The sequence below is a fragment of the Solimonas marina genome, assembly GCF_012241385.1.
Taxonomy (GTDB): Bacteria; Pseudomonadota; Gammaproteobacteria; order Nevskiales; family Nevskiaceae; genus Solimonas; species Solimonas marina.
Genome location: NZ_JAAVXB010000018.1, coordinates 1 through 57,671, shown reverse-complemented (window position 1 = coordinate 57,671; position 57,671 = coordinate 1). Strand labels below are relative to the sequence as shown.

46 protein-coding genes, 2 tRNA genes and 1 pseudogene (1 of these 49 running past the window's edge) are annotated in these 57,671 nt (G+C 65.6%); 20 read left to right on the top strand and 29 right to left on the bottom strand.

Features of this window, described 5'->3' with window-relative positions; all coding sequences use genetic code 11:
* The 6 genes and pseudogenes from G7Y82_RS20470 to G7Y82_RS21625 form a co-directional block, all read right to left on the bottom strand.
* Positions 1-2,322 carry the 5' portion of a DUF4118 domain-containing protein gene (locus G7Y82_RS20470; protein WP_168149998.1) on the bottom strand. Its footprint begins 390 nt before the window's first position, so 2,322 of the gene's 2,712 nt are visible here — the first part of the coding sequence; its start codon is at positions 2,320-2,322; its stop codon lies beyond the left edge, outside the window.
* Between the two features lie 95 nt (positions 2,323-2,417).
* A complete protein-coding gene (kdpC, locus tag G7Y82_RS20465; protein WP_168149997.1) occupies positions 2,418-2,984 on the bottom strand; it encodes a potassium-transporting ATPase subunit KdpC in 567 nt (188 codons plus the stop codon).
* 14 nt (positions 2,985-2,998) lie between these two features.
* Positions 2,999-5,044 carry a potassium-transporting ATPase subunit KdpB gene (gene kdpB, locus G7Y82_RS20460; protein WP_168149996.1) on the bottom strand — a complete coding sequence of 682 codons (2,046 nt, stop codon included), beginning with the start codon at positions 5,042-5,044 and terminating at the stop codon, positions 2,999-3,001.
* A 23-nt stretch (positions 5,045-5,067) separates the two neighbouring features.
* On the bottom strand, positions 5,068-6,777 hold the full coding sequence (kdpA, locus tag G7Y82_RS20455; RefSeq protein ID WP_168149995.1) for a potassium-transporting ATPase subunit KdpA: 1,710 nt from the start codon (positions 6,775-6,777) through the stop codon (positions 5,068-5,070).
* A gap of 21 nt (positions 6,778-6,798) precedes the next feature.
* Positions 6,799-6,918: a K(+)-transporting ATPase subunit F gene (locus tag G7Y82_RS22000; RefSeq protein WP_366515706.1), complete on the bottom strand. Its 120-nt coding sequence runs from the start codon at positions 6,916-6,918 to the stop codon at positions 6,799-6,801.
* Between the two features lie 269 nt (positions 6,919-7,187).
* Positions 7,188-7,491: pseudogene (locus G7Y82_RS21625) on the bottom strand (IS3 family transposase); the annotation flags it as partial.
* Positions 7,492-7,847: 356 nt separating this feature from the next.
* On the opposite strand from G7Y82_RS21625, the gene G7Y82_RS20445 reads away from it, so the two are divergent.
* Positions 7,848-8,150, top strand: a complete 303-nt coding sequence (locus G7Y82_RS20445; RefSeq protein ID WP_168149994.1) for a hypothetical protein — start codon at positions 7,848-7,850, stop codon at positions 8,148-8,150.
* 78 nt (positions 8,151-8,228) lie between these two features.
* Positions 8,229-8,495, top strand: a complete 267-nt coding sequence (locus tag G7Y82_RS20440) for a hypothetical protein (RefSeq protein WP_168149993.1) — start codon at positions 8,229-8,231, stop codon at positions 8,493-8,495.
* Between the two features lie 20 nt (positions 8,496-8,515).
* Here the strand turns inward: G7Y82_RS20440 and G7Y82_RS20435 are convergent, their stop codons facing one another.
* Together G7Y82_RS20435 and G7Y82_RS20430 are read right to left on the bottom strand one after the other, a co-directional pair.
* The gene (locus tag G7Y82_RS20435; protein ID WP_168149992.1) at positions 8,516-9,034 is read right to left on the bottom strand and encodes an SRPBCC family protein; all 519 of its coding nucleotides are present in this window, start codon (positions 9,032-9,034) and stop codon (positions 8,516-8,518) included.
* Positions 9,031-9,456: a CoA-binding protein gene (locus G7Y82_RS20430; RefSeq protein WP_168149991.1), complete on the bottom strand. Its 426-nt coding sequence runs from the start codon at positions 9,454-9,456 to the stop codon at positions 9,031-9,033. The genes G7Y82_RS20435 and G7Y82_RS20430 overlap by 4 nt, the downstream gene beginning before the upstream one ends.
* A gap of 141 nt (positions 9,457-9,597) precedes the next feature.
* On the opposite strand from G7Y82_RS20430, the gene G7Y82_RS20425 reads away from it, so the two are divergent.
* Positions 9,598-9,828: a hypothetical protein gene (locus G7Y82_RS20425; protein ID WP_168149990.1), complete on the top strand. Its 231-nt coding sequence runs from the start codon at positions 9,598-9,600 to the stop codon at positions 9,826-9,828.
* A gap of 9 nt (positions 9,829-9,837) precedes the next feature.
* Here G7Y82_RS20425 and G7Y82_RS20420 read toward each other — a convergent pair whose 3' ends face one another.
* On the bottom strand, positions 9,838-10,203 hold the full coding sequence (locus tag G7Y82_RS20420) for a hypothetical protein (RefSeq protein ID WP_168149989.1): 366 nt from the start codon (positions 10,201-10,203) through the stop codon (positions 9,838-9,840).
* Positions 10,204-10,428: 225 nt separating this feature from the next.
* On the opposite strand from G7Y82_RS20420, the gene G7Y82_RS20415 reads away from it, so the two are divergent.
* Positions 10,429-12,075, top strand: a complete 1,647-nt coding sequence (locus tag G7Y82_RS20415; protein WP_168149988.1) for an isovaleryl-CoA dehydrogenase — start codon at positions 10,429-10,431, stop codon at positions 12,073-12,075.
* Positions 12,076-12,141: 66 nt separating this feature from the next.
* On the opposite strand, the gene G7Y82_RS20410 is transcribed toward G7Y82_RS20415, so the two are convergent.
* The 8 genes from G7Y82_RS20410 to infC form a co-directional block, all read right to left on the bottom strand.
* Positions 12,142-12,218 (bottom strand) — tRNA-Pro (locus tag G7Y82_RS20410).
* Positions 12,219-12,314: 96 nt separating this feature from the next.
* Positions 12,315-12,746, bottom strand: coding sequence for a MerR family transcriptional regulator (locus tag G7Y82_RS20405; protein WP_168149987.1), 432 nt, complete (start codon positions 12,744-12,746; stop codon positions 12,315-12,317).
* On the bottom strand, positions 12,730-13,026 hold the full coding sequence (locus tag G7Y82_RS20400) for an integration host factor subunit alpha (RefSeq protein WP_168149986.1): 297 nt from the start codon (positions 13,024-13,026) through the stop codon (positions 12,730-12,732). Before G7Y82_RS20400 ends, G7Y82_RS20405 begins: the two co-directional genes overlap by 17 nt.
* Before the next feature lie 24 nt (positions 13,027-13,050).
* Positions 13,051-15,420 (bottom strand): phenylalanine--tRNA ligase subunit beta, encoded by a 2,370-nt coding sequence (gene pheT / locus G7Y82_RS20395; RefSeq protein ID WP_168149985.1) that lies wholly within the window; start codon positions 15,418-15,420, stop codon positions 13,051-13,053.
* A 24-nt stretch (positions 15,421-15,444) separates the two neighbouring features.
* On the bottom strand, positions 15,445-16,446 hold the full coding sequence (pheS, locus tag G7Y82_RS20390) for a phenylalanine--tRNA ligase subunit alpha (RefSeq protein ID WP_168149984.1): 1,002 nt from the start codon (positions 16,444-16,446) through the stop codon (positions 15,445-15,447).
* Positions 16,447-16,596: 150 nt separating this feature from the next.
* Entirely contained in the window at positions 16,597-16,962 is a 366-nt protein-coding gene (gene rplT, locus G7Y82_RS20385; RefSeq protein WP_168149983.1) for a 50S ribosomal protein L20, read from the bottom strand.
* Positions 16,963-16,981: 19 nt separating this feature from the next.
* Complete coding sequence (gene rpmI / locus G7Y82_RS20380) at positions 16,982-17,179, bottom strand: 50S ribosomal protein L35 (RefSeq protein ID WP_168149982.1); 198 nt, start codon at positions 17,177-17,179, stop codon at positions 16,982-16,984.
* 174 nt (positions 17,180-17,353) lie between these two features.
* The gene (gene infC / locus G7Y82_RS20375) at positions 17,354-17,872 is read right to left on the bottom strand and encodes a translation initiation factor IF-3 (protein ID WP_366515707.1); all 519 of its coding nucleotides are present in this window, start codon (positions 17,870-17,872) and stop codon (positions 17,354-17,356) included.
* A gap of 227 nt (positions 17,873-18,099) precedes the next feature.
* Here infC and G7Y82_RS20370 point away from each other — a divergent pair, with 227 nt between their 5' ends.
* The 4 genes from G7Y82_RS20370 (at position 18,100) to G7Y82_RS21260 (ending at position 29,055) form a co-directional block, all read left to right on the top strand.
* The gene (locus G7Y82_RS20370; RefSeq protein ID WP_168149980.1) at positions 18,100-19,209 is read left to right on the top strand and encodes a DUF748 domain-containing protein; all 1,110 of its coding nucleotides are present in this window, start codon (positions 18,100-18,102) and stop codon (positions 19,207-19,209) included.
* A 123-nt stretch (positions 19,210-19,332) separates the two neighbouring features.
* A complete protein-coding gene (locus G7Y82_RS20365; protein WP_168149979.1) occupies positions 19,333-24,156 on the top strand; it encodes an NAD-glutamate dehydrogenase in 4,824 nt (1,607 codons plus the stop codon).
* Between the two features lie 159 nt (positions 24,157-24,315).
* A complete protein-coding gene (locus tag G7Y82_RS20360; protein ID WP_168149978.1) occupies positions 24,316-28,392 on the top strand; it encodes a M36 family metallopeptidase in 4,077 nt (1,358 codons plus the stop codon).
* A gap of 51 nt (positions 28,393-28,443) precedes the next feature.
* Positions 28,444-29,055, top strand: a complete 612-nt coding sequence (locus G7Y82_RS21260) for a DUF6438 domain-containing protein (RefSeq protein WP_206370941.1) — start codon at positions 28,444-28,446, stop codon at positions 29,053-29,055.
* 149 nt (positions 29,056-29,204) lie between these two features.
* Here G7Y82_RS21260 and zapE read toward each other — a convergent pair whose 3' ends face one another.
* The 3 genes from zapE to G7Y82_RS20340 are packed head-to-tail and all read right to left on the bottom strand — an operon-like array spanning position 29,205 to position 32,390.
* Positions 29,205-30,290: a cell division protein ZapE gene (zapE, locus tag G7Y82_RS20350; protein WP_168149977.1), complete on the bottom strand. Its 1,086-nt coding sequence runs from the start codon at positions 30,288-30,290 to the stop codon at positions 29,205-29,207.
* Positions 30,290-31,609 (bottom strand): D-arabinono-1,4-lactone oxidase, encoded by a 1,320-nt coding sequence (locus tag G7Y82_RS20345; RefSeq protein WP_168149976.1) that lies wholly within the window; start codon positions 31,607-31,609, stop codon positions 30,290-30,292. Before G7Y82_RS20345 ends, zapE begins: the two co-directional genes overlap by 1 nt.
* Before the next feature lie 40 nt (positions 31,610-31,649).
* The gene (locus tag G7Y82_RS20340) at positions 31,650-32,390 is read right to left on the bottom strand and encodes a lysophospholipid acyltransferase family protein (protein WP_168149975.1); all 741 of its coding nucleotides are present in this window, start codon (positions 32,388-32,390) and stop codon (positions 31,650-31,652) included.
* A 20-nt stretch (positions 32,391-32,410) separates the two neighbouring features.
* Between G7Y82_RS20340 and xerD the strand changes: the two genes are divergently transcribed.
* The 5 genes from xerD (at position 32,411) to G7Y82_RS20315 (ending at position 39,159) form a co-directional block, all read left to right on the top strand.
* The gene (xerD, locus tag G7Y82_RS20335) at positions 32,411-33,346 is read left to right on the top strand and encodes a site-specific tyrosine recombinase XerD (RefSeq protein ID WP_168149974.1); all 936 of its coding nucleotides are present in this window, start codon (positions 32,411-32,413) and stop codon (positions 33,344-33,346) included.
* A 131-nt stretch (positions 33,347-33,477) separates the two neighbouring features.
* A complete protein-coding gene (locus G7Y82_RS20330) occupies positions 33,478-34,251 on the top strand; it encodes a thioredoxin fold domain-containing protein (RefSeq protein ID WP_168149973.1) in 774 nt (257 codons plus the stop codon).
* Between the two features lie 155 nt (positions 34,252-34,406).
* Positions 34,407-37,001: a bifunctional lysylphosphatidylglycerol flippase/synthetase MprF gene (gene mprF / locus G7Y82_RS20325; RefSeq protein ID WP_168149972.1), complete on the top strand. Its 2,595-nt coding sequence runs from the start codon at positions 34,407-34,409 to the stop codon at positions 36,999-37,001.
* Positions 36,998-38,497: a virulence factor family protein gene (locus G7Y82_RS20320; RefSeq protein WP_168149971.1), complete on the top strand. Its 1,500-nt coding sequence runs from the start codon at positions 36,998-37,000 to the stop codon at positions 38,495-38,497. The genes mprF and G7Y82_RS20320 overlap by 4 nt, the downstream gene beginning before the upstream one ends.
* Positions 38,494-39,159: an HAD hydrolase-like protein gene (locus tag G7Y82_RS20315; RefSeq protein ID WP_168149970.1), complete on the top strand. Its 666-nt coding sequence runs from the start codon at positions 38,494-38,496 to the stop codon at positions 39,157-39,159. The genes G7Y82_RS20320 and G7Y82_RS20315 overlap by 4 nt, the downstream gene beginning before the upstream one ends.
* Positions 39,160-39,163: 4 nt before the next feature.
* Here the strand turns inward: G7Y82_RS20315 and G7Y82_RS20310 are convergent, their stop codons facing one another.
* The gene (locus G7Y82_RS20310) at positions 39,164-39,901 is read right to left on the bottom strand and encodes a metallophosphoesterase family protein (protein WP_168149969.1); all 738 of its coding nucleotides are present in this window, start codon (positions 39,899-39,901) and stop codon (positions 39,164-39,166) included.
* A gap of 67 nt (positions 39,902-39,968) precedes the next feature.
* Between G7Y82_RS20310 and G7Y82_RS20305 the strand changes: the two genes are divergently transcribed.
* The 4 genes from G7Y82_RS20305 to G7Y82_RS20290 all read left to right on the top strand — a co-directional run bounded on the left by G7Y82_RS20305 (position 39,969) and on the right by G7Y82_RS20290 (position 44,302).
* Positions 39,969-40,613: a hypothetical protein gene (locus tag G7Y82_RS20305; RefSeq protein ID WP_168149968.1), complete on the top strand. Its 645-nt coding sequence runs from the start codon at positions 39,969-39,971 to the stop codon at positions 40,611-40,613.
* A gap of 125 nt (positions 40,614-40,738) precedes the next feature.
* The gene (locus tag G7Y82_RS20300; RefSeq protein WP_168149967.1) at positions 40,739-42,253 is read left to right on the top strand and encodes a M20/M25/M40 family metallo-hydrolase; all 1,515 of its coding nucleotides are present in this window, start codon (positions 40,739-40,741) and stop codon (positions 42,251-42,253) included.
* Between the two features lie 82 nt (positions 42,254-42,335).
* Positions 42,336-43,349 carry a tRNA pseudouridine(13) synthase TruD gene (gene truD / locus G7Y82_RS20295; RefSeq protein WP_168149966.1) on the top strand — a complete coding sequence of 338 codons (1,014 nt, stop codon included), beginning with the start codon at positions 42,336-42,338 and terminating at the stop codon, positions 43,347-43,349.
* Positions 43,350-43,441: 92 nt separating this feature from the next.
* Positions 43,442-44,302: a serine hydrolase domain-containing protein gene (locus G7Y82_RS20290; protein ID WP_168149965.1), complete on the top strand. Its 861-nt coding sequence runs from the start codon at positions 43,442-43,444 to the stop codon at positions 44,300-44,302.
* Between the two features lie 92 nt (positions 44,303-44,394).
* Here the strand turns inward: G7Y82_RS20290 and G7Y82_RS20285 are convergent, their stop codons facing one another.
* Complete coding sequence (locus G7Y82_RS20285) at positions 44,395-47,523, bottom strand: type I restriction endonuclease subunit R (RefSeq protein WP_168149964.1); 3,129 nt, start codon at positions 47,521-47,523, stop codon at positions 44,395-44,397.
* A 114-nt stretch (positions 47,524-47,637) separates the two neighbouring features.
* On the opposite strand from G7Y82_RS20285, the gene G7Y82_RS20280 reads away from it, so the two are divergent.
* Both G7Y82_RS20280 and G7Y82_RS20275 read left to right on the top strand, forming a co-directional pair.
* Positions 47,638-48,447, top strand: a complete 810-nt coding sequence (locus G7Y82_RS20280) for a DUF433 domain-containing protein (protein ID WP_168149963.1) — start codon at positions 47,638-47,640, stop codon at positions 48,445-48,447.
* 8 nt (positions 48,448-48,455) lie between these two features.
* Positions 48,456-48,887 (top strand): PIN-like domain-containing protein, encoded by a 432-nt coding sequence (locus G7Y82_RS20275; protein ID WP_168149962.1) that lies wholly within the window; start codon positions 48,456-48,458, stop codon positions 48,885-48,887.
* Here the strand turns inward: G7Y82_RS20275 and G7Y82_RS20270 are convergent.
* The 7 genes from G7Y82_RS20270 to G7Y82_RS20240 form a co-directional block, all read right to left on the bottom strand.
* A complete protein-coding gene (locus G7Y82_RS20270) occupies positions 48,880-49,758 on the bottom strand; it encodes a GIY-YIG nuclease family protein (protein WP_168149961.1) in 879 nt (292 codons plus the stop codon). The two genes, G7Y82_RS20275 and G7Y82_RS20270, sit on opposite strands and share 8 nt — an antisense overlap.
* Before the next feature lie 31 nt (positions 49,759-49,789).
* Positions 49,790-50,242 carry a hypothetical protein gene (locus G7Y82_RS20265; protein WP_168149960.1) on the bottom strand — a complete coding sequence of 151 codons (453 nt, stop codon included), beginning with the start codon at positions 50,240-50,242 and terminating at the stop codon, positions 49,790-49,792.
* Complete coding sequence (locus tag G7Y82_RS20260; protein ID WP_436286685.1) at positions 50,239-51,648, bottom strand: restriction endonuclease subunit S; 1,410 nt, start codon at positions 51,646-51,648, stop codon at positions 50,239-50,241. The genes G7Y82_RS20265 and G7Y82_RS20260 overlap by 4 nt, the downstream gene beginning before the upstream one ends.
* A complete protein-coding gene (locus G7Y82_RS20255; protein WP_168149958.1) occupies positions 51,645-52,634 on the bottom strand; it encodes a virulence RhuM family protein/type II toxin-antitoxin system death-on-curing family toxin in 990 nt (329 codons plus the stop codon). Before G7Y82_RS20255 ends, G7Y82_RS20260 begins: the two co-directional genes overlap by 4 nt.
* A 91-nt stretch (positions 52,635-52,725) precedes the next feature.
* On the bottom strand, positions 52,726-54,471 hold the full coding sequence (locus G7Y82_RS20250; protein ID WP_168149957.1) for a type I restriction-modification system subunit M: 1,746 nt from the start codon (positions 54,469-54,471) through the stop codon (positions 52,726-52,728).
* Between the two features lie 702 nt (positions 54,472-55,173).
* A tRNA-Val gene (locus G7Y82_RS20245) sits at positions 55,174-55,302 on the bottom strand.
* Positions 55,264-56,022, bottom strand: coding sequence for a tyrosine-type recombinase/integrase (locus tag G7Y82_RS20240; RefSeq protein ID WP_168149956.1), 759 nt, complete (start codon positions 56,020-56,022; stop codon positions 55,264-55,266). Before G7Y82_RS20240 ends, G7Y82_RS20245 begins: the two co-directional genes overlap by 39 nt.
* 481 nt (positions 56,023-56,503) lie before the next feature.
* On the opposite strand from G7Y82_RS20240, the gene G7Y82_RS20235 reads away from it, so the two are divergent.
* Positions 56,504-57,340: a ParB/RepB/Spo0J family partition protein gene (locus G7Y82_RS20235; RefSeq protein WP_168149955.1), complete on the top strand. Its 837-nt coding sequence runs from the start codon at positions 56,504-56,506 to the stop codon at positions 57,338-57,340.
* The last annotated feature ends 331 nt before the right edge of the window (positions 57,341-57,671 follow it).

Genomic DNA, 57,671 nt, shown 5'->3' with positions numbered 1-57,671 from the left:
CGGCAATTCGATCTCGAGGCGATGCCGCGCCAGCAGCTTGCGGGTCCGGCGCACGGCGCCGTCGACGATGTCGGCGATCTCGCAGCTCTCGCTGCGCACCTGCAGCGCGCCGGCGTCGATACGCGTCATGTCGAGCAGGTTGGCGACGAAGCGGCTCATGCGCTCGGTCTCCTCCTCCGCGGTCGCCAGCAGCTCATCGCGCTGCGCGGCGTCGTAGTGAGGGCCGTAGGCGCGCAGGCTGGTGATGCTGCCGAGGATGCTCGCCAGCGGCGTGCGCAGATCGTGCGAGACCGACGTCAACAGCGCCGCGCGCATTTTCTCGGTTTCGGCCAGCATCTTCGCCTGGTCGACATCCTTGGCCAGGCGGATGCGCTCGGCACCGATCGCGATCAGGTCGGCCAGCGCGTCGAGCAGACGCCGCTGGCCGGCGCTGAGGCGAACCCGTTCCTCGCCGCGCACGCCAATGACGCCGGCCACCGCCGCGTCCGACAGCATCGGCACGAACAGCCAGCGGCTGCCCGGCAACGTGTCGGATCCGCGACCGGCCGGTCGCGCCCGGTCGCGGCACCAGTTCGCCGCCGCCAGATCGGATTCCTCGAGCACCGCGCGTGCCGACGACGCACCGCGCACCCGCAAACCATCCGGGTCGGCGGACAGCACCACAGCGTCGACGTCAAGCATCTGCGCAATGCGTCGCGCGGCGACGCCCATCAGCTCGTCGAGCCGGCGCAGACCGGCAACCTGGCGGCTGAATTGCAGCAGCTCGCCGTTGAGCATCGCCTGGTCGCTGGCCAGCCGCGCCTGATCGCGCGCACGCGCCGACAGGCGGCTGGTCAGCGCCGCCGTCAGCAGGAACGCGAACAAGGCGATGACATTAGCCGGATCGCCGATCGTGAACGTGTACAGCGGCGGCAGGAACAGGAAGTTGTAGAGCGCCGCGCTGACCAGCGCGCAGAGCAGGCCGGGAACCAGGCCGCCGCGCATCGCGGCGACGATCACCGCCGGCAGGAACAGCATCGAGACGTTCGGTGCGCCGAGCCCCCGGTCGATCGCCAGCGCCGGCAATGTGGCGAGCGCGGCGTAGAACACCGCGCGCGCATGATCGGCGCCGGCGCCCCAGCTCCAGTGTGCTTCGATACGTCCGGCGTCGCGCTGCCGGCCAAGCGCCCGCGGCTTATCGACGAGCACCTGGACGATGATGCCGTCGGCGCGCTTGACCAGCTCGTGCACGACCGAGCCGTGCCGCCACTCGAACCAGCGCGAGCGCCGCGATTTTCCAACGATCAGCTGTGTGACGTTATGCTCGCGCGCCAGACGCAGCACTGTGCCGGCGATGTCGATGCCGCCGGGCAGCGTCTGCGTATCGGCGCCGAGCTGTTCGGCCAGTCGCAGCGTCGCATGCGTCTGCACGCGCGATGCCTCGTCGAGCCGCAGGCTGCGTGCGGTCTCCAGGTGCAGCACGGTCCACGGGGCATCGAGACGGTCGGCGACGCGCTTGGCATGACGAACCAGCGCCTCGCCGGCCGGTGATTCGTTGATGCAGACCAGCACTCGCTCGCCGGCCGCCCAGACTTGCTCGACGCCCCGCGCGCGGCGCTGGCGCTGCAGTTGCTCGTCGACACGATCGGCCGTGCGCCGCAGCGCCAGCTCGCGCAGGGCGGTGAGATTGGACGTCGTGAAGTAGTGCTGCAGCGCACGCTCGCCAGCCTCGCCGCGATAGACCTTGCCCTCGCGCAGGCGCTGCATCAGGTCGGCCGGCGTGAGGTCGACCACTTCGACGTCGTGCGCGCGCTCGAGTATCGAGTCGGGTACGGTTTCGCGTACGCGCACGTGGGTGATGCTGGCGACGATGTCGTTGAGGCTTTCGAGATGCTGGACGTTCAGCGTCGAGTAGACGTCGATGCCGGCATCGAGCAGCTCAACGACGTCCTGCCAGCGCTTCGGATGCCGCGACCCCGGTGCATTGGTGTGCGCCAGCTCGTCGACCAGCGCCAGCTGTGGGCGACGCGCGAGCAGACCATCAAGATCCATCTCGTCGAGCGCGCGCCGCTGATAGGCGACGCGGCGGCGCGGCAGCGGCTCGATGCCGTCGAGCAGCGCCTTGGTCTCGACGCGACCGTGCGTCTCGACCAGCGCGGCGACGACATCGACTCCGGTGTCGCGGCGACGGCGGGCGTCCTGCAGCATTTCATAGGTCTTGCCGACGCCCGGCGCGGCGCCGAGAAAGATCTTCAGCTTGCCGCGTCCCTCGCGCTGCGCCTGCTCCAGCAGCGCGTCCGGCGATGGGCGTGCGCGATGTCCGGACGCGGGATCGTCAATCACGCGGGCATTCCGGCAGGTACGGGCGGAGGTTACGTTTTTTCATCCGGCGCGCAGTATCGCGCCGTCGGCGATGGCGGCGAAAGCGGCGATAGCACTCAGCGCGACATCGCATCGAGCGCCAGATTCAGTGCCAGCACGTTGACGTGCGGCTCGCCGAAAAGACCGAGCGCGCGTCCTTCGACATGCGCGGTGACCAGCCGGCGCACACGAGCCTCGTCGAGACCGCGGGCACGGGCGACGCGCGGTACCTGGAATAGCGCGCCGGCCGGCGAAATGTCCGGATCGAGACCGCTGGCCGACGTGGTGACGAGATCGGCCGGCACCGGCTCATCCGGATTCTGCGCCTGCAGTCTGGCCGCATCGGCCGCGATGCGGGCGTGCAGCGCGGCGCTCGATGGCCCGAGGTTCGAGCCGCCCGACGCTGCGGCGTCGTAGCCGTCACGGCCGGCCGCCGACGGCCGGCCGTGGAAGTAGCGATCGGACGCGAAGCGCTGGCCGAGCAGCGCCGAGCCGATCACATGACCGTCGCGCTCGATCAGCGAGCCGTGCGCCTGACGCGGGAACAGCGCCTGACCGAGGCCGGTGACGAGCAGCGGATAGACGGCGCCGGTCAGCAGCGTGAACAGCAGTAGCATCACGAGCGCGGGGCGTAGATGGGTCATTGTCAAAACCTCCTTCAGACCAGGCCGATCGCGCACAGCGCCAGATCGATGAGCTTGATGCCGACGAACGGCGCGACGAGCCCGCCGACGCCGTAGACCGCGAGATTGCGCGCGAGCAGCGTCGCCGCCGGCGCCGGCCGGTATTTCACGCCGCGCAGCGCCAGCGGCACGAGCAGCAGGATGATCAACGCGTTGAAGACCGTCGCCGACAGGATCGCCGACTGCGGCGAGTGCAGATGCATGATGTTGAGCACCGCGAGCGAGGGATAGACCGTGACGAACATCGCCGGCAGGATCGCGAAATACTTGGCGACGTCGTTGGCGACCGAAAACGTCGTCAGTGCGCCGCGCGTAATCAGCAGCTGCTTGCCGATCGCGACGATCTCGATCAGCTTGGTTGGATCGGAATCAAGATCGACCATGTTGCCGGCCTCGCGTGCGGCCTGCGTACCGGTCTGCATCGCTACGCCGACGTCGGCCTGCGCCAGCGCCGGTGCGTCATTGGTGCCGTCGCCGCACATCGCGACCAACTTGCCGTCCGCCTGTTCGGCGCGAATCAACGCCAGTTTGTCCTCGGGGCGGGCCTGCGCAAGGAAGTCGTCGACGCCGGCTTCGGCGGCGATCGCCGCTGCCGTCAGTGGATTGTCGCCGGTGATCATCACCGTGCGAATGCCCATGCGGCGCAGCTCGGCGAAGCGTTCGCGAATCCCGCCCTTGATGACGTCCTTCAGATGCACGACGCCGAGCGCGCGGCCGTCACGGGCGACGACCAGCGGCGTACCGCCGGCTTTGGCCACGCCGTCGGCGCCAGCCACCACCGCCTCCGGCAGCACCCGGCCGTCGGCAAGCGTGCGCAGGTAGTCACGCACCGCGTCGACCGCGCCCTTGCGCAGCTCGTGGCCGTCGATGTCGACGCCGGACATGCGGGTCTGCGCCGAAAACGGCAGAAATCGTGCGCGCAGTGCCGCCACATCGCGCGGGCGCAGCCCATGCCGCGTCTTCGCCAGCACCACGATAGAGCGGCCTTCCGGCGTTTCGTCGGCGAGGCTGGCCAGCTGCGCGGCTTCGGCCAGCTCGCGCTCGTCGACGCCCGGCGCCGGCAGGAACGCGACGGCCTGACGATTGCCGAGCGTGATCGTTCCGGTCTTGTCGAGCAGTAGCGTGTCGACGTCGCCGGCCGCCTCGACGGCGCGGCCGGACGTCGCCAGCACGTTGAAGCGCACGAGACGGTTCATGCCGGCGATGCCGATCGCCGACAACAACGCGCCAATCGTGGTCGGGATCAGCGTCACGAACAGGGCGATCAGTACGATCATCGACACCTTGCCGCCGGCATAGATCGCGAAGCTCGGAATGCTCGCGCAGGCGAGCACGAAGATCAGCGTCATGCCGGCCAGCAATACCGTCAGCGCCATCTCGTTCGGTGTCTTCTGCCGCGCCGCGCCTTCCACGAGCGCGATCATCCGGTCGAGAAAGCCGGCACCGGCCGGCGCCGTGATGCGCACTTTGATCGCATCCGACAGCACGCGCGTGCCGCCAGTCACCGCCGAACGATCGCCGCCGGACTCGCGCACCACCGGCGCCGACTCGCCGGTGATCGCCGACTCGTCGACGGTGGCGACGCCGTCGATCACTTCGCCGTCGCCGGGCACCAACTCGCCGGCCTCGACCTGTACGACGTCGCCGCTGCGCAGCTCGGTCGCCGGCACCCAGGCATAGGCTTCGCCGCCGCTGCGCGCGAGACGCCGCGCGCGGGTCTGCTGTCGCGTGCTACGCAATGCCGCCGCCTGCGCCTTGCCGCGTCCCTCGGCGAGTGCTTCGGCAACGTTGGCAAACAATACGGTGAACCACAGCCAGGCGATGATCTGCGCCGAGAACAGCAGCTGCGCGGTGCCTGACATGACGTCACGCGCGAACAGCGCCGTCGCCGCCGTCGCCACCAGAGCGGTCGCGAAAATCACCGGATTGCGGATCAGCTGACGCGGATCGAGCTTGCGCAGCGCGGCGCTCGCAGTCTCCCTCCACGGGAAATGCGGCTGGGTCGTGGAGGTCGTCTTCATGGCATTCCTGGGTCTGGCTTCGCTCATGGCTGTCCACCTGTCAGCATCGCCGTATGCTCTGCAACTGGACCAAGCACCAGCGACGGCAGGAACGTCAGTCCGCCGAACACCAGCACTACCGCAATCAGGAGCGCGACAAACAGGCCGCCGTCGCTCGGCAGCGTGCCAGCCGAAGGCGGCACCGCTCTCTTCGCGGCCAGTGCGCCGGCGATCGCCAGCATCGGCACGATGATTGCGAAGCGGCCGACCAGCATCGCGATCGCCAGCGTCACGTCGTAGAACGTCGAATCGGCCGACAGTCCGGCGAACGCGCTGCCGTTGTTGCCGGCCGCCGAGCTGTACGCGTAGAGCATTTCGCTGAAGCCGTGCGCGCCGTCGTTGAGGCGTCCGGCGAGGCCGGCCGGCACGACGCAGGCCAGCGCGGTGAATCCGAGGATCATCAGCGGCGCCACCAGCACCGCCAGCATGGCGAGCTTGATCTCGCGCGTCTCGATCTTCTTGCCGAGATATTCGGGCGTGCGGCCGACCATCAGGCCGGCCATGAAGATCGCGATCAGCGCGTACAGCATCATGCCGTAGAAGCCGGCACCGACTCCGCCGACGATGACCTCGCCGAGCATGATGTTGAGCAGCGGCACGGCGCCACCGAGCGCGGTGAAACTGTCATGCATCGCATCGACCGCGCCGCATGAAGCCGCCGTGGTGATCACCGCGTACAGCGACGAGGCGGCAATGCCGAATCGGGTCTCCTTGCCTTCGAGATTGCCGCTCGCCTGCAAGGCGGTGACATGCGTCAGTGCACTCGGTGCCGCGCTCTCCGCCCAGTAGGTGAGGCCGGCGCCGACAACGAACAGCAGCAGCATCGCGCCGAGAATCGCGTGCCCCTGCCGACGATTGCCGACGGCGCGCCCGAAGACGTCGGTCAGCGCCGCACCGATCGCGAAGATCGACAGCATCTGCAGCAGGTTGCTCAGCGCCGACGGGTTTTCGAACGGATGCGCGGAGTTGGCATTGAAGAAGCCGCCGCCATTGGTGCCGAGCATCTTGATCGCTTCCTGCGAAGCGACCGGCCCTTGCGCGATCAGCTGCCGCGCGCCCTCCAGCGTCGTCACTGGTGTGTAGTCCGAGAAGTTCTGCGGCACGCCGAGCGCGATCAGCAGCAGCGCGTAGAGCAGACAGATCGGCAGCAGCACGTAGAGTGTGACGCGTGTCAGGTCGACCCAGAAGTTGCCGACCGTCGTTGTGCCACGGCATGCGAATCCGCGAATCAGCGCGAACGCTAGTGCAATGCCGGTCGCCGCCGACAGGAAGTTCTGCACGGCCAGCCCGCCCATCTGCGCCAGGTCGCTCATCGTCGACTCGCCGCCGTAGGCCTGCCAGTTGGTGTTGGTGACGAAGCTGATCGCCGTGTTGAAGGCCAGCGCCGGGGCCAGATTCGGCAGATGCTGCGGATTCAGCGGCAGCCAGGCCTGCGTGCGCAGGATGCCGTAGAGCAGGACGAACCCGCCGAGATTGAACAGCAGCATCGCGGCGGCATAGGCGGACCAGTGCTGTTGCTCGCGTCCGTCGATGCCGGCAAGCCGCAGCATGCCACGCTCGACCGGCCCGAGCAGCGGCGTCAGCCAGACCCGCTCGCCGACATACAGGCGATGCATGAAACCGCCGAGCGGTCGCACCAGCAGCAACAGCAGCGCCACGTAGACGACGATCTGCAGCCATCCATTGAAGGTCATGTCCGGACTCCTGGCGGCGCCTCAGAAATGCTCGGGGCGGGCGAGCACATAGACGAGATAGGCGAGCAGCACGAGCGCCACGCCGCCGCCGACGAGCAGGTCGAACATGGCGCGTTCACAGCCGGCCGCATATGCGGACATAGGCGCCCATCAGCGCGAAGCCGAGCAGCGCGATACCGAGAAACGTGATGTCGGCCATGTTGCGGCCCCGTCATCGCCGCTGATTGCGGCCGGCGATATTCGAATGCAGCACGCCATAGGAATTCGAGACGGGAGCCGGCGGCGATTCATATAAATCGCATATAAATCACCGCGCCCCGCACGGCGTTTCCGCGGCTTTTTGTAGATCTATCGAATTTTCCGAATCGCGGACGTGATCAGACTGGACCGGCCCAGGGGTTCATCGCCACTCAAGAATCGTCTGGCGCGTAGCGCCGTTCAAACTCGACCGCTGAAAGATCGACAGCGGAACCACGTCGCCGAACCATGTTTAAAACACTCGATGTCATCGAGCACGTCCGATGCGGCAGCTTGCCGAGCCGGATAGATTCGCCGCTTGATCCTCTCCTTCTTCATCGCACTGAAGAAGCTCCCGGCGACGGCGTTGTCGTGGCAGTTTCCGCGTCAGCGTATGTTCGGCCCCATCCGGTATTCCTTCAGAAACGACCGCCAGTCGTCGCTGGCGAACTGACACCATTGATCGGAATGCAATAGGGAACGTTTGAACAAATAGCCGAAGCATGCGCACGCTGACGGCGCTTCGCAGACATTCCGGATTTGAGTCCAGCGCGAATCGCCGATTTCGACATTTCATGATGTCCGTAAGGCGATTTTCATCGTTCATTATCCCGCATGGCTGAACTGCGGGCGAAGTTCGCCCGTCATCGCGAGTAGTTTCTTGCGGGCCACCCAAAATTGGCCAATGCGAACAGCGTAACGATCTGTGCGGTGTTCTTGCCAGTCCCTTGAAGCGGACTTTGCGTTCAGTTACGGTGCAGCAGCGGCGCTCACAATGCCGAAGCGCCGCAAGGACGATGGCGCGCCGACCAAGACCTATAACGGAGTGGCCCGTGACGTTTCCACATGGATGTGGTGACCATCATTTTCTGTATTTGAAGAAACTGTTTCGTCGCGAGCTGACCTCGACCTTGTTTCGCGAGGACGAGGAGCGACTGGTGCGGGCCGGCTGGCTGCGCCGCAACGACGAAGGCAAGCCCGAGGTAACGGAGGTGGTCGCCGCCTACTTCATCAACGCGCGTCGCACGATGAGTACGCCGACGCGACCGCGTAGCGAAGAAGAGCTGATGCGCGAGCGACTGTTCGGCAGTGCCCGGCCGGTGGCGCGGCGCCGTGTGCGACTCGCTGTTTCCTGACCGGTATGCGGAGCCGCCGACGGCGGCTTGATGTGCGGTCACTTCCGGCGCAGCATGCAGGCAGCCGGAGGGGACAAGATGATCGCATTCGATGAAGAGGTCGAGGCGGCGCGCCGATTGCTCGAGCAGCGGCACGAACGGGTCGGCGATTTCTGCTTTTACGTGAAGGAACATCCACGCGTGCAGTGCGCGGATGGGCGCTGTCTGTCGACCTACGATGTCGAGGTGACAACCAAGCGTCGCGGTGTGCGCGTCGCGGCGTATGTCGGTGGTCAGACGCCTTCGTGGCTCGATCAGTTCGAGGCCGATCTGCGGTCGCGACGCTTCGTCCCGGAAGGGGACTGACCGCCCCCGCAGCTTGCGGGCTACTGCTTCTCCAGCACGCCGCTGGCGGCGAGCTGGCGGATGCGGAACACGGTATCGCGATCAGCTTGCTGGTACGCGCTCTTGACCATTTCGCCGAGCGGGCTCTGTGCGTGGTGGTCGATCGAGCGTGCGGCGTAGGTGAAGCGCACGAAGAGCGCATCGTTGGCGGGCTCCTCGATGCACATCGTTAGGCTGAAATGCGTATTGGCGCGCTCATCCTCGATTTCGTAGCGCACACGCGTTTCGTTCTCGAAATGGACCTGATCGCGGACTTCGTAGTCGCCGAAGTGCAGCACGCGACGCAGCGAGCCGTCTGCGTCCGACTCGACTTCGACCTCGTCGAGCCATGGAATGAACAACTGCGGCGTCTGCGCGCGCAGCAGCAGGCCACGCCAAAGCTGATCACGGCGTATTGGCTCAATCCGCAGTTCACGCGGATCGTTGATCTGCACCAGATGTTCGAAGTGCAGCGTGTCGGCAGCGGCTGCGTCCTGATGCGGTTCGCGCTCGTCGCTCATGCGGTGCGTTGCTGCAACTCGACCATCAGGCAGCGGTCCTGGACCACGGCGATGCCCGCCGCGCGCAGGGTCGTGGCAAACGCATCGTCGCGAATGCCCAGTTGCAGCCACACGGCTTTCGGGCGTGCTGCGAGGATGTCGTCGAGGTGTGCCGGCAGGTCCTGCGGGCGGCGGAAGACATCGACCAGATCGATCGTGCCCGGAACGTCGGCGAGCCGGCGGTAGACTGCGTGGCCGAGGATGGTGCAGACGTCCGGGTAATAGACCGGCACCGGCACCACGTCGTAGCCGCTGTCCACCAGGTACTTCGGCACGTAGAACGCCGGTTGCGTGGCTTGTGCCTCGGTTTTGATGCCCAGTACCGCGATACGGCGTGTCTGCGCCAGTATGGCGTTGATGTCGGCGTCACCGCCCGGATTCATGCAGAGTCCTCCTGCGCCGCTAGGGTCTCGACGGCTTGCAGGATCAGCATACTGGATCGGTCGGCATGCTTCCGGCGTCGCGGCGTGCTGCGCTACGATGACGGTCAATACGAAACCGAAAGAAAGGGGAGAAGCCGCACGATGTCCGATGAAAAGTGTCCGTTCGAATTCAACTTCGACCCGGCCAGCTTCAAGGTGGGGGATACGGTCAGCTATCGCGTTCCGAAGCTGACGGGCTTTCCGTTCGCCGCGCAGGTCAAGGCCGTTTACGACGACTACATCGAGATCGTCGATGCCGGTGAGCCCGGCAAGATCATGCGCGCGACGCGGGAAAGCCGCCCGGTCGTCAACGACGAAGATGCGCTGAACTGAGCCCGGTGGTCAGCGCCATGCACTGCCCAGCCAGAGCAGGCCCGCGCTCAGACCCAGGCCGCCGATGAGCCGGCGCGGGCTGGCCGGCAGTTGTCGGTGATGCGTGATCAGCGTTGCCGGCGCCGCCAGCAGCATTGCAGCGACGCCCCAGCGCGGCAGCGCGGCGCTCGGGCCGAGCAGGTCGACCCATAACGCCAGCGCTGCCGCGCCGAGCACGGTCGCCGCGAGCCGTTGCTCAAGGCGCTCTGACGCGCGCCGGCGCCCGGCGCCGAGCAAAAGCATCATGGCAACGAGCAGCAGCGCGCTCGCGAGCGCGCTCAGCCCAGCCAGCGGCCATGAGCTGATCGACAGCGTGTCGGGAAGTGTGTGCGGCATGAGCCACCTCTTCGCAGGCAAAAACTGAAAAGAAGAGCTGCCGGCGGTGGGTAACCGTGGAGGTGGCGTAATGACCGGGGGAGAGAGCCCGGCACGAAGATCATATACCGAGCACACCGCGACGCAAGCGCGCTGCATGACCGCTCGGCTGCGCGATGCGCGTACTTCGGCGAATGCGGGGCTGACAGCGGGTGACTATGCTGATCGTCACGGAGGACGTACGACATGAGCATCGCCGAACAGTTTCTGACGCACGCGGTCGACAACCAAGCACCACCGCTGCAGAACTACAACAGCTATCTGTCCGACCTTGCGCTGCGCGAGGCCGTGGCGCGCGAGGGCGGCGGCTGGGCCGAAGCGCACCTGAGCGAATTCGGCGCGGTGGCGGGCGGTGAGATGGTCGCGCTCGGCTATGCCGCCAACGAGAACAAGCCCAAGCTGAAGGCCTACGATCGCTACGGTCATCGCATCGACGAGATCGAGTTCCATCCGGCCTATCACCGCGTCATGCAGCTCGGCATGCAATACGGCGTGCACGCCTTCGCGTGGCGCAACGCCGACAAGCCGGGTGCGCATGTGGCCCGCGCAGCGGTTTCGTATCTGCACAATCAGGCTGAGTCCGGCACCAGCTGTCCGCTGACCATGACCCACTCGGCGGCGCCGGCGCTGATGAAGACGCCGGCCCTGGCGGCGCGCTGGCTGCCGAAGATCCATTCGACCGAATACGATCCGCGGCTGCTGCCGATGGAGCAGAAGACCGGCTGCACGATGGGCATGGGCATGACCGAGAAGCAGGGCGGCTCGGACGTGCGCGCGAATACCACCAAGGCGTACCGACAGGCCGACGGCAGCTACGAGATCGTCGGCCACAAATGGTTCTTCTCGGCGCCGATGTGCGACGCCTGGCTGGTGTTGGCCTATGTCGACGCTGGCCTCAGCTGTTTTCTGATGCCGAAGCTGCGGCCGGACGGTTCGCGCAATGCGATTCGCGTGCAACGCCTCAAGGACAAGCTCGGCGACTGGTCGAATGCGTCGAGCGAGGTCGAGTTCCTCGGCGCCTACGCCGAACTGGTCGGCGCCGAAGGGCGCGGCGTCTCGACGATCCTCGAAATGGTCGCGCTGACGCGCCTCGATTGCATGATCGGCTCGTCGAGCCTGATGCGGCAGGCCACTGTGCAGGCCCTGCATCACGCGCGCTACCGCAAGGCGTTCGGCAAGCTGCTGATCGACCAGCCGTTGATGCGCAACGTGCTGGCCGATCTGGCGCTGGAAACCGAGGCGGCGACGGCGCTGACGATGCGTGTTGCGCGCGCCGTCGATGCCTCGCCGCGCGATGAGGGCGAGGCGGCGTTTGCGCGCATCGCCACCGCGATCGGCAAGTTCTGGATCTGCAAGCGCTGCCCGCCGCTGGTCAATGAGGCGCAGGAATGTCTCGGTGGCGCCGGCTACGTCGAGGACGGCCCGATGCCGCGCCTTTATCGTCAGGCGCCGCTCAATTCGATCTGGGAAGGCAGCGGCAACATCCAGTGCCTGGACGTGCTGCGCGCGGTCGGCAAGGAGCCGGAAACGCGCGAGGCGCTGTTCGCCGAGTTGCTGAGCGCGCGTGGCGCGCATGCCGATCTCGATCGCGAGATTCACTGGCTGACGCAAGCCTTCGACGATCGGGCGACGCTGGAACTGCGCTCGCGCATGGTCGTCGAGCGCTTGGCGCTGGCACTGCAGGCCGCGATCCTGCTGCGTGCCGGCAACGACGACGTGGCCGCCACCTGGTGCAGCAGCCGCCTCGGCGGCGAGCACGGCCTGAACTACGGCACGCTGTCAGCGCAGGCGCCGCTCGACGCGTTGCTGGCGCGCGCGTTCGTCGACGGCTGAGCTCTAACGAAAGGAGGAGGGTTGAAGCCGTCGTCGGACGGCGATCCGCGGCGCGGATCTAAAAAATGGTCGGGGCGACAAGATTCGAACTTGCGACCACTTCCACCCCAAGGAAGTGCGCTACCAGGCTGCGCTACGCCCCGACGCGAGGCTTGCATACGGCGGTACTGCGGGGTCGCGAAGTGTAGCGGACGCCGCGGGGGTTTTGAAGGGAAACGCGGGCTCGGAACCGCGACTGCTTATTCCGGGAACAGGCGCAGCAGCGACTCGAGCTCGTCGCGCAGCCGCTGCACTTCGAGGTTGCGGCCGTTGCCGGTGGCGGCGGCGACCGGGCGCGGTTTGCCGACGGCGAGCGCCGCGTGACCGGGCCGGGCACTGTCGCCGCCGCTGACCAGCCGCGGCATTTCCTTGAGGCGCTGGCGCGCGCCGCCAATGGTGAAGCCCTGTTCGTAGAGCAAGCTGCGGATGCGCCGCACCATCTGCACGTCTTCGTGCTGGTAGTAGCGGCGGTTGCCGCGGCGCTTCACCGGCTTGAGCTGCGGGAATTCCTGCTCCCAGTAGCGCAGCACGTGCGGCTTGACGTCGCAGAGCTCGCTGACTTCGCCGATCGCGAAATAGCGCTTGCGGGGAATGTCAGGGAGGATGGCGAGGGGTTTATCGACGGACCGCATCGGCTTCCACCCTCAGGCGCAGTTTCTGACCCGGACGGAACGTGACGACGCGGCGTGCCGAGATCGGAATCTCTTCGCCGGTTTTGGGGTTGCGGCCAGGCCGCTGGTTCTTGGAGCGCAGCTCGAAGTTGCCGAAGCCGGAAAGCTTTACTTCCTTGCCGGCTTCGAGACGACCGCGAATTTCTTCGAAGAAAAGATCGACGAATTCCTTCGCCTCGCGCTTGTTCAAGCCGAGGTCTTCAAACAGTGCTTCAGCCAACTCGGCCTTGGTCAATGCCACCAGGCGATTCCCCTTATCGTCTTGTCACTGTCGGATCACGGCGTTCAGCTCGCGCGTCAGCGCTTGCGTCACCGCGGACGCTGCCGTGTCGATCTCGGACAAAGTTAGGGTGCGCGAGACGTTATTGAAAAGCAAGCCCAAAGCCACGCTTTTCTCGCCGGTTTTGAGACCTGTTCCACGATAAATATCGAAAATCAGCGCCTCGCTCAGCAACTCGCCTGCCGCCTGTCGCGCGCATGTCAGCAATTGCTCGCCGCTGACCGATTCGGCAACAACCACCGCCAGATCGCGGCGCGACGACGGGAATTCGGACAGCGCAGCGGCCTTGGGTACGCCGACGCTGCGCAGCGTCGTCCAGTCGAGTTCGAACAGCAACGGCGCCTCGGGCAGGTCCAGCGTGCCGACCAGCTTCGGGTGCAGTTCGCCGATCCAGCCGCAGGCCTGGTCGCCGCGGACGATGCGGGCGCAGCGGCCGGGGTGCAGTGCCGGATGCTCGGCGGCCTCGAAGCGGTAGTCGGCAGCGGCATTGCCGAATAGCGAGACGACTTCGGCCTTGAGGTCGTAGAAGTCGACCGGGCGGTTGGCGCTGCCCCACTGCTCGGGCAGGGCGCGGCCGGCAGCCAGGCCGGCCAGGCGCGAGGTTTCGACGACGCTGCCGTTGTCGAGCGCAAAGCAGACACCGGCTTCGAACAGGCGCACGCGGTCCTGCTGGCGCGCCCGGTTGTAGAGCCAGGCCGGAATCAGGCCGGCCCACAGCGTCGTGCGCATCACCGACAGGTTGTCGGCGATCGGGTTGTCGAGCGCGATGGCCGCGGCCTGCGGATCGAGCGCGGTTTGCAGACCCGGTTCGACGAAGGCCAGCGAGATCGCCTCTTGCCAGCCGCGCGCGGCCAGATGCTGCTTGACGGCGATCAGCGGGCGCGCGGCCTCCGCGCGCTGCGACGGCGCCAACTGCGCCTGGTAGGGACGTGCCGGAATCCGGTCGTAGCCGTAGAGGCGGCCGACTTCCTCGATCAGGTCCGCTTCGATGCGCAGGTCGTAGCGGTGGCTGGGCACGCGCGCCATCCACGCGTCGCCGACTTCGGCGCGCAGCGCGATGCCGAGGCGGCCGAGCAGGGTTTCGACGTCCTTGGCCGGAATCTCGTGGCCGAGCACCTGGTCGATGCGCGAGCGGCGCACGCGCACGTTGACCGGCTCCGGCTGGCTGCGGCCGGCCTGCGTCACCGGGTGCGTTTCGCCGCCGCAGATCTGTAGCACCAACTGCGTCGCGCGTTCCAGTGCTTGACGCTGCAGCGCCGGATCGACGCCGCGCTCGTAGCGATACGAGGCATCGGAGAACAGCTTGTGACGGCGGCCGGTACCGGCCACCGCGGTCGGCGCGAAACACGCCGACTCGAAGAAGATGCGCGTGGTGCCGGCCTGCACGCCGCTGTCGAGGCCGCCCATGACGCCGGCCAGCGCGATCGGGCCGCCGTCGTCGCTGATCAGCAGTTCGCGGTCGCGGCATTCGACGGTCTGCTCGTTGAGCAGCTGCAGCGACTCGCCGTCGCGCGCACGGCGCACGCGGATGTTGCCGGACAGCTTGCCGGCGTCGAAGGCGTGCATCGGCTGGCCGAGTTCGAGCATCACGTAGTTGGTGATGTCGACGACCGGGTGGATGCTGCGAATGCCCGAGCGACGCAGGCGCTCGCGCATCCAGTCCGGCGTGCGCGCCTTGGCGTTGAGCTTGGTGATGACGCGGCCGACGTAGCTCGGGCAGTCGTCGACGCTTTCGATCTCGACCTTGATCTGCTCGTGGCCCTCGACGACGGTCTGCTGCGGCGTCGGCCGCTTCAACGGCACGCCGTACAGTGCCGAGATGTCGCGCGCCAGGCCGACCACCGACAGGCAATCGCCGCGGTTCGGCGTGATTTCCAGATTGAGGATGTGGTCGTCGAGATCGAAGTAGTCATCGATGGACATGCCGATCCTGGCGTCGGCTTCGAGCTCGACCAGGCCGTCCGATTTTTCGGCGAGGCCCAGCTCCGAGGCCGAGCACAGCATGCCGAAGCTCTCGACGCCACGCAGCTTGGCTTCGCCGATCTGCATGCCGCCGGGCAGGGTGGCGCCGACCACCGCGCACGGCACCTTGATGCCCGGGCGCGCATTCGGCGCGCCGCAGACGATCTGCAGCAGCGCGCCGGTGCCGGCGTCGACCTTGCAGACCTGCAGGCGGTCAGCCTGCGGGTGGCGCTCGGCCTCGACGATCTTGGCGACCACGACCTGCGTCGCGCGCCCGGCAACCGCTGGCTCGATTTCCAGCTCGAGACCGCCCATGACCAGGCGCTCGGCGATTTGTTCGATCGTGGCCGCGGGGTTCACCCACTCGCGCAGCCAGTTTTCACTCAGCTTCATGTTCTGATGTCCGGTCCGTCGCGATCAGTGGAACTGCTCGAGGAAACGTAGATCGTTGTTGAAGAACAGGCGCAGGTCGTCGACGCCGTAGCGCAGCATTGCCATGCGCTCCATGCCCATGCCGAAGGCGTAGCCGGAGTACTTCTCCGAGTCGATGCCGACCGCTTCGAGCACCTTGGGGTGCACGACGCCGCAGCCCAGCACTTCCAGCCAGCGCCAGCTGCCGTCCGGCAGCGTCCACTTGATGTGCACGTCGGCGCCGGGCTCGACGAAGGGGAAGTAAGACGGCCGGAACAGCGCCTCGATGTCGCGCTCGAAGAAACGCGACAGGAACACCTGCAGGTCGTACTTGAGGTCGGCCAGCGACACCTTCTCGGCGACGTACAGGCCTTCCATCTGATGAAACATCGGGCTGTGCGTGCGATCGGAATCGACGCGGTAGACGCGGCCCGGGCAGACGATGCGGATCGGCGGCTTGCGCTGCTGCATCGTGCGGATCTGCACCGGACTGGTGTGCGTGCGCAGCAGCCGTTCGCCGTTGAGGACGTAGAACGTGTCCTGCATCGCGCGCGCCGGGTGCGCCTCGGGAATGTTGAGTGCGCCGAAGTTGTGGAAATCGTCTTCGATTTCCGGTCCTTCGACCGCCTCGAAGCCCATCTCGCCGAAGATTTCGGTGATGCGCTGGATGGTGCGGGTGATCGGGTGCAGGCCGCCGATGGTTTCGCCGCGACCGTCCAGCGTCACGTCGATGCGCTCGGACGCCAGGCGTGCTTCGAGGGCGGCGCTGTCCAGCGTCTCACCACGGCTTTCGAGCGCGGCGGCCAGGGTTTCCTTGGCTTTGTTGACGCGCTCGCCATAAGTCTTGCGCTCGTCGGGCGCCATGCCGCCGAGCTGTTTCAGCAGGCCGGTGACGCGGCCCTTCTTGCCGAGCAGGTCGACGCGCAGAGTTTCCAGCGCACGGGGATCGTCGCAGGCGGCAATATCGGCCTGCGCGCTGTGTACCAATTGTTCGATTTCGTCGCTCATCGCGGTCGGGACAACGGTCTTGAATCGGGAGTGGATGGCGCGTCGGCGCGATGCCGGACGGCCTTCATCAAAAGACGCCACCAATAGAAAAGGGGAACGGCGCGGGCGCCGCTCCCCTTCGCAAACAGCAGATACGACGAAGCTGGCTGCTTAGGCGGCGATGCCGAGCGAGGCTTTCGCCTGGGCCACCAGAGACGCGAACGCTGCCTTGTCGTGGATCGCGAGATCGGCGAGGACCTTGCGGTCCAGGGCGACGCCGGCCTTGGCGAGCCCATTGATAAATCGGCTGTACGACAGGCCGAGTTCCTTGGTCGCCGCGCCGATGCGGATGATCCACAGCGAGCGGAAGTCGCGCTTTTTAACGCGACGGTCACGGTAGGCGTACTGGCCCGACTTGATGACCTGCTCCTTGGCGGAGCGGAACTGGCGCGACTTGGCGCCGTAATAGCCCTTGGCCTGCTTCAGGACTTTCTTGTGCTTGGCGCGGGCGGTAACACCACGTTTGACGCGTGCCATGTTTCGTTCTCCTTATCGATTAAGCGTACGGAAGCATCTGCTTCACTTCGCGGACGTCCGACGCATGAATCTGCGCCTCGCCACGGAGCTGACGGATGCGCTTGCCCGACTTCTTGGTCAGGATGTGGCGCTTGTGCGAATGAGAACGCTTGAAGCCGCCTTTGCCAGTCTTGGCAAAGCGCTTGGCCGCGCTTTTCACGGTTTTGATTTTTGGCATTTGTAACACTCCTGCTACGTCATCGTTGCCGAGTTCGCAGCCCTGCCACGGGCGCTGGTCGGGCCTTCCCCGACGGGGAAGGGCTTCTCTTTTAGGCAGGTATGAGCTCTCGCTCCGACCGCCGCCGCGAGCCGTACCGGCCCCGCGGTGTTTGGCAGCCCGTAACGGGCGGCCTTACTTCTTGCGCGGCGACATGACCATGACGGCCTGACGCCCTTCCATCCTCGGATGCTGCTCGACGACCGCCAGCTCTCCGAGTTCCGCCTTCAGACGCTCCATGATCTGCGCGCCCAACTCCTGGTGCGCCATCTCACGGCCGCGGAAGCGGACCACGATCTTGACCTTGTCGCCTTCTTCCAGGAAGCGCGTGATCGAGCGGAACTTGGTCTGGTAATCGCCGGTTTCCGTCGTTGGACGGAACTTGATTTCCTTGACCTGGATCTGCTTCTGCTTCTTCTTCGCGGCGTGGGCGGCCTTGTCCTTTTGGTAAAGGTACTTGCCGTAATCCATGATCTTGCAGACCGGCGGGTCCGCGTTCGGTGACACCTCGACGAGGTCGAGCCCGGCCTCTTCGGCCTTGGCGAGCGCGTCGCGGGTCAGCATCACCCCGATCTGGCCTCCGTCTTCCGCGATCAGGCGGATGCGAGGAACATTGATCTGATGGTTGCGCCGATCTTCACGTTCTGAAGCGATTGCGTCATCTCCTGGATTGCCCGACGCTGCGGGCGACACCCTCGCCGGCGGGCGAACAATGGCCGACCGGATTGAGGACAAGGGGCGGCATTGTACGGACCTGTGGGCCGGCACTCAAGCGGAAAATGCGCCTGAATTCGCCAATTCGGCCTGAAGCGGCGTCCTTCATGCCACGGCAAGGCCGCAGCCCCTACTGTCGACGCTTTAAATGCGTGGAGGATCAGGCGTTGCAGCGTCGTCGCCGCTGGCCGTGGATCGTGCTCGTGCTGGTCGGCGCGCTGGTGCTGCTGCGGGTGCTGCTGCCGGGTTGGGCGACCGGTTACCTGAACCGCCATCTCGACCAGATGGGCAGTTACCACGGCCACTTGCGGGACGTGGACCTGCACTTGTGGCGCGGCGGCTACACGATTCACGACCTGATCATCGTCAAGCGTGACGGTGCGGTGCCGGTGCCGCTGCTCAAGGCGCCGCGCATCGAACTGTCGATCAGCTGGCCGGCGCTGATGCTCGGCGGCATCGTCGGCGAAGTCGAGTTCTGGCGGCCGGAGCTCAATATCGTCGACGGCAAGAGCGAGCGCGACACGCAGACCGGCCGCGGCGTCGACTGGCGGCAGCGCCTCGAAAGCCTGCTGGCGATCCGCCTCAACGAGGTCGATGTGCATGATGGCACGCTGCACTTTCGCAACTATCACTCGCAGCCGGCCGTCGACTTGGTGGCAACGCAGGTCAACGGCGCGGTCTACAACCTGACGAATGTCGAGGACAAGAACACGCCTCGTGCGGCGACGATGTCGCTGCAGGCGCGCCTGTTCGGCGAGGCGCCGCTGGAGGCGCGTGCGGCATTCAATCCATTCGGCGGTTTCGGCGACTTCAAACTGGACGCGCGGGCGCGTGACGTCGATCTGCGCCGGCTCAACGATTTTCTGCAGGCCTACATCAAGCTCGATGCCGAGTCCGGCAGTGGTGACATCGTCGTGCAGCTTGATGCGCACGACGGTCGGCTGGAGGGCTACGCCAAGCCGCTGTTCCGCGACGTGTCGATCTTCAGCTGGAAGCACGATATCGAGGAGCAGCACGACAACCCGCTGCGCGCCGCCTGGGAAGCGTTGGCCGGTGGTCTGCAAAACCTGCTGAAGAACCAGCGCAAGGATCAGTTCGCGACGCGCGTGGTGTTCAGCGGCCGCATCGATCAGCCGCAGACTAGCGCCCTGCAAGCCATCGTCGCGATCCTGCGCAATGGCTTCATCAAGGCCTACCAGCCGCACTTCGAAGATTTGCCGGTGCGTCGTGCGCCGGCGCCAAGCCAGAAGCGCGGCGATGACAAGGGCGCGTCATGACGACGTGCGACGCTGCGCCTCCGTAACAGATTGGCGCGTGTTGGCAAGAGGATTTCCACCGCAGGCGCGGCGCACGTGCAGTCCTATACTCGCCGCTGGCCGCCTTTGAGGAGAGGCAAGAGCATGCGATCTGAAGCCGTTGAACAGCAGACGCAGTTGCTGGACCGGTTGCAGGCCCTGGCGCGCGAACGTGCGCCCCAGGATCAGTGCGAGGCCTTCGTGGCCTTCATTCGTCCGTATTACGAAATGGCGTCGCTCGACACCTTGCGCATGCGCACGGTGGACGAGTTGGTCGATGCCGCGTTACGGCATTTCCTGTTTGCGCAGCGTCGCGCGCCGGGGGAGATGCTGGTACGCGTGCTGCCGCCCGCCGATTTTGCGATGCGCGGCAGCCGTGGCTTGGCACGCCTGGAGACGGTCGTCGACGACATGCCGTTCCTGGTCGACTCGCTGAGCATGGCGATCCGCGACACGGCGGCGCCCATCGACTGGCTGGTGCATCCGATCCTGCACGTTGCACGCCGCAACGAGCAGTGGGACGAGCTGGCCGACGACGGCGAGTCCGAGTCGCTGATTCATGTCGAGTTTGAAGCCTTCGCGCAGGCGTCCGGTTACACCGAGCTGGAGCGCCATGCGCAGGCGCTGCTCGGTGACTTGCGCTGCATCGTCGACGATTTTTCGGCAATGCGCACCAAGGCCATCGAACTGGCCGGCCATCTGGCGGCGATCGCGCCGGGCGTCAGTACCGATGACGGTGTCGAGGCCGGTGAATTTCTGCGCTGGCTGGAAAGCGGTCACTTCACCTTCCTCGGTTGTATCGAGACCGACGTGGTCGTTGGCGACGACGGCCGTGCGCGCTTCGAGGCGCGCCCTGAACGGGCGCTGGGGCTGGCGCGGCCGGGGCGCCGCTACGCCGACGCTGATGCGCTGATCGCGCCGCGCGAGGAACTCGACAAATACAGCGAGTCGTCACGTCTCATCGTCATCACCAAGGGCAACCAACGCTCGCACATCCACCACGCTGAGTTCGTCGACGTGGTGTCGGTCAAACGGCTGCGTGCGGACGGCAGCAATGGCGGCACCTGCCGTTTCATCGGCCTGTTCTCAGCCGACGCTTACATCGACCGGCCGCGCAGCATTCCGCTGATGCGGCGCAAGGCCGAACAGGTCATGCGCCGCTCGCGCCTGCCGGAGCTGTCGCATTCCGGCAAATACCTGCGCGAGATCCTCTACCAGCTGCCGCGTGACGAGCTGTTCCAGTCCAACGAAGAGGAGCTGTTCGAAGCCTGCATGGGCATCCGCGCGCTGCGTGAACGTGCGCAGCTCAAGCTGCTGATGCGTCGCGATCGCTACGGCCGATTCTTCTCCTGCATGGTCTTCATTCCGCGCGAGCGTTACTCGCGCGAGCTGCGTGATCGCATCGGCACGGAGCTGATGGACGCCTGCGGCGGCATCGGCATGGACCGCAACATGGATTTTTTGCGCCATGGCATGGCGCGTATTCATTACACCGTGCGTACGCCTCCGGGCACGGTGCTGGCGCAGACCCCGTTGCAGATCGAGCAGCGGCTGCTGACGGCGACGCGCTCCTGGCGCGACCAGCTGCGCGATGTCTATACCAAGCGCCATCGTCAGGACGCGCTGTCGGCGACCCGTTTTCTCGACGCATTCCCGCCCTCGTACCAGGAGCTGACCAGTGCCGACGAGGCGGCTGCCGATCTTTTCTGCCTGCTGCACATGCCGGCCGGCCACGACGTGGTGCCGCGCCTGATCGTCGAATCCGAGCACGGCGCCGCGGCGGTACCGACAGCGCTGAAGCTGTACTGTCGCGGTCAGCCGGTCGCGCTGTCGGATGTCTTGCCGACGCTGGAGAATTTCGGTCTGCGCGTGCTGTCGCAGGACCCGCACGAACTGCATGCCAAGGACGGAGAGGTCCTGTGGATTCAGCAGTTCACCGTGCAGCTCAATGGCGAGCCGGCGCTGCCGCCGGATCAGCAGCGTGCGTATTTCGAAGCGGCATTCGTGCAGGCCGGGCGCGGGCAGATCGAGAATGACGGACTGAACCGGCTGGTCTTGCTGGCCGGGCTCGATGCGCGCCAGGTGGTGTGCTTGCGCGTGCTGACCAAGTACCTGATCCAGACCGGCTTGCCGTACAGCCAGGATTATCAGGAGCGCTTGCTCGCCGAGTACGCGCCGGTTGCACGCCTGCTGGTGCAGTTGTTCGAGGCGCGCTTCGATCCGAAGCTCAGCGACGAGCAGCGCCGTGACCAGGAGATCGCGCTGGGTCAGGGGCTCGATGCCGCGCTCGATGCGGTGGCCACGCTCGACGGCGATCGCGTGCTGCGTGCCTATACCGCCGTGGTGCGTGCAGCGCTGCGCACCAACTACTTCCAGAAGGCGGCTGACGGTGCGCGCAAGTCGTACGTATCGATCAAGCTCGATCCGCGCGGTGTTCCTGAACTGCCGGCACCGCTGCCGATGTTCGAGATCTTCGTTTACGCGCCGCAGGTCGAAGGCATCCACCTGCGCGGCGGCCGCGTTGCGCGCGGCGGTCTGCGCTGGTCCGATCGCAAGCAGGATTTTCGTACCGAAGTGCTGGGCCTGATGAAGGCGCAGATGGTCAAGAACGCGATCATCGTGCCGGTCGGCGCCAAGGGCGGTTTCGTCGTCAAGCAGGGCGACCCGACCGACCGCGAGGCCTGGATGAAGCTGGGCGTCGAGTGCTACAAGACCTTTTTGCGCGGTTTGCTCGATATCACCGACAACAACAGCGGCGACGGCATCGTGCCGCCGCTCGATGTGGTCCGTCACGACGAGGACGATCCCTATCTGGTGGTGGCCGCCGACAAGGGCACGGCAACGTTCTCCGATATCGCCAACGGCCTGGCCGCCGAATACGGTTTCTGGCTCGGCGATGCGTTCGCGTCCGGCGGCAGCGCCGGTTACGACCACAAGAAAATGGGCATCACCGCGCGTGGCGCCTGGGAGAGCGTCAAGCGACATTTCCGCGAACTGGGTCGCGATATTCAAAGTGAGCCGTTCACGGCTGTCGGTGTCGGTGACATGAGTGGCGACGTGTTCGGCAACGGCATGCTGCTGTCGCCGCAGACGCAGCTGGTGGCCGCGTTCGACCATCGGCACATCTTCATCGACCCGCAGCCCGACGTGGCGCGCAGCTTCGCCGAGCGCGAGCGCCTGTTCGCGCTACCGCGATCGTCCTGGGACGACTACGACCGGACCTGCCTGTCCGAGGGCGGCGGGATCTGGCCGCGCAGCGCCAAGCTGATCACCCTGTCGGACGCTGCGCAGCGCGTGCTCGGCGTGACGCGTCGTCAGGTCACGCCGCAGGAGCTGATGCGCGCCATCCTGCTGGCGCCGGTCGACCTGCTGTGGAACGGCGGCATCGGCACCTACGTCAAGAGCCATCTGCAGTCGCATGAGGAATGCGGCGACCGCGCCAACGACGCCATCCGTGTCGACGGGCGACAGTTGCGCTGTAAGGTAGTGGGCGAGGGCGGCAATCTCGGCTGCACACAGCTCGGCCGCATCGAATACGCATTGAGCGGTGGCGATGGTGCCGGTGGCCGTATCAATTCCGACTTCATCGACAACGCGGCCGGCGTCCATACGTCGGACCGCGAGGTCAACATCAAGATTCCGCTGAACCGCATGCTGCAGGCCGGTGCGCTGACCCGGGAGGTGCGCGATCCCTTGCTGGCGCGGATGACCGATCGCATCGCCGAGTCGGTGCTCGACGACAACTACGTGCAGAGTCTGGCGATCAGCCTGATCGAGCGCAGTGCTGCCGACCACCTCGGCGAACATGCCGAGCTGATGCGCACGCTGGAGCGTGACGGTCAGCTCAATCGCGGCGTCGAATTCCTGCCCGACGACGACGTGCTCAAAGAGCGCCGCGCCAAGGGCCGCGGTCTGACGCGCCCGGAGTTGGCGGTACTGCTGTCGTACAGCAAGATTTCGCTGTTCGACGGCGTGCTGCAGTCCGACGTGCCCGACGAGCCGTTCTTCGATCGCGACCTGCTCGATTATTTTCCGTCGCAACTCGTCGAAGGCTATCGCGAGCACTTGCTCGACCACCGTCTGCGTCGCGAGATCATCGCCACGATTCTCGCCAATGCGGTCGTCAATCGTATGGGCTTTGCCTTTGCCCATCGCTTCGCCGAAGACCACGGCGTGCCGCGCGCCGACGTCGTCAAGGCTTATGCGATTGCGCACGAGATCTACGACGGCGATCGTTACTGGCTGCCCATCCAGGCGCTCGATACGCAAGTGCCGTCGGCCTTGCAGCTGCGCCTGTTCGGCCGAGCAATCGGCTTGATGAAGCACGCCACGACCTGGCTGCTGAACTATCAGTGGACAGCCAAGCCCGTGCACGAAGCGGTGTCGACGTTCCGCGATGGCGTAGCGACGCTGACCGCATCGTTCCCCGGCGCGCTGCCCGGTACGTATCGCGCCGATTGGGATCGCGCGGTCGCCGCAATGCAGGACGAAGGCGTGCCCGAGCCACTGGCGCGACAGCTTGCCAACACCATGGTGGCCGGCAGCGCACTCGACATCGTCGAGATCGCGAGCGCTGCGGCGCAGCCATTGACCGAAGCGGCGGCGGTCTATTTCGAAGTGGGCGACCGCCTCGGCATCCTTTGGCTGCTGTCGACGATCATCGCCTATCCGGCGCAGTCGAAATGGCAGGCGTTGGCGCGCGCGAACCTGCGCGAGGACAGCTACCGCTTGCACCGCAAGATCGCCGCGCGCGTGCTCAAGATGCCGGGCGAGACCGCGGCGGCGCGCTTCGAGGCATGGCTGCAGGCCAGTCCCGAGCAGCTGAAGTTCGGACTGCAGCGCTTCAAGGATTTGCGTGCCGGCGAGACCCCGGACTTCATGATGTTGGCGGTCGCGGTACGCGAGCTGCGCAAGCTCGGCAGTCTGTAAGTATCCTGTCAGCTTGGGGTAAGTAACTGAGCTGATTCAGGAAATTTGAGTGGTTTTCCCTGCTGGTGGTGCGCCCGACGTCGGGCGCACTCTCGGGAGGCACCGGCCTTGGTTACATCGGGGTGGCCGGTGTCACAACCAGGAACAGGGAGCCTATTGATGAGAAAGACTGCAATCGCAGCGGCCGCTTGCGCGCTCGCGGCGACTTCCGGCCTCGCGGCCGCCGCCTCCACCCGCATCCCCCAATACGACGCGTTCTTCGCGCCTGGCGTCAGCAGCAAGGCGTACGGCACGTCGACCACGGCGCGTACCACGACCGGTGTCTTGGCCAAGCGCATGACGGCCAAGCTCAAGGGCGCGGACCTTGGACCGCGTGGGCTGAAATCCAACTTCGACGCCAAGCTTGGCGGCAACACCTTCCTCTGGGTGCAGAACGGCAAGGCCATTGCCTCCAAGGCCGCCACGACGCCGATGAAGCGTGCTGCGCTGGCCGAACTGACGGCGCGCGACGCGCTCAAGAGCAATGCGTCGGCGCTGGTCGTCGGCCGCACCGGCGCCGACGATGCCAAGCTCGTCGAACTGCAGGACAACGGCAAGGCTGCGGTCATCGCGCGCTTCCAGCAGCGCGTCGACGGCATGGATGTCTTCAACCGCCGTCTCGCGGTGCTGATGGATCGTGATCTGACGCCGAAGGCGATTTCCGGCTATTTCGCCCCCGATGCGCAGGTGCTGAAGGCGAAGAAAACCGGCAGCAGCTTCTCGCTGAGCGGCGCCGATGCCATCGCAGCGGCATTCCGGCAGATGGGCGGCAGCGTCGCGGCCGGCGCGCTGTACGTGACGAAGATCGCGGGCGACTATTCGCTCTACAACATTCCCGCCAGCTCGGCCGACTACCGCCTCGGCGCCGCGCCGCGCGTGAAGAAGGTGATGTACGCCGACAAGACGCGCCTGGTCCCGGCGTACTACGTCGAACTCGGCGCCGGCGCGTTCGATGTCGGCACCACCGATCACTACTCGTTCGTGATCGCTGCCGACAGCGGCCAGGTTCTGTTCCGCAACAACCAGGTCGCCTACGACGCCTATTCGTACGACGTCTATGCGGCAGCCGACGGCATCAATCAGCCGTATGACGGCCCGCTCGGCAACGACCTGCAGCCGGTGACGGTTGGCCCAGATGGTCCGTTCACGCGCACCCCGGCAACGCAGAACACGATCACCCTCGAACACGGTCCGATCGATTCGGACGATCCATGGCTGCCGGCCGGTGCCAGCGAGACCATCGGCAACAATGTCGAAGCCTACGTCGACCTCGACGATTATCTGACGGCTTCGGGCTCGCACGGCCCGACCGATGGGTTCACGCCCGATGGCCCGGACTTCTACGGTGCGGTGACGGCGCCTGGTGCCTTTGTCTATCCGTACGCGCCGGATACTGATCCGGCGACCGTACAGCAGCGCGAGGCGGCGATCGTCAACCTGTTCTACATGAACAACTGGTTGCACGACTGGTGGTATCACAACGGCTTCGACGAAGCGGCCGGCAACGCGCAAGAAGACAACTACGGCCGTGGTGGCGTCGAGGGCGACCCGATCCACGCCGAAGGTCAGGATGGCTCCGGCACCAACAACGCCAACATGGCGACGCCAGCCGACGGTGGCTCGCCGCGCATGCAGATGTACATCTTCACCGTCGTCGACAGCTCGCTGACGGTCAACAGCCCGAGTTCGCTGGCTGGCGAGCTGACCGCCGGTACCGCCGCGTTCGGTCCGCAGGACTTCGACTTGACCGCCGATGTCGCGGCCAGCACGCCGACGGACGCCTGCTCGACGCCAACCAATACCGCGGCGCTGGCCGGCAAGATCGCGCTGATTGCGCGCGGCACCTGCTCGTTCGCCGTCAAGGTCAAGAACGCACAGGACGCTGGCGCCGCCGGTGTGGTGATCTACAACAACGTGGCTGGCGACGGTGCGATCGGCTTTGCCGGTAGCGACGACACGATCACGATTCCGTCGATGGGTATTTCGCTCGAAGACGGCACGGCGCTCGGTAATGCGCTGTCGAGCGGTGCCGTCAATCTGACGATGCACGAGGAAACCAAGATCGATCGTGATGGCACGATGGACAACGGTATCATCGCGCACGAGTGGTTCCACTACGTCAGCAACCGCCTGATCGCCGACGGCAACGGCCTGTACAACAACCAGGGCGGCTCGATGGGCGAGGGCTGGTCGGACTTCTCGACGCTGATGTTGATCGTCCGCCCGGAAGACCGCATGGTGACGGGCAACGACCAGTATCAGGGCGCGTATTCGACCGGCACCTACGTCGACGACAACCAGTACTTCGGCATCCGCCGGACGCCGTACTCGACGGACATGAGCATCGATCCGCTCACGTTCAAGGACATCGAGAACGGAGTGGCGTTGCCGACCACCGCGCCGATCGCTTTCGGTGCCAGCGGCGTCAGCAACTCCGAAGTGCACAATTCCGGCGAGATCTGGGCCAATGTGCTGTGGGAGGTCTACGCGTCGCTGCTCAACGACGACCGCTACACCTTCGAGCAGGCTCAGGACCGCATGAAGGACTACGTGATCGCGGCGCTGAAGATCACGCCGGCGGCGCCGACCTTCCTCGAAGCACGTGACGCGCTACTGGCAGTAGCCTCGGTCACCGACCAGACCGACTTCGATCTGATGGCCAAGGCCTTCGCCAAGCGCGGCATGGGCTTCGGCGCGGTGGCGCCGGACCGCTACGACGATACGCACAGCGGCGTCGTCGAGAGCTACGAGCCGTTCGGCAGCTCATTCGAAGTCGATGACGTGGCCCTCAACCTTGCTTACGACGACGGCACGCAGGGCTACTGCGACCTGGACGGTGTGCTCGATGCCGGCGAAACGATGCAGCTGACGCTGACGGTGCGCAGCACCGGCACTACGGCGATCGACAGCCCGATCACGGCGCGACTGGTCGGTCCGTCGAACGTGTCGTTCCCGGACGGCGACACCATCACCTTCGGTTCGCTGGGCCTGATCGGCGACACCATGAGCGGTTCGATCCTGATCCGGCTCGACTCGGCCTCGACCGCCGAGCAGCTTCCGCTGACGATCGAGTTCCCGCAGGTGGGCGATACGGAAGACGCGGTGGTCGAGCCGCAAAGCGCCGGGCTGACGCTGTCGGTCAACTACGACCTCGAGCCGGCCGCAACGTCGGACGGCATGGAGAATCCGCTGACCTATCCGCACGACTGGACGACCGGCGATCTGGCCGAATCCGGCCTGCCGGGCTGGGGTGTCTATGACGGCGCCCAGCTCGACGGAGATGGCAGCTTCTTCAACACCGGCCACCTCTGGTACGGGCCGGACAACGACGGTGCTTCGCAGTTGACGCTGGAGACTCCGGAACTGGACGTCGGCTCGAGCGAGCTCACGTTCAGCTTCCAGCATTACTACCAGATGGAGCTATACGGCTACTTCTCCGACGGTACCCCGGTTGGCTGGGACGGCGGCGTCATCGAGATGAGTGTCGACGGTGGCGACTGGGTCGATGCGCTCGAATCGGCGGACTATCCGGCATCGGTCACACAGGGCAATGGCTACAACGGCCTGGCCATCGTTTTCGACCCGGAGAACGGGCGCGACGCTTTCGTCGACTACAACACCAACGGCTTCGAGCCGGTGACCATCAGCTACGGCACGGCGCTGGCTGGCCATACAGTGCGCTTCCGCTTCCTGGCGGCATCGGACGAGGCCTACGGCGAGTTCGGCTGGGCGGTGGACAACGTCTCGTTCTCGGGGCTGACCAACAAGCCGTTCAGCACCGATGTCGCCGACGCCGCGACCTGCGCCAATCGTCCGCCACATGCCGATGCCGGCATGGACACCGAAGTGCGTGGTTCGAGCGGCAAGGACCATCGCACGCTGCGCCTCAGCGGTTCGGCCAGCGATCGCGACGGCTCCAGCGGTCTGACGTATAGCTGGACACAGGTGTCCGGCGATGCGGTCACGATCACGGATGCCGACACGCTGACGCCGTCGATCGAACTGCCGGAGGTTGAGCAGAGCACCGATCTGGTGTTCCGCCTGACTGTTTCCGACGGGCAGGCCAGCGACAGCGACGATGTGAAGGTCACGGTCGTCAAGGCGCCGCATACCGGCGGTGGCGGTGGTGCGATGGGCCTCGGTCTGTTGCTGCTGGCACCGCTGGCGCTGCTGCGCCGTCGTCGCCGCTCCCGTTAAGCCACAGGAGGTAAGCTCGCACGCAGGCCCGTCCTGCGTGCGAGTTTTTCTATGCGCAAACTTTTACTCACCACGGCATGCCTGATCGCGACCGGTCTGGTGGCCTGCAAGTCTCAGGGCGCCGCGCCGCCCGCTGCGACGAGCGCGACGCCGGTGCCGGCGCCTGCGACGGTCGCGGCCCCGCCGTCGCCGTCCGCCTCACATCCGATCAAGGCGCGTGACGACACACCGCCGCCGCGCGAAGGGCTCGGCATGAGCGAATTTTCGATCCGCATGCGGCGCGGCGTCTGTTTCGGGCGCTGTCCGCAGTACACGGTGACGGTCAATGCTGCCGGCCAGGTCGACTACATCGGCGAGCGTTTTGTCGGCGTCGATGGTGAGCGCCAGCACCGAGCCGATATGGACAAGCTCGGACTGCTGCGCCAGCAGGCGCAGGCGGTATTTGCGTCGACCAAGGACGTCGTTCCGGGCGCGGCCAGTTGCCCGCACTACGCGACCGACATGCCGCAGGTCACGCTGACCTTGACCGATGCCAATGGCAGTCGGCAGCTGCGCCATTACACCGGCTGCGCGAACCCGCCGCCAGCGCTGGGGCAGCTGGAGCAGTTGATCGACGAGGTGGCTGGCGTCGACGAGTGGGTCACGGGCAAGGCGACGCAGTAATCGATGTAGCGCCTGGGGGGCCGCACCGGTGATGCCTTCCGGTCATATTCCCGCCAATCGCGACAGCATGCGACGGCGACACAGCATTGGTGTTGCTTGGCAGTGGGTGCGGGACTCCATCGCGGCGCACGCGCGCTGTGTCCACCGGCCTACGTCAGATGGGCCCGTGCCAGATATTCCTCGGACTGCATCTCGGTCAATCGCGACAGCGTGCGCTGGAACTCGAACTTGAGGCGGTTGCCGACGTAGAGATCTTCGGCAGCGACGTCGGCGGCCAGCAGCAGCTTGACCCCGCGGTCGTAGAACTCGTCGACGAGGTTGATGAAGCGGCGCGCGGCGTCCTCGCGGAATACCGTCAGCTGCGGCACGCGCGAGACCAGCACGGTGTGATGCGTGCGGCCGATCTCGATGTAGTCGGCGGCGCCGCGTGGGCCTTCGCAGAGATCGTCGAAATCGAACCAGACCACGCCGTCGAGTTCGCGGCGCGCGTGAATGATGCGGTCGTGGATCAGCAGGTCCTGCTCGTGGCCGGGCCCGTGCGCCATGGTTTCGAACCAGCGCTCCAGATCCTGTTCTGCCGCCTCGTCACAGGGATGGCGATAGATGTCGGCATGCGTCAGCGTGCGCAGTCGATAGTCGACGCCGCCGTCGACATTGAGCACGCGCACATTGCGCTTGAGGATGTCGATGAACGGCATGAAGTTGGCGCGCTGCAGGCCGTTTTCGTAAAGCCGCTCGGGCGGGATGTTGCTGGTTGCCACCAGCGTCACGCCGAGCCGGAACAGATTCTCGAACAAGCGCCCGAGGATCATCGCATCGGCGATGTCGGAGACGTAGAACTCGTCGAAGCACAGCACGCGGACCTCGGCGGCGTATTCCTCGGCGACCAGCTTCAGCGGATCCTGCTCGTCCGGGTAGCGTTTGCGCCGTTCATGCACGTCGAGCATGAAGCGATGGAAGTGCGTGCGCAGCTTGCGCGCGAACGGCAGCGAATCGAAGAACGTGTCCATCAGATACGTCTTGCCGCGACCGACGCCGCCCCACATGTAGAGGCCGTCGACATGCGCCCACTGCTGGCGGCGGAACCAGCGTCGCGGCGGCGTCGCCTGCAGTTGCGTATAGACGGTTTGCAGCGCGTCGACAGCGGCGGCCTGCGCCGCGTCACGCGAGAAATCCGTTCGTTGCAGGTCCTGTTCGTAGCGGGCGAGGGGGGATAGCGGTTGTTCGTGGCTCATCAGCGCAGGGGGACGCCGAAGATTCGGCTCAGGTGCGGGTTCAGGAACAGGCCGTCCGGATCGAGGTCCGCGCGCAGGTGGCAGAAATCCTCGAAGCGCGGGTAGCGCAGGCGTAGGCCGGTGGCGCCGAGCAGATGCGCCGAGCCCCAGGCCGGGCGGCCGTCGTGTTGTTCGAATAGTGTCGAGGCGGCCACGTAGTAATCGTGGTGCGCAACGTCGCGATAGGCCGGCAGCGAGATGCAGATGCTGTCGCGTTCGTAGTGCGGCGACAGCCAGGCATCGTCGCCGCGCACGAAGCGGATCTCGACCGGTACGTGGACGCGCAGATCGACTTCGGCGATCAGCCGTTCGAGCTGACGCAAGACATCGTCGGCGGCTTCGATCGGCATCGCATATTCGAGATGCTGGACGCGTGTGCGTCGCGCGATCTGGTAGGCCAGTTCGGCCGGCAGTATCGCGCTGTTCATCGGAATACTGTCGGCCAGCAGCTTGCCGGCCGTTTCGGCGGCCTGCGGCGAGCGCCGCGCCAACGTGCGCAGGCTGCGCAGCACCACCTGTTCCTGGAATACGGTCCGCGCGGCGCGCATCGTCAGCGGACTGTGCGCGGTCTCGCGCGCCTCGTCGGCGTAGTGCTGGCGCACGATGTTGGCGTACGGAAACCAGTGCAGTTCGAAATTGCGATGCTCGCGGCGCCGATCGGTGAGCCGCGTCAACGTCTCGCCAAATGTGGCGCGCTTGGACTGCACGCGCAGGCGGTAGTGGTCGACGCACTGCAGCTCGACGTGGGTGATGACGCCCAGCGCGCCGAGCGAGACGCGCGCGGCGGCAAACAGCTCCGGATATTGCTCCTGTGAGCAGGTCCGCACCGAGCCGTCGGCGAGCACGATGCGCAGGCCGGTGACCAGTGTCGTCAGGTTGCCGAATGCCAGGCCGCTGCCATGTGTGGCGGTGGCAATGGCACCGCCGATCGTCGGGCGGTCATCGCTCGGCGCGTTTTCCAGCGCCAGCTCGCGGTCGGCCAGCAGGCTGTAGAGCTGACGCAAGGAGGTGCCGGCGCGGACCCAGACGCGCGAGCGCTGCACGTCGATGGCGTCGATGCCGGTGAAATGCCGCAGCGACATCTGGTTGTCGTCGGTCGCGCACAGCGGCGCGAACGCGTAACCACTGCCAATCACGCGCAGGCGCTCGCCTTCGTCGGCGGCGCGCACCACCTCGGCCTGGATTTCCTCGATCGCGACCGGTTCGGAACAGTAGTTCGGTTCGCAGCGCACGGCCCCGGACCAGTTGCTCCAGGTGTGCGGACGGGAGAGGCGTTTCATCGATGACTCGGCGAAATGCGAGGTTTCGAGGATACCGAAATCACTCGCCACCTTCTGTGGCGACATCGACACGGTCCGGTTCGCCGCAGCGCGACAGTACCGCGGCGCGCGCCGTGTCGCGCAGCCCCAGTGCGGCGTCGCGGTCTTCGCCGGATGGTGCGATCGGCGCGCCGATTTCGATGGCCAGCGCGCTCCAGCGCGGCAGCTTGCGGCCGCCGCCGTAGAGGCGGCGCGAGCCGCGGATGACGGCCGGTACCACCGGCGTGCCGCAGCGTGCCGCCATCAGGAAGGCGCCGACCTTGAACGGCAGCAGGCCCGGCTCGCTCTTGAACGTGCCCTCGGCGAAGATCGCCAGCGGTTCGTCCTGCTTGAGTCGGCGCATCAAATCGCGGGTGGTGCGCGCACCGGCACGAGGGTCGCGACGATTGACGAAGATCACGCCCATGCGGCTCAGGCACTGGCCGATCAGCGGCCAGCCTGCCGCGCCGTCCTGGACGACGAAGCTGAAACGGCGTGGCAATGCCGCCGTCAGCAGGATGCCATCGAGATAGCTGGCGTGGTTGCAGACCACGACGCAGGCGCCGGCGGGCAGGTTGCGGACGCCGCGTACGCGCATCGGCACGCCGATGCAGACCATCATCAGGCGCACGCCGAAACGACCGATCTCCCGGCGCACCGCCAGGTTCGGACCGATGATGACGACCATGCAGACGAGCGGCACCAGCAACGCCAGGATCAGCGCCGCCAGCGGGGCATAGAAACAGTCGAGGAGGCGACGCATGGGTGGCTATTATAAGAATGATGCAAGCCAAAACCCCTGCCGGCCGTCGAGGCCGGCCGCCGGCGGCGCCGCTGCCCGATGAGGACGCGGCGGCAATCGATCGTTTTCTCGACCGGCTATGGCTGGAGCGCGGGCTGTCGAAGAATACCCAGGCCAGCTATCGCTCCGATCTGGCGCTGGTCGCGCGCTGGCTGGCGCCGCGTGGCACGTCCATCGTCGCCGCTGCCGAGGCCGACCTGCGCGAATACCTGGCGGCGGCACGGCGCAGCGCGCGCACCCAGGCGCGGCTGCTATCAGCGCTGCGCCAGTTCTACCGCTATCTGGTCGCCGACCGGCAGCGTGAGGACGATCCCAGCGGTCGACTGGAATCGCCGAAGCTGGGCCTGCGCCTGCCGAAGACGCTGACCGAACACGATGTGCAGGCCCTGCTTGAAGCGCCGAACGTCGACGACCCGCTGGGGTTGCGCGACCGCGCGATGCTGGAGCTGATGTATGCCAGCGGCCTGCGCGTCAGCGAGCTGGTAACGCTGCGTCGCAGCGGCATCGATCTGCGCCAGGGCGTGGTGCAGATCGTCGGCAAGGGCGGCAAGGAGCGTCTGGTGCCGACCGGCGAGGAGGCGCTGTACTGGATTCAGGGCTATCTGCGCGAGGCGCGCGGCGAGCACGCCACGGCCGGCGTCGAAGCGCTGTTTGTGACGACCCACGGCGAGGCGATGACGCGGCAGAACTTCTGGATGCGCATCAAGGGGCACGCCCGCGCGGCAGGCATCCGCAGCGCACTGTCGCCGCATACCCTGCGCCACGCCTTCGCCACCCACCTGCTCGAACACGGCGCTGATCTGCGCGCGGTGCAGGCGCTGCTCGGTCACGCCGACCTTTCGACCACGCAGATCTACACGCACGTCGCGCGCGCGCGGCTGCTGGAACTGCACGCGCGGCATCATCCTCGGGCCTGAGGCGGCGCTGACGCCGGCACGGCGGCGATCGACCCTGACGACAGTCTGTCATGCACGGCCGGCGATGAACCGGGGCCGGGCGGTGCTGTCATAATGACCGTCTTCCATTTGTTTTTCTGTCCGGATCTCCGATGAAATCGCTGCTGCTTGCATCCGCTGCCTTGGCGCTGGCTACCCTCCTCAGCGGTTGCGCGCCGAAGGATGATTCCGGCACCGCAGCGGTCCGCGCCAGCCTCAAGCAGGTGCTGCCGGGTCTCAAGGATGACGCCGTGCGGCCGTCCGCCGTGCCGGGCCTTTACGAGGTGCAGGACGGATCCAACTTCGGCTACGCCACGGCCGACGGCAAGTACCTGATCGAAGGCGATCTGGTGAACCTGCAAACCGGCGAAAGCATCACCGAGAACCACCGCAAGGCCGATCGCCTGCAGCAGCTGGCGGCGTTGGGCGAGCAGAACATGATCGTCTACAAGCCGGAAGGCCGGACCAAGCACGTCGTCACCGTCTTCACCGACATCGACTGCCCGTACTGCCGCAAGCTGCACAGCCAGATGGCCGAGTACAACGCCGAGGGCATCGAGATCCGCTATCTGTCGTATCCGCGCACCGGCCCGAACTCTGCGTCGTTCAAGAAGGCCGAGGAAGTCTGGTGCGCCGACGACCGCAAAGCGGCGCTGACCGCCGCCAAGGCTGGCCAGCCGGTGACCGACAGCAAGCCGGGTGACGGCGCCCAGTGCGCCAGCCTGGTTCGTCGCGAATGGGACATGGGCAACGATTTCGGCCTGCGCGGCACGCCGTTGTTGGTGCTCGATGACGGCAGCCTGGTCAACGGCTACCTGCCGCCGGCGGCGCTGCTGCAGCGCATCGATGCGCCCGATCAGCCCAGCGTCAACCCGCGCTCGGGCTGATCGCCGGGGCGGGCCGGCCGGCGACGGTCGGCTTTCGCGCGCGTCGATGGAACTCCTACGGTTTTTCCCGGTCAGTCGCGGGCTGATCGGGGCGTCGCGTGGTTGCGACGAGCCGGCGGCCTAACCCGCTCCTGTCTCCCGGGGTCGCCCTGTCGATGTCGGATTCTCCCGTTCCTCCGCCTGCTCCCGCCGCTGCGCCGCCGCCGTCGCTGCACTGGTCACGGCTGCGCACCGCACTGACGGTTGTCGGCGCCATCTTGCTGACGGCGCTGATTCTCTATGCGCTGCAGCGGCTGACCCGGGAGGTGCAGTACGACGAGATGGTGGCGGCGATCCGCAACACCAACGGTCTGCGCATCTTCCTCGCGATCCTGGCCACGGCGGCGAGCTTCGTCGCCCTGAGCGGTTACGACTTCTCCAGCCTGCGTTATGTCGGCGCCCGCGTGAAACCGCAGGTGGTGATGCTGACCTCGTTCATCGCCTACGCGCTCGGCAATACGGTCGGCCTCGGTGTCCTGACCGGCGGCGCGGTGCGCATGCGCATGTACAGCGCGGCCGGCGTCGAGACGCCACAGGTCGGACGCGCGATCGCGTTCAACGCGCTGGCGTTCGGCATCGGCATCTCGACGCTAGGCGCGTTGGGGCTGCTGTGGGGTGCCAAGCAGGTCGCCAGCGTCGTTGCGCTGTCGCCGAATCTGCTGCGGACGATCGCGATGGTCGTGCTGATGGCGGTCGCCGCGTTCCTGACGCTGTGCGCGGCGCGCCCGGAACTGCCGCTGGGGCCGAAGCTGACGCTGCGCCTGCCGTCGGCGAAGCTGGCCATGCAGCAGCTCGGCATCTCGGTCGTCGAACTGGTGTTCTCGGCCACCGCGCTGTGGTTTCTGATGCCGCAGCACGCGACCATCGGCTTCCCGGGCTTTCTGGCGTACTACGCGATCGGCATCGCGCTCGGCATCATCAGCCACGTGCCCGGCGGGCTCGGCGTGTTCGAGGCGACCATGCTGCTCGCCTACCGCGGCGACCTGCCGGTCGACCGCCTGGCCGGCGCGCTGGTGCTCTACCGCGGCGTCTACTACCTGTTGCCGCTGCTGGTCGCGGTGGCGACGCTGGCGGTGGTCGAACTGCGCTCGGGTGTCGTTGCGCCGGTGACGCGCGCCGCGGCACGCCTGTCGCCGCTGCTGCTGTCGGCGTTTACGCTGGTGATCGGCGTCATGCTGCTGGTGTCGGGAGTGACGCCGGCCAGTGATGCGGCGCTGGAGCTGCTTGAACTGAAAGTGCCGCTGCCGCTGGTCGAGGCCTCGCACTTCCTCGGCAGCATCTTCGGCCTGATCTATCTGTTCCTGGCGCGCGGCATGCTGCATCGGCTCGATGCGGCGTGGTGGGCGGCGCTGGTGGTGACCATCGCCAGCTTCATTCTGGCGCTGCCCAAGGGCCTGGCGATCGGCGAAATGACGCTGCTGGCGTTCTTGTTCGTGACGCTGCTGGCGACGCGCCGCGAGTTCTATCGCCGCGCGTCACTGCTGGCGCAGGGCTTTTCGCTGCCGTGGTTCCTGGCCGTCGGCTGCCTGGTTGCCGGCGTGTTCTGGATTCTGTTCTTTGTTTATCGCGACGTGCCATACGGCAGCGAGATGTGGTGGCAGTTCGCGTTCGACGCGCGCGCGCCGCGGGCGCTGCGCGCCGCCACCGGTATTTCCGTGCTGCTGCTGGCGTTCGCGTCATGGCAGCTGTTGCGGCCGACGTCGGGGCGCATGGCGCGGCCCAGTGACGACGAGCTGGCGCGGGCACAGGTGATTGCCCGCCGTCAGCCGCGTGCCGAAGCGGTGCTGGCGTCGACCGGCGACAAGGGGCTGCTGTTTTCGGCGTCCGGCAATGCGTTTCTGATGTACGGCAAGCACGGTCGGTCCTGGGTGGCGCTGTTCGATCCGGTCGGGCCGCTCAAGGAATGGCCGGAGCTGATCTGGCGCTTCATCGAAATGGCGTCGACGCATGGCGGTCGCGCCGCGTTCTACCAGATCCGCCCGCAGTCCTTGCCGGTCTACCTGGATGCCGGCCTGCGCGCGCTCAAGCTCGGCGAATATGCGGCGGTGCCGCTGCCGGACTTCACGCTGAAGGGCAGTGCCCGCGCCAACCTGCGTCACGGCGCCAGCCGTGGTGAGCGCGAGGGTCTGACATTCGAATGGCGCGAGGGTGAGGACATCCGCGAATGGCTGCCGGCACTGCGGCCGGTGTCCGAGGCCTGGATGGCCGAGCACGAGGCGCGTGAGAAGAGCTTCTCGCTGGGCCGATTCGACGCGCGCTATCTGTGCGCCGGCGGTGTTGCCATCGCCCGTCACGGCGAGCGTATCGTCGCGTTTCTGAGTGTGCAGATCACCGAGCAGCGCATCGACTCGGTGGTCGATCTGATGCGCTACGTGCCGGATGCGCCAAAAGGCACGATGGACTTTCTGTTCGCGCGCACGCTGACCCATCTGCAGTCGCTGGGCTATCAGAGCTTTGGCCTGGGCATGGCGCCGATGTCGGGCATGATCGATCACCCGCTGGCGTCGCGCTGGCACCGCTTCGGGCGCATGTTGTTCGCGCACGGCGAGCAGTTCTACAACTTCCGCGGTCTGCGCGCGTTCAAGGAAAAGTTCGCGCCCGAGTGGGAACCGCGTTACCTCGTTGCACCGGGCGGAGCCGCGCCGCTGTTGGCCCTGACCGACATTGCCGCACTGATCAGCGGTGGCTTCAAAGGAGTCATCAGCAAATGATGCGTCGTTGCATGGCCGCGCTGTTGCTCGGCCTGATCGCGGTTCCGGCATCGGCCAATGTTGCCAAACACCATCATCGTCATGCGTCATCGGTCGCCGCACCGGCTGACGCGGCGCCGCTGCCGATCCCATTGGCGCCGGGCGCGCGGGAGATGATCTCGCACGGCCGCTTCGACGGCGTGGCCTTGTATCCGGCGCAGGGCAAGCTGAAGAGCTTCGCTTTCGTGCTGTCGGGTGCCGACGGTTGGCAGGCGCCGGAAGTCGCGATCGCGCAGCAGCTGAGCGCGCGCGGTGCCATCGTTGCCGGCATCGATACCCAGCGCCTTTACAAGACGCTCGAAGCGGCCGACGACGATTGCCTGTTCCTCGACGGCGACTTCGAAAATCTCGGCCGCTACATCGAAGCCTACGAAAAGGTGCCGGGTTATCTGCCACCGATCCTGGTCGGCCGCGATCGCGGTTCGACACTGGCATACATGCTCGACGCGCAGGGGCCGGTCGGCACCTTCACCGGCGCGATCTCGCTGGGCTTCTGCCCCCAGACCGGCCTGCATCGGCCGTTCTGTGAAGCCGATGGCCTGCGCTACACGACCGGTGCGGTGATGCCGCCGCCGGCCGGTCAGTCGCTGCGCCTGCCCAAGCAGCCGGGCGTGCTGGCGCCGTCGTCGAAGCTGTCGGCACCGTGGACGTGGATCGACGCCGGCGCGCCGGCCGAGGCCTGCCCGATGGCGATCGATCCGGGCTTTCCGAATCTCAAGGAAGCGCGACGCATCGTCTCCGCGCCGAGCAATCGCGACCGCCTTTATCTGAAGCAGTACGACGCGCTGGCGGCGTCGCTGGCACCGACGCTGGCCGCCGCCGAACCGCCGGCGTCGCTGGCTGACCTGCCGCTGATCGAGCTGCCGAATGCGACGCCGGGCGATACCTTCGCCGTGCTGTGGTCGGGCGACGGCGGCTGGGCCGGTCTCGACAAGGATGTCGGCGAAGCGTTGAAGAAGCATGGCATTCCGGTGGTCGGCGTCGATTCGCTGCGCTACTTCTGGGGCAAGCGCACGCCGGGCGTGCTGGCTGCCGATGTCGACCGCATCGTCCGCTTCTACGCCAATCGCTGGCACCGCAGCCGGGTCCTGTTGATCGGTTATTCGCAGGGCGCGAATGTCTTGCCGTTTGCGTATAACCGCCTGCCGGAGACGACGCGCAAGATGGTGGTCGAGACCGCGCTGATGGGCCTGGAATCGCAAGCCGATTTCGAGTTTCACGTGACCAACTGGGTCGGCAACAGCAAGGGCCTGCCGATCGCGCCGGAGATGCAGAAGCTCGGCGGCACCAATGCGCTGTGCTTTTATGGCGTCGAGGAAGACGATTCGCTGTGCCCGTCGCTGGACCCGAAGCGCATCACGCTGATCAAGCTGCCGGGCGGTCACCACTTCGACGGCAATTACGAACACCTGGCGCAGCTGATCCTGCAGGCGGCCGGCATCAAGGTGCCGACGTGACGGCCACCGCGTTCACGGTGCTGCTCGATCTCGATGGCACGCTGACCGATTCCGAAGACGGCATCATCCGCAGCATGGCGTATGCGCTGCGCACGATGGGGCGGCCGGTGCCGGATGACGCGGCGCTGCGTCGCCTGATCGGCCCGCCGACTTTCGAAACCTTCGGCTTGCTGATCGGCGACGATCCGGCGGCGATCGACGACGCGGTACGGCACTACCGCGAGCGCTTCGCCTATGTCGGGCTGTTCGAGAATCGCGTCTATGACGGCGTGCCGGCGATGCTCGATGCGCTGCGCGCAATGGGCTGCCGGCTGCTGCTGGCGACGTCGAAGCCGCATGTCTACGCGCGGCGCATCGTCGCGCACTACGGTCTCGACGCGTGGCTGGACGGGCTCTACGGCGCCGAGCTCGACGGCACGCGCGCCGACAAGCCGGCCTTGATCGCGCATCTATTGGCCCATGAGCCGGTCGATGCGGCGCGCGCACTGATGGTTGGTGACCGCAAACACGACATCCTCGGTGCCCGCGCCAACGGCATACGCAGCTGCAGTGCGCGTTGGGGCTACGGCGAGGCCAGCGAAATCGACGCCGCGGCACCGGACTTTCGTTGTGCCGCGCCGGCCGAGCTGCCGCCGCTGGTGCGGCGTCTGATCGACGCATAAGGCTTCAGGCCACGCGCCCGGTGCGCAGCGCGATCGCCCAATCAGGGCGGCCGTTGGCGTCAGCCAGGCGCGCCATCGCCTCGTGCGCGTACGGTACGGCGATCAGCGTCGCCTGCCACCGCCCGTTGCGGTGCTCGACGATCGCATAGCGCGCGTCGGGGCTGCCGGTTTCGATGGTGTAGGGATACGGCTGGTCGTCCGCATAGGCCGGCAGGCCGACACTGCCCGGATTGACGATCAATTGGCCGCGCGTGCTGCGTGCGATGCGTGGCAGGTGCGTGTGGCCGCAGGCGATCAGCGCTGCGTCGCTGCCGGCTAGCCGCGTGTCGATCTCGTCGGCATGTGCCAGGCGGCGCCCCTGGGGCGTCACCGTTTCGAGCAGGGCTTCGACGTCGCGCCGCGGCGAGCCGTGGCAGAGCAGCACGTCATCGCCATAGGCGCGGCAGTGCGTCAGGCCGCGCATCCAGTCGAAGACCTCAGGCCCCAGCTGTGCATGCGCGTAGGCGTCGGATGCGAGCCGCGCGTGCGGCGGGTCTTGCAGTAGTTGCCGTTCATGATTGCCGGCCAACTGGACCCAGTCCTGTGCCATCAGCAAGGCCGCGGTTTCGCGCGGCAACAGCGGTCCGGACAGGCTGTCGCCAAGATTGACGACGGCATCGACCGCGCGCGGATGCAGATCGTCGAGCACGGCCTCGAGTGCCGGCAGGTTGCCGTGAATATCCGAGAGCAGGGCGAGGCGCATCGGTGGCAGCAGGCACGCGGCGAAGGTTCTGGCACCATTATCCACGGGGACGATGGGGAGAGGGGCCATGGCGGGACCGGAATTGCGGGCGCCGAAGCGTGCGGTAACCGCCGAGCGCGATCGGCTGCCGGCGATCCTGCTGACGGTGTTGCTGATCGGTGCCGGTCTGTACGTGGCATTGCACTGGCTCGACCGCATCGAAACGCAGCGCGAATCACCTGACGTGCCGGGCGCAGCGCCGGCGCCGGCGGGCGAGGGCGCTCGCCCCGAGCGGCCACCGCGTCGCGAAACCGTACCGGCGCCGCCGACAGCCGATGTCGATTGTGGGCTCGTCAACGGCCAGCGCCGCTGTTACGCGCGCTCGCACGACGTGCCGGACGATGAACTCAGTGCCGACGATCACGTGCGCCGCGCGCTGGCGATCATGGAAAGCAGATCGTCGACGACGGCCCGTCGCGGCAGCGGCTCGGTCTCGCCATACCCGACGGCCGACAGCCTGTATGCGTTCGCCGAACATCGCTGCGAGGCGTTTCTGGCGCGAGGCACCATCGCCTATCGTGAATGCCGTGCCGAGCAATGGCACGCATTGCGTAAGGGCTGCATTGCCTGGCGCGGTCGGCTGACGACGGCCACGGCGCCGCAGTACGAGCGCGTCCAGGCCTACGCCGATGCGTACTGCGTTGCCGAGCAGCGTTACCACATCGTCGACTGACATCGTCGCCGTCGCGCGCGGCGCATGAAGAATTCGCCAGAAAGGCACGGCGCCGCGGGTTCTTGCATTTCAATGGCGTGGAACTTGCCGTTCGGTCCGCACCGAACGCCCGACCGGAGTCGCTCTTGAACGCCCCCCTAACCCTGCGCCGCCTGGTGCTGGCCGCCTTGCTCGCCGCTGCATCGTCGTCTGCATGGGCGGCCGATCCCGTCCATGACGCTGCCGCGGCGACGCTGCCCGAATATCTCGATCTGCTGCGGCTGCCGAACGTCACGCGCGCATCAGCTGCGGATATCCAGCGCAACGCCGCATGGGTGAAGGCGGCGTTCATGCGTCATGGCTTTACGGCGCAACTGCTCGACGACGGCGACACGCCGATGGTGTTCGCGCAGCTCGGCGACCGGCATGCGCGCAAGACCGTGCTGTTCTACGCGCACATGGACGGTCAGCCGGTGACGCCGTCGGAGTGGGATCAGGCCAGCCCGTTCACGCCGGTGCTCAAGGCCAAGGACGCCAGTGGCGCCTGGCAGGCCTTGCCGCTCGACAAGCTGCAGGGCGGGGCGATCGACCCGGAATGGCGTGTGTTCGCGCGCTCGGCGGCCGACGACAAGGCGCCGATCATGATGCTGATGGCCGCCGCCGACGCGTTCAAGGCCGCCGGCAAGGCGCCGGCGATCAACATCAAGGTGCTGATCGACTCGCATGAGGAAGGCGGCAAGCCGACGCTGCCGGACGTCGTGCAGCGCAACGAGAAACTGCTGAAGGCCGACGCCGTGGTCATGCTCGACGGGCCGATGCATGCCAGCAACCGGCCGACGCTGGTGTTCGGCCACCGCGGCGTCACCGGCTTCAAGCTGACCGTCTACGGCGCGCGCGGCGACATGCACAGCGGCCACTACGGCAACTACATTCCGAACCCGGCCTTTGGCCTGGCGCGCCTGCTGACGGCCTTCAAGGACGCCGACGGTCGCGTGCTGATTCCCGGCTTCTACGACGGCGTGCACTTCGATGCGCAGACGCTGGCCGCATTCGCCGCCGTGCCCGACGACGAAGCGGCGCTGCTGCGCCGTGCCGGTGTGGCGCGGCACGATCGGGTGGGCGACAACTACCAGCAATCGCTGAACTACCCGTCGCTCAATGTCACGGCGATGGCCGCCGCCGACATCGAACATCCGCGTACCGTCATTCCGTTCGAGGCGTCGGCGTCGTTCGACATCCGCACCGTGCCGGCGACGCCCGGCGCGCGCGAGCTGGCGCTGGTGCGTCAATTCGTCGAAGCGCAGGGCTATCACCTGAGCGACGGTGCACCGACCGATGCCGAGCGTGCGAAATATCCGCTGCTGGCGTCGATCGCCGGCGGCGAGGGCGCCGCGCCGCTGCAGACGCCGCTCGACGCGCCGATCGGCGTCTGGGCGACGAAGGCGCTCGAAGGCGCGTACGGCGAAGCGCCGGTGCGCATTCCGATGATGGGCGGCACCGTGCCCACGCACGGCTTGGTGGTCGGCCTCAAGTCGCCGATCCTGCTGATGCCGCTCGTCAACGCCGACGACAACCAGCACGCCGCCAACGAGAACCTGCGCCTCGGCAACTACTTCATGGGCGTGAAAAGTCTGCATGCGCTGATGGCGCAACCGCTGTAGCGCCGCCGGCGACAGGCATGGGGCGGCGACGGCCGCGGCGGCGCGATGCGACAATCGCCGCCCCATGGCAGATCGCCCGAACATGCAAGAGCTTCCCTACGCCCACGGCGGCCCGGCGCTGCGCGCGCGCTTGCGCCGCGAGCCGGAAGACTTCGTCGTCGATGAAATCCTCGGTTACGAAGCCGACGGCGACGGCGAGCACGTCCTGCTCGCGGTGCGCAAACGCGAGGCCAATACCGACTGGATCGCGCGTGAGCTGGCGCGCTTCGCCGACGTGCCGCCGCTGGCGGTCGGTTATGCCGGACTCAAGGACCGGCATGCGGTGACCACGCAGGCGTTCTCGGTGCAGCTCGCCGGACGTCCCGATCCGGACTGGGCGACGTTTCCGCACGCCGAGGTGCTGTCGGCAAAACGGCACCGCCGCAAGCTCAAGCGCGGCGCGTTGGCCGGCAACCGTTTCGTGCTGCGCCTGCACGAAGTGCAGGGCGACCGCGAGGTCGCCGAGGCGCGGCTCGCGGCCGTCGCGGCCAGCGGCGTACCGAACTACTTCGGTGAGCAGCGCTTCGGTCTGGGCGGCGGCAATCTGGCGCGTGCCGAAGCGATGTTCGCCGGTCGTCGCGTCGACAAGAAGACGCGTTCGCTGCTGCTGTCGGCGGCCCGTTCGCACATCTTCAACGTCGTGCTCGCCGAGCGTGTTGCGCGCGGCTGCTGGAACACCGCGCTCGACGGCGAAATCTGGAGCCTGGCCGGTTCGCGGTCGTGGTTCGGGCCCGAGTCCTGGTCGGAAGCCTTGGCGCCGCGTCTGGCGGCGTTCGACATTCATCCCTCCGGTCCGTTGTGGGGGCGTGGCGCGTTGCCGTCGGCCGCCGCGGCCGCAGAGCTCGAAAGTCGGATCGCCACACAGTGCGCCGCACTGGCGCAAGGGCTGGAAGCCGCCGGACTCGAACAGGATCGGCGTGCCCTGCGCCTGCGTGCCGATGCGTTGCGCTGGCACTGGTTCGGCGACGACTCGCTGGAGCTCAGCTTCTCGCTGCCGCCGGGGACTTACGCGACCGTGGTCCTGCGCGAAGTTGCGCGGACCGCCGAGCCCGAGTGAGGGTCGTGATCGCTGGGTCTAACGGCGGGTGACTGACCCATTGAAGGCCGATTGAAGACGGGTTGTTTGGCGTGATGCCATGCGGAGACGCGATGCGAGCTGCAGCGTGGATCGATGACAGCGGTGTGTTGCACAGCGACGGCGTCGCCGACGCCGTGCCGTGGTGGAGCTTCGGCAAGACCGTGCTGGCGATCGCGGCGCTGCGGCTCGTCGGCGCCGGGCGCCTGTCGTTGTCGGCTCCGGTCGATGGCGCGCGCTACAACCTCGCGCAGTTGTTGCGCCATGAGGCCGGCCTGCCGGACTACGGCGGCGTCGCGGCGTATCACGAAGCCGTAGATGCCGGTCGCCCGCCGTGGCCGGTCAAGCGTCTGCTGACGGTGCTCGACGTCGATCGCTTGCGCGACGCGCCGGGCGAAGGCTGGGCGTATTCCAACGTCGGCTATCTGATCGTTGCACAGTTGATCGAGCGTGCCTGCGGGCGGCCGCTGCACGATGCGCTGCACGAATGGGCGTTCGACCCGGCCGGGCTGACGACGGCGCGTCTGGCGACGCAGCCCGGCGATCTCGACGCCGTGCAAATGGGCGATGCGCAGGGCTACCACCCCGGCTGGGTTTACCACGGCCTGGTGGTCGGCACGGTGGCGGACGCCGCAAGACTATTGCACGCACTGTTGGCTGGTCGCCTGCTGCCGCCGGACAGGCTGGCGCAGATGTTTGACGTTCGCGCGCTGCCGCAGTTTCGCAGCGCGGCACACCCCGACCCCGGCTACGGACTGGGCCTGATGGCCTACGCCGACGACCCGCGCCGGCACCCGGCCGGACACGGCGGCAGCGGCCCTGGCAGCACGATCGAGGTCTACGGCTGCAACGGCCGCGCCGCCGCCGTGTGGGCCGCGACGTCCAGCGGCGCGAATCCGTTCGCCGAAGTGATCGCGCATCTGCAGACCCAATGAAGTGAGCATTCTTTCCCGATTTGTCCGACGAACGGTCGCTGCGTGCGCAGGATGCTGTCGGCTTTTGCGCGGTCAGGGTGCAGGGCAAGGGGCTAGCCTTGCGCGGTCCGCGCCGTCTCGGCTCGTTCCCGCAGCGCTTCGTATAGTCGAGCCGGCCCGAGCAAGATGTCCTTGAGCCCCTGCCGCACTTTCTCCGAGTCGAGTGCCTGCTTGCTCATGGCGGTGTGTGCGGACAGCGCATCCATGATGGCGTTCATCAGCTCGGCATTGAGGTCAGGCGAGTTGGCAAACTGCTCTTTGGTGTTGCCGTTGGCTTGCGCCACCAGCAGTTCCGATTCGAGCAGCTTGCCCTTGATGACGTTGTTCACGTAGACGAGCTTGTCCTCGTCCGTCAGCTCACCGTCGAACAGGTCATTGAGCTTGGCGATAATCTGGCTCAGGAACACTTTCTCCGGCTCGCGCGCTTCGCCGCCGCCCGCTTCGCTCATCGGCCCGAGCTTTTCTGGCTCACCCTTGTACAGGCTCAGCGTCTGCGCACCTTGCGATTTGAGCTTGTGGTGGGTCAGCACGACTTTCGACAGATCAACGCCGCTGCGCTCGCGTCCGAACTCCAGCAATGGCAACAGGCGCTTGAAGAAGATCGCGCGCTTCTCCAATGCCGTGTTGCCGTAGTCGAAGATCTGCGACAGGAAGGCGTAGACCCGGCCGAAGCTGCCGATATCGCGCCGGAACAGCTCCAGCGCCTCGATCTCGTTACGTGCCGATTGTTCGGCGTCGGCGTTCTTTGCGGCCTGGGCCGCTGCGAGCGCTTCCCGGGCCGCCTTGTGCCGCTTGAGTAGCCGGTCGGCGACTGGCTCGATGGCAGCGGAAAGCTCGGCCTGCGATCGCGCATTCAACTCGGCGGTGATGACGCGCTCGACCTCGTGATCGTCGTAGTACCCCTGTGCGTCGAGCTTGGCGCGCAGATCGTAGACAAGGTTCGGGTCGGTGACATTCTCCAGCTCGGCCGTCTCGTGATAGGTCTTGAACGCGGCGAGAATTTCCAGCGGATCGTTAATGAAGTCGAGTATGTAGGTGGTGTCCTTGCGCGGATACGAGCGATTGAGGCGTGAGAGTGTCTGGACCGCCTGGATGCCCGCCAGCCGTTTGTCGACGTACATGCCGCATAGCAGCGGCTGATCGAAGCCGGTCTGGAATTTGTTGGCGACCAGCAGAACCTGGTACTCGTCGCCGGCGAATGCCTGACGGATGTCGCGGCCCTTCAAATTCGGGTTGAGTGTGGCCGAGTGCTCGGTGAACGGATCAGGTCCGGAGTCCGCGTCCGTGACTTCGCCGGAGAATGCCACCAGCGTGCCGAGCCGGTACTTCTGCGACTGGATATAGCGGTCGATCGCCAGCTTCCAGCGAACCGCCTCCTGACGACTACCGACGACCACCATGGCCTTGGCGTAGCCGTCGAGCAGCGGTGCAACGTTTTCGCGGAAGTGCTCGATGACGACCTGCACCTTCTGCGCGATGTTGTAGGGGTGCAGCTTCACCCAGCGCATCAGGCCCTTCATCGCCTGGCTACGCTCCACGGCTTTGTCGTCCAGCTCCTGCTCGCCGGTGGCGAGCTTGAAAGCGAGCTTGTACGGCGTGTAGTTCTTCAGCACGTCGAGGATGAAGCCTTCCTCGATGGCCTGGCGCATTGAATAGACGTGGAACGGCGCGGGCAGGTTGGTGGCGCTGGCCGGCTGGTCCGCCTGCGGACGACGCCCGAACAGCTCCAGCGTCTTGGCCTTGGGCGTGGCGGTGAACGCCACATACGTGATGCCGCTCTCGGCAGCGCGTGCCGACATCTGCGCGGCCAGAATGTCCTCGCTGCTGATCTCGCCGCCGTCGGCCAGCTCTTTCAGCTCCTCCGCCGACAGTACCTGCTTGAGTTTGGACGCGGCCTCGCCCGTCTGCGAGCTGTGTGCCTCATCGGCGATGACGGCGAAGCGCTTGCCCTGCGTCGCGGCCAGTTCCTGCACGGCGGCCAGTGCAAACGGAAACGTCTGGATCGTGCAGACCACGATCTTCTTGTTGCCCGACAGCGCCTCGGCGAGCTTTGCGCTCTTGGAACCGTGCTCGTTCGTGATCGTCGCGACCACGCCGGTGGTGCGCTGGAAGTCGAAGATCGCTTCCTGAAGCTGCGAGTCCAGTACTGTGCGATCGCTCACGACCAGCACGGTATCGAACAGCTTTTGGTGCCGGCCGTCGTGAAGGTCGGCGAGAAAATGCGCCGTCCAGGCGATGGAGTTGGTCTTGCCGGAGCCGGCCGAATGCTGGATCAGGTATTTCTGTCCCGGCCCTTCTCTGCGCACCGCCGCCACCAGCTTTCGCGTCGCATCGAGCTGGTGGTAGCGCGGGAAAATGATGGACTTGATCTTCTTCTTGTCATCACGCGGCGTGACCAGATAGCGGCCGAGGATTTCCAGCCAGCTTTCGCGCGCCCAGACCTGCTCCCACAGATACGCGGTGCGATGCCCGCTCGGGTTCACCGGATTGCCGGCACCACCGTGATCGCCCTGATTGAACGGGAGAAAGGTCGTGATCGGTCCGGCGAGCTTGGTGCTCATCCGCACTTCACTATTGCTGACGGCGAAATGCACCAGCGCACCGCGCGGAAACTCCAGCAGCGGTTCGGCCGCCGACTGGCCCTTCGGCCTTGGTTGTCGGTCGAAGCGGTACTGATCGACGGCATCTTCCACGCCCTGCGTGAAGTTGGTCTTCAGTTCCACCGTCGCGACCGGGATGCCGTTGAGAAACAGCACGAGGTCGATGCAGTTCTCGTTGTGCAGCGAATACTTCACCTGCCGCACCACCCGCAGCCGGTTGGCTTCATAGCGGGCCATGATTTCCGGGTTCATGCCCAGCGCCGGCTTGAACTGCGCCAGCGTCAGCGGCTGCTTGAGGCCGATGATCTCGACGCCATGGCGCAGCACGTCCAGCGTGCCGCGATCGTCCATCTGCTTGCGGATGCGATCGAGCAACACGGTCTGCGTAGCGCCCCCGTGCGTTTTGCTCAAGGCCTCCCAGGCTTTCGGCTGCGAGGCCTGCACCCAGGCGACGACATCGGCCGGAAACAGCGCGCGGGCGCGGCCGTAGCCGGTGGCATCGCCTTCGGCGTAGAACCAGCCGTGCGCAGCGAGATGCGCGCAGACATCGTTCTCGAACTCGATTTCCTTGTGCAGGCTCACGTATTCCCCGGTTGTGTCGGCCCCGCAGAGCCACGCAAATAGCCTTAAAAATACACGACGGCCGGTAATGGATCATAACCTGCTGATTGCAAAGCCCTTGTGTCTGAGTAGGCCTTGAGGGGCGCTGCCAAGGCTCGAAGGCTGACCAGAAAAGTGTTGCTTCATTCCCATATAACGGCGGCGGAACAGCACTGTTCCATTACAATGCCGCCAAATCCACCGGTGTTCGCCTGCGACATGGCAAAGTCCGACATCCGCAACCAGCCGGCCTACACCCTGGCCGAAGCCGCACGCTACCTCAAGGTGGCGCCGGCAACGCTGCGCGCGTGGTTTGTCGGTCGCTCGTATCCAGTCGGCGACGGCCAAGGCCATTTCCGGCCCTTGATCAAGCCTGCCAAGACGCCGCCACCCACGCTGTCGTTCTGGAACTTGATCGAAGCTCACGTGCTGCGCTCGCTGCGCACCGATCATGGCGTTTCGATGGACGCCCTGCGCCGCGCCATCGAATACGCCCAGAAGAAGCTCGGCAACGATCACCTGCTGCTCAGCCCCGAGCTTCGCACCGACGCCGGCAAGCTGCTGCTCGCACACTATGGCGACCTGATCGAGCTTTCCGCTTCCGGTCAGATCGCCATGCGCCGCACGTTCAACGAGCATCTGGCGCGTGTCGAGTGGGACGGATGGAAATTCCCAGTGCGGTTGTATCCGTACATTTCGAGCGGTGTTGCCATCGCTGACAAACGCCCTGTCGCCATCGCGGCCAACATCGCCTTCGGCCGCCCCGTGCTCGCGCGCGGCGGCATCACCACGGCGGCGATCGCAGAACGTATTGACGCGGGCGAGAGCATGGCCGACCTCGCCGAAGACTACGACCTGAGCGCCGAGGAAATCGAGGAAGCCGTACTGTACGAGCGTGCTGCCTGAGACGCAGCGTGAGTCCGGTTTTCTTCACCGACCGCAACCTCGGCAAGAAATTTCCCGACATCCTGCGCGCAGCCGGTCTCACGGTGGAGCGCCATGCCGATCACTTCGCGCATGATTGCCCTGACGAGGACTGGCTGAAAGACATCGGCAAGAAGGGCTGGATCGCCGTTACGCACGATGGTCGCATTCGCTATAAGCCCAACGAACTTGCAGCGGTTATGCAGCATCGCGTTGCGCTGCTTGTTGTCATTGGCGCCGCGCCGTACCCGCAACTGGCGCAAGCCTTCGTCGCCACAGCGCCGCGCATCCTGAGCTTCATCGGGCGACACAGGCCGCCGTACATCGCTAAGGTCTATCGGCCGGCAGCCGATGTAGCAGAAAATAATCCTGCGGCACCCGGCCGTATCGAGCTTTGGTATCCAGCCGCTGCAGTTAGCTAGCATTCCCATTGTTCGACGGTGTGCCTCGCACCTCGCTCAGTGGTCGCCCCTGCGTGTCTTTCCACTCAAGCAGGCCGTTAGACATTCGGCCAGTGACACATCCCGCGGCTGCACTCGGAGACGAGAAGAGATAGTCCCGAGTAAAGATCGCACGATCACCTACCGCAGTAAGAACGCCGTTCTCAATCAATCGGGCGCGTAGCGATGCTCCACCGTATTTGTGGAAGGACGGCGTTGCCTGCAGCCTTCCACTTGAGCCCTCCAGAACAACGAAACCTTCCTCGGTGAATAGGCCACGCGCATCTGCGTCTGATGCGCGGCAGTAGAACATACTGGGATCGTCGGTCTTGCTGTTGACACGCATCAGGGGTTCGAACACCGGGTAGCCAAGCGTCGCCAGCAACACACGAACGGTGTCGTGCAGTTCCGTGCACTCGGCTTGCAGCGGCGACGGCGTGTGCGGGCGACTGCCGGCGTTGCCGTTCTCCATCGCATAGCGTCCGGCCTTGTCGGCCTGGGCGATCGACAGCCACTCCAGAAAGCTCGCGTGCGTGCCGGTGAGGTTGTTGGTCAACGAGATCGCGACCAGTGCGCGATTCCAGAATTCCTTCTTCTGGTTGTGCGTGGCCAGCCGTTCCGCCAGCGAGCCGGTCTGGCCGATATAGACCTGCGGCTGATCGCCGCTCTCGCTTTCGCCGATCAGGAAGTACAGCCCGACCTGCGCCGCTTCCGGCATCTTCAGAAAGTCCGGCAGCAAGCTGCGCGGCACGTCGATCACCTGCACGATGCGCGTCGTGATGCTGGCGACGCGGATCCCCTGTGGATCGCCGGACGGCAGAAAGATCTGGATGGTTTGCGGATGTGTGTTCATGGCATATGCATTCCCGGTCTTCCGACGGCACTCAGAACCCAGCGGCCTTCGTCAGTGCATTGACGACCGCGCTTTCGCCCATCCGGCCCACGGCCTTGCGGACGGCGGAGACGAGATCGGGTCCCGAAGTCTCGTAGGGACGATACAGCGAGCAGCCGGTCTTGAAGGTGAAATGCTGCGACAGGTGAGCAAGCTCCTTTGCGATGTGATCCGCTGGCCGGCCGATGCCGTGAAACTGAACATATCGAACCACGGCGAGCGTCGCGATGTCGCTGCCGGACACGACCTGTTCACGCTCGGGCACGCCCTGCCATCGCACGCGGATGAAGTCGCTGTCGGGTTCATCGTCTTCGGCCAGCTCGGGAAGTAGTAGCGTGCCGTCTTCCAGAGACCGCGCGCACCAGACGCCTTCGTGATCTTCGCCGTCATACAGGGGCATCAGTTTGGCGATGAAGCCGACGATGGCGACGCTTTGCTCGCTCATGCCGCTTGGGCCTCGGCAGCCCCCCGCACATCGATCTGGCCCGTCACGGCGGCGGAGATTAGGGCGGAGCGGCGTTCTTTGAGGAGGGTGATGGCGCGCTCGGCTTCGACAACTAGCGCATTGAAAATATTCATTTGCTCGGAGAGCCAACCGCAGACGGCCTTTTGCTCATCAATAGGTGGTAACCCAATAGGCATCTTCGCGAGTCGCGAAATGTAGATGTGCTTGATCGTAGTACCGCCCGCCTCGTAGATCATTCGATCTTGGTATACGCCACCACGAAGGCATACACACAAGAAGTCTGGCGTAACCAGTTCTGTGTCGGCAGCTATGGATGCGACCGACTGATTGATGCAGGCGACGCTGCCGTCGTGGAGTGCGACCCGTCCCAGCGTTCCATCTTTGGTGATAAGAATATTATCGATCTCCGGACGGCTCTTCTCAGTCAGTAGCGATGCGAATGCTTCTTCTGTTGTGTGTCGAGCGTCCGCATAGTTCACATATCCGTCGCAGACGTCGTTTGCGGTCAACATGTATGGCCCGGATTCGGCGGTCGGCATCGGATTTGTGAAACCGTAGGAAATTCTCCTGCTTAGCGCACCGACAGGTCGCATCTCCCAATGCGCCGGCACATCCCCCAGCCACTCGACACCGGAGGGTTTCATCGGGGCATCGGGATTCAGGCCCTTGGTGACGGCGTGGGAGATGACGGCCTGACGCTTTTCCTTGAGCAGGGCGATCAGCTTTTCTTGCTCCGCCACCAGCGCGTCGATCTTGGCGGTCTCGCGGTCGAGGAAGGCGGCGATGGTGGTTTGTTCTTTTTCGGTTGGAACGATAACGACGCAAGAGCCCAGCTCCTCCGCGTTGAGGTGTGGCTGCGCTGCACGCAGCTTCTCAAGGTCGATCTGGTCCTCCTTGAGGTACTTGCTCAGAAGTGAGTACTGGAGAAACTGCGGCACGCAGGCGTTTGGCTTCACGACCATATCGAAGCCCGCAATAGACGGGCAGTGATGGTCTCGGATGATTGCCGAATCTCCGGTGTATGCGCCGCTGCGGACTACGATGATGTCTCCGGCGGCAAGCCAAACAATTCGCTTCTCGGGTATGTCAGATGGATCGACCAACACAAGTCCTTCGGCCGTTATCGCACCTGCGTGTACGTTCGTCGCCCTAATCAGCGGAACGCCCTCTGTTCGATATTGCGGCGGCTCGCCGATTCCGTAGCGGATAGATGCCAGCCTCTGAAGTCGAGTGGCGGCCCAATGCGCCGGCACCTCGCCCAGCCACTCGACGCCGCTGTCCTTGTACTCCGAATATCGCGGAAAGTTACTCGGGCTATCCATGCCCTCGCCCTTCGGGCCAGCCGCTGCGTGGCTGTTCAAATTTGTCGCTGACGAATTTGTCATGCCGCACCCCCGACCTGCGGCCGCGCCAGCATGTTCATGACCAAACGGATCATGGTGTCCTTGTTGTGGGCGGGCGATTCGGCGACGAGCAGGGCCAGCGCGGCGAGGCCGACGTCGTTGATGACGGGCTGGCCGCTGACACCGAGTAGCCGGCCGTTGCGATGCAGGAAGTCGACGAACAGGAAAGCGCCGCTGCGTTTGTTGCCGTCCACGAAGGGATGGTTCTTGATGACGAAGTACAGCAGGTGCGCGGCCTTGGCTTCGATGCTGGGGTAGACCGGCTCGCCGAAGGCGGTCTGATCCAGATTGCCGAGCAGCGCGGCAAGGCCGTGGTCGGGGCGTTCCTGTGCGAACAGGGCGCTGGCTTCCTGGCGTTCGATGAGGCTGGCCTTGAGTGCGGTCAGCGCGCTGCGGGCTTCAGCCAGCGTGGGCAGGCGGCCGCCGCTCTGCGTGGCGGGCTCACTAAGCAGGCCTTCGTCATAGCGTTGCAGCAGGGCGAAGGTCTGTGCGTAGCGGCTGACGATGTCCACCAGCCCACGGCCGGCGTCCGCGCTGAGGTCCGGCGAGGCGGCGACGCGGCGCACCAGGTGCAGCGCGGCGTCGAGTTCGCGGGCATTGGCTTCGAGACGCTGACGGTTGAGTGTGTAGCCGCGCGTGAGGTGCTCGCGCAGGATGCCGGCGGCCCACTGGCGGAAGCGGGTGCCTTGCTGGGACTTGACGCGGTAGCCGACGGAGATAATCACGTCGAGGCTAAAGTGCTCAACCTGATAGGTTTTTCCGTCTGCGGCAGTATGTGCAAAATTTGCACATACTGAACCCCGCTCCAGCTCGCCCTCGGCAAAGGCGTTGCGGATGTGGCGGCCGATCACCGTGCGGTCACGCCCGAACAGTTCGGCCATCTGCTCTTGCCGCAGCCAGACAGTGTCCTTGTCCAGCTGGACTTCGACGGCGCCGGAGGGGGCGGTATAGATGGCGATGTCGGTCATGCATACGCCCCCGGAAGCAGAAAACCCGCCCTGGTGCGCTTCCATGGAGAGGCGTGGCGGGTGTTGTTGCTGTCAGTGTACGCAGTTGCCCTCACGCGGACAGCCCCTCGATCATCTGCTTGATGCGGTCGGTGCAGGCCTTCAGCTCGGCATCGATCTCGGCCAGCGGGCGCGGCGGCTTGAACACGTAGAAGTGACGGTTGAACGGAATCTCGTAGCCGATCTTGGTCTTGTCGGGGTCGATCCAGGCGTCCGGGGCGTGCGGCAATACCTCGCGCTTGAAGTAGGTTTCCACGTCTTCGGACAGCGGCACGTTCTCGGTGTCGCGCAGGCTGCTGTCCGGCTGCGGCTTGCCTTTCTGCTTGCCCTTGCTGCCGAGCACCGGCTTGCCGTGCTCGTCCTTCAGCGGGCGTTCGACGGTGATGGTGCGGTAGCCGAAGTCTTCGTTGCGGAAGATGCGGCTGATGGGCTTGCCATCTTCGCTTTCCTCGATGAACTGGCCGAACAGGCGGGTGATGCGCTCGATGTGCGCATCGCTCAGTTCCTTGCGCTTGCTGCCCAGGCTCTTGCGCATCTTCTGCCAGTAGCCGCTGGCGTCGATGAGCTGCACCTTGCCTTTGCGCGCGGCCGGCTTGCGGTTGGAGACCACCCAGACGTAGGTGGCGATGCCAGTGTTGTAGAACATGTCGGTCGGCAGAGCGATGATCGCTTCCAGCAGATCGTTCTCCAACACGTAGCGGCGGATCTCGCTTTCGCCGCTGCCGGCACCGCCGGTGAACAGCGGCGAGCCGTTGAGGACGATGCCGAAGCGGCTGCCGCCGTCATTGGCCGGGCGCATCTTGCTGATCAGATGCAGCAGGAACAGCATTGAGCCGTCCGAGACGCGCGGCAGGCCGGGACCGAAGCGGCCGTTGAAGCCCTGCTGCTCGCGCTCCTTGCGGACGTCCTTTTCGACTTTCTTCCACTCCACGCCGAACGGCGGGTTTGAGAGCATGTAGTCGAAGTGCTGGCCGTGGTGGCCATCTTCGGACAGCGTGTTGCCGAAGGCGATGCTGGTGATGTCCTGACCCTTGATCAGCATGTCCGCCTTGCAGATGGCGTAGGACTCGGGGTTCAGCTCCTGGCCGAAGACGGTGAGCCGCGCCTGCGGGTTGTGCTCGGCGAGGTATTCGCCGGCGATGCTGAGCATGCCGCCGGTGCCCGCTGTTGGGTCGTAGATCGTACGCACGACGCCGGGCTTGGACAGCACGTCGTCGTCCTCGACGAAGATCAGGTTGACCATCAGGCGGATGACTTCGCGCGGCGTGAAATGCTCACCGGCGGTCTCGTTGGAGATTTCCGCAAACTTGCGGATCAGCTCTTCGAAGACAAGGCCCATCTGGTGGTTGTCGACCGCCTCCGGGTGCAGGTCGATGCCAGCGAACTTCTCGGTGACCTGATACAGCAGCCTGGCCTTCGCCAGCCGGTCGATCTGCGCGTGGAATTCAAAGCGCTCAAAGATGTCGCGCACCGCCGGCGAGAACGCCTGGAGGTAGCTGTACAGGTTCTCGCGGATATGGTCCTGGTCGCCCATCAGCGTCTTCATGTCCAGCGGCGAGGTGTTGTACAGCCCGCGTTGGCCGCTCTTGCGTTCCAGGAACGGCTCGGGGTTCAGGCCGGCCTTGGTCCTGGCCTCGAACTCCGCCAGCACCGCGGCTTTGCTGGGTTCCAGCACGCAGTCCAGGCGCCGCAGCACGGTGAATGGCAGGATCGCCCGGCCGTATTCCGATTGCTTGTAGTCACCGCGCAGCAGGTCAGCGACCGACCAGATGAAGGCGGACAGGACTTGTTGATTCATGTTGCCGAGGGGGGTCTCTCGTTCTGAGGCCCGGCAATGGTCGTCAACCCGCGGGTATTGAGCAAGCGCCCCAGCGTTGGTGCCAGAGACAGGAGGATCCGCAGATCAAGGCGGGCGCATGCCCCCACTTGTGGATAATGGGGATATGAAAAAGACGCCGAAGGGTTTCGACGAGAAGAGGCGCGCTTCCGGCCGTGCGCGGTGCCTGACCTTGCAGCTTCGAGGGGTGGCGATCCGTGCCGAAGAATTGCGCCGAGCCCCGGTTCAGGGGGATCCACCTGTAGGGAGCAAGTAAGTCGAGGCTTCCGCGTGTGCTGAATTAGCGGGCCTCGATGTCCGGACTCAACCACGCGTTGGCAGGCGCGATTGGGTGCTTCGCAACGCGAAGCACGCCCGGCCATGGATGGCCGGACTGGGGCTCATTTTGGGGATGCAGTAGCGCCAGGGACGGCAGCACCGCAGCGGTCGTGGGTTCGAATCCGCTAGAAACACGAAACCCCCGGGATGAGCCGGGGTTCCAGGGTAACGGGTAGGCGCGATTGGGTGCTTCGCACGGCGAAGCACGACCGGCCATGGATAGCCGGGCTGGGGGTCATTCAGGAGATGCAGTAGCGCCAGGGACGGCAGCGCCGCAGCGGTCGTGGGTTCGAATCCGCTAGAAACACGAAACCCCCGGGCTGAGCCGGGGGGTTCCAGGGTAACTGGTAGGCGCGATTGGATTCGAACCAACGACCCCTACCATGTCAAGGTATGGGTCGAGAAATGCCCGTTTTGCGGCCGGAATGCAGAGATTCAGCGCTTCGCGGACACAGCACGTTGACGCACGCGCTCGTGCATACGGTCGACGTAGCCGTGTAGGTGTTCGGTAGACAGATGGGCGTAGTTCTGGACCATCCTCGGCGAGCGCCAGCCGCCTAGTTCTTGCAATACATGCAACGGCGTGCCGTTCTGCGCATGCCAGCTTGCCCAGGTGTGACGCAGGTCATGCCATCTGAAATCCTCGATGCCTGCCCGTTCTAGGGCATCGCGCCAGGCGCGGGTACTGGTCTGATAGATCCTGCGGCCGCGGTAGGTGAACACCCATTGATCATGCCGGCCTTCGTTGCGGCGCAGGACGGCGATCGCAGCGTCAGAGAGGGGCACAGGGATCGCTCGGCGGCCTTTAGCCTGGTCTGAGTGTATCCAGGCAACGCGGCGGGCCTGGTCGACCTGTTGCCAGGCCAAACCGGTGACGTTGCTGCGCCGAAGGCCGGTTTCGAGGCTGAAGGCGGCCAGGTCGGCCAGGTGATCAGGCAGGAAGGTCAGGAGACGTTGCGCTTCGCTGAAGGTAAGGAAGCGGACGCGCTTTGCGCGGTCCTTGAGCTGACGGACCTTCGGGGCGTAAGCGAGCCAACGCCAGGCCGTGGCGGCATTGAGGATGGCGCGCAGGACGCTGAGGATCCTGTTCGAGGTCGCAGGTCTGAGACCAGCCGACACCAGGTCGTCGACGAGCTGGTCGACGCGATCAGCGTCGATCGACGGCAGGACTAGATCCTCGAGGCGAGGATTCAACCAGGCAAGGGCATGGCCCTCGAGGGCACGGGTCGTTTCAGACTTCCAGGCACCTTCCCGGCGCCAACGGGCTACAGCTTCAGGCCACGTCTTAGACGTGGTCGGGTGAGGGAAGGGGATAGGGAGCTGTGTCCCGTCTAACATCATGTTTCATGTGGTGTTTTCGGGGGTTTATCACCTGAACAAGGGATGAACCGGCCTACGGCCGTGTACGGGCCGATCGCAGTTTGTGACGCAGTTCACACTTGGCTCGCGGCCCTTACGGCCTCGCCGGCCGGGCGTCTGCCCGGAATCCCTACACGAGTAAACGACCGTTCGACGCCCGGCATACAGCACGCCGGCCGACGAATCGCTACGCGCCCGCTTCGCGGCGGTCATTGACTCGCTACGGGACCGCTGCGCTTTCCGAACAGACCCGCTCGCGGGGAAGAGGTCCGGCCGATCTGGCCGGGCTCATCTACCACGAAAAGGAGCAGTCACCATGAAGACCACGTTTCAGAACATCAATCTTTCGGAACTGAAGGCGAGCGCGGATAACCCGAGGTTCGAGCTCAACGACCTGGACGAGCTGGCAGTCAGCATCAAGACGTTCGGGATTCTGCAGCCGCTGGCGGTGCGCAAAACGACGGACGGCTACGAGATCATCGCAGGCCACCGCCGTGCCGAGGCGGCGAAGCGCGCAGGCCTGCGCGTGGTGCCGTGCGTGATCCGCACGGACAAGGGCAGCGTCGTGATGCAGCAGCTTGTCGAGAACACGCAGCGGTCAGACCTGCTGCCATTCGAGATCGCGGCCGGCATCAACCTGGCTGTGCGTGAACGAAAGATCAAGCAAAAGCAGCTTGCGGCGGAGCTGGGGAAGTCAGAGGCCTGGGTATCGAAATACATCACGATCGGCAAGGCGATCGAGAAGCGTGTTACAGAGCAGAAAAAGGCATGGAGCCGCGAAACCGACTCCGAACAAACGGAAGAGGAATACGAAAGCGAAATGCTCGACAGAGCGCTAGAGGAATACAGGGACGCCAACGCCGATACGGTGTACCTGAAAGCGTCGAAGTATCTGAACCCGGAGAAGCACAAACCGCAGACGGTCACGACGACGACCACGACGACAAAACCGGAAGAACAATTACAGCTGCCGGAGCTGCAACAGAAGAACCGGCTTGCGGCGCTACTCATGCAGTGGGTGAAGGACAACGACATCAACGTGACGGGTTACGACGTGACGCCGGTCGGTGAGAAAGGATGGCGGTTCGCTTTAGCGTTCGAAAGTGAAAAGGCGCTAGAACAGACGCTAACGACGCTGAAGCCGGTGAAATGACATGATCCGCGAAACCTTCCTTGTAACGACGATCATCGTATGCGGAATCCTCGCAACCGCCTGGGGACTCGCTCAGATTCAAACGAGCTACCCAGGAACGTTAGGAATCCCAATGAACTGCGAAAGCAACGGCGAGTAGTCCCGTGGTAGGGACCCGCCCGCCGGTCTGGGGGCGGGTTTAATGTCCCAAAGCGTCCGCAATCACCGAGCCGCCCGACGACGGCACCGGCCCGGTAAATCGCGTGATGATCTGACCGGACCATTCACAGATCCACTCGCGAGCAAGATCCAGCTTGCACAGCTCTTGCGGGATCAGCCTCGAACCCCGAGC

What these genes read in the sequence shown, in the direction of transcription:
- G7Y82_RS20310 (WP_168149969.1), bottom strand. Translation starts at nt 39,901, where the DNA reads ATGCGCCTCGCCCTGCTCTCGGATATTCACGGCAACCTGCCGGCACTC.
- G7Y82_RS22000 (WP_366515706.1), bottom strand. Translation starts at nt 6,918, where the DNA reads ATGTCCGCATATGCGGCCGGCTGTGAACGCGCCATGTTCGACCTGCTC.
- G7Y82_RS20305 (WP_168149968.1), top strand. Translation starts at nt 39,969, where the DNA reads ATGGCGGGACCGGAATTGCGGGCGCCGAAGCGTGCGGTAACCGCCGAG.
- kdpA (WP_168149995.1), bottom strand. Translation starts at nt 6,777, where the DNA reads ATGACCTTCAATGGATGGCTGCAGATCGTCGTCTACGTGGCGCTGCTG.
- G7Y82_RS20265 (WP_168149960.1), bottom strand. Translation starts at nt 50,242, where the DNA reads ATGAGCGAGCAAAGCGTCGCCATCGTCGGCTTCATCGCCAAACTGATG.
- xerD (WP_168149974.1), top strand. Translation starts at nt 32,411, where the DNA reads ATGCAAGCCAAAACCCCTGCCGGCCGTCGAGGCCGGCCGCCGGCGGCG.
- G7Y82_RS20235 (WP_168149955.1), top strand. Translation starts at nt 56,504, where the DNA reads ATGAAGACCACGTTTCAGAACATCAATCTTTCGGAACTGAAGGCGAGC.
- G7Y82_RS20320 (WP_168149971.1), top strand. Translation starts at nt 36,998, where the DNA reads ATGATGCGTCGTTGCATGGCCGCGCTGTTGCTCGGCCTGATCGCGGTT.
- G7Y82_RS20290 (WP_168149965.1), top strand. Translation starts at nt 43,442, where the DNA reads ATGCGAGCTGCAGCGTGGATCGATGACAGCGGTGTGTTGCACAGCGAC.
- G7Y82_RS20270 (WP_168149961.1), bottom strand. Translation starts at nt 49,758, where the DNA reads ATGAACACACATCCGCAAACCATCCAGATCTTTCTGCCGTCCGGCGAT.
- G7Y82_RS20430 (WP_168149991.1), bottom strand. Translation starts at nt 9,456, where the DNA reads ATGAATCCGGGCGGTGACGCCGACATCAACGCCATACTGGCGCAGACA.
- rplT (WP_168149983.1), bottom strand. Translation starts at nt 16,962, where the DNA reads ATGGCACGCGTCAAACGTGGTGTTACCGCCCGCGCCAAGCACAAGAAA.
- pheT (WP_168149985.1), bottom strand. Translation starts at nt 15,420, where the DNA reads ATGAAGCTGAGTGAAAACTGGCTGCGCGAGTGGGTGAACCCCGCGGCC.
- G7Y82_RS20435 (WP_168149992.1), bottom strand. Translation starts at nt 9,034, where the DNA reads ATGAGCGACGAGCGCGAACCGCATCAGGACGCAGCCGCTGCCGACACG.
- G7Y82_RS20345 (WP_168149976.1), bottom strand. Translation starts at nt 31,609, where the DNA reads ATGAAACGCCTCTCCCGTCCGCACACCTGGAGCAACTGGTCCGGGGCC.
- G7Y82_RS20250 (WP_168149957.1), bottom strand. Translation starts at nt 54,471, where the DNA reads ATGAATCAACAAGTCCTGTCCGCCTTCATCTGGTCGGTCGCTGACCTG.
- zapE (WP_168149977.1), bottom strand. Translation starts at nt 30,290, where the DNA reads ATGAGCCACGAACAACCGCTATCCCCCCTCGCCCGCTACGAACAGGAC.
- G7Y82_RS20415 (WP_168149988.1), top strand. Translation starts at nt 10,429, where the DNA reads ATGAGCATCGCCGAACAGTTTCTGACGCACGCGGTCGACAACCAAGCA.
- kdpB (WP_168149996.1), bottom strand. Translation starts at nt 5,044, where the DNA reads ATGAAGACGACCTCCACGACCCAGCCGCATTTCCCGTGGAGGGAGACT.
- G7Y82_RS20260 (WP_436286685.1), bottom strand. Translation starts at nt 51,648, where the DNA reads ATGACAAATTCGTCAGCGACAAATTTGAACAGCCACGCAGCGGCTGGC.
- G7Y82_RS20340 (WP_168149975.1), bottom strand. Translation starts at nt 32,390, where the DNA reads ATGCGTCGCCTCCTCGACTGTTTCTATGCCCCGCTGGCGGCGCTGATC.
- kdpC (WP_168149997.1), bottom strand. Translation starts at nt 2,984, where the DNA reads ATGACCCATCTACGCCCCGCGCTCGTGATGCTACTGCTGTTCACGCTG.
- G7Y82_RS21260 (WP_206370941.1), top strand. Translation starts at nt 28,444, where the DNA reads ATGCGCAAACTTTTACTCACCACGGCATGCCTGATCGCGACCGGTCTG.
- pheS (WP_168149984.1), bottom strand. Translation starts at nt 16,446, where the DNA reads ATGAGCGACGAAATCGAACAATTGGTACACAGCGCGCAGGCCGATATT.
- G7Y82_RS20360 (WP_168149978.1), top strand. Translation starts at nt 24,316, where the DNA reads ATGAGAAAGACTGCAATCGCAGCGGCCGCTTGCGCGCTCGCGGCGACT.
- G7Y82_RS20365 (WP_168149979.1), top strand. Translation starts at nt 19,333, where the DNA reads ATGCGATCTGAAGCCGTTGAACAGCAGACGCAGTTGCTGGACCGGTTG.
- G7Y82_RS20420 (WP_168149989.1), bottom strand. Translation starts at nt 10,203, where the DNA reads ATGCCGCACACACTTCCCGACACGCTGTCGATCAGCTCATGGCCGCTG.
- truD (WP_168149966.1), top strand. Translation starts at nt 42,336, where the DNA reads ATGCAAGAGCTTCCCTACGCCCACGGCGGCCCGGCGCTGCGCGCGCGC.
- G7Y82_RS20405 (WP_168149987.1), bottom strand. Translation starts at nt 12,746, where the DNA reads ATGCGGTCCGTCGATAAACCCCTCGCCATCCTCCCTGACATTCCCCGC.
- G7Y82_RS20330 (WP_168149973.1), top strand. Translation starts at nt 33,478, where the DNA reads ATGAAATCGCTGCTGCTTGCATCCGCTGCCTTGGCGCTGGCTACCCTC.
- rpmI (WP_168149982.1), bottom strand. Translation starts at nt 17,179, where the DNA reads ATGCCAAAAATCAAAACCGTGAAAAGCGCGGCCAAGCGCTTTGCCAAG.
- mprF (WP_168149972.1), top strand. Translation starts at nt 34,407, where the DNA reads ATGTCGGATTCTCCCGTTCCTCCGCCTGCTCCCGCCGCTGCGCCGCCG.
- G7Y82_RS20255 (WP_168149958.1), bottom strand. Translation starts at nt 52,634, where the DNA reads ATGACCGACATCGCCATCTATACCGCCCCCTCCGGCGCCGTCGAAGTC.
- G7Y82_RS20425 (WP_168149990.1), top strand. Translation starts at nt 9,598, where the DNA reads ATGTCCGATGAAAAGTGTCCGTTCGAATTCAACTTCGACCCGGCCAGC.
- G7Y82_RS20440 (WP_168149993.1), top strand. Translation starts at nt 8,229, where the DNA reads ATGATCGCATTCGATGAAGAGGTCGAGGCGGCGCGCCGATTGCTCGAG.